62 protein-coding genes (2 of these 62 running past the window's edge) are annotated in these 55197 nt (G+C 58.5%); 40 read left to right on the top strand and 22 right to left on the bottom strand.

The window, feature by feature from the left end; translation table 11 throughout:
- Window positions 1-3112, bottom strand: partial view of a transcription-repair coupling factor gene (gene mfd / locus FIV39_RS19285; protein WP_090407753.1) — the 5' portion only. Its footprint begins 338 nt before the window's first position; only the first 3112 of its 3450 coding nucleotides appear in the window; its start codon is at window positions 3110-3112; its stop codon lies off the left edge, out of view.
- Window positions 3113-3452: 340 nt separating this feature from the next.
- Here mfd and FIV39_RS19280 point away from each other — a divergent pair, with 340 nt between their 5' ends.
- On the top strand, window positions 3453-4916 hold the full coding sequence (locus FIV39_RS19280; RefSeq protein ID WP_090407750.1) for a glyceraldehyde-3-phosphate dehydrogenase: 1464 nt from the start codon (window positions 3453-3455) through the stop codon (window positions 4914-4916).
- Window positions 4917-5349: 433 nt separating this feature from the next.
- Here FIV39_RS19280 and FIV39_RS19275 read toward each other — a convergent pair whose 3' ends face one another.
- A complete protein-coding gene (locus FIV39_RS19275) occupies window positions 5350-5883 on the bottom strand; it encodes a chalcone isomerase family protein (protein ID WP_090407747.1) in 534 nt (177 codons plus the stop codon).
- Window positions 5884-5946: 63 nt separating this feature from the next.
- Here FIV39_RS19275 and FIV39_RS19270 point away from each other — a divergent pair, with 63 nt between their 5' ends.
- Entirely contained in the window at window positions 5947-6957 is a 1011-nt protein-coding gene (locus FIV39_RS19270) for an FAD:protein FMN transferase (protein WP_244176409.1), read from the top strand.
- A gap of 188 nt (window positions 6958-7145) precedes the next feature.
- Window positions 7146-8540, top strand: coding sequence for a Si-specific NAD(P)(+) transhydrogenase (sthA, locus tag FIV39_RS19265; RefSeq protein WP_090407744.1), 1395 nt, complete (start codon window positions 7146-7148; stop codon window positions 8538-8540).
- Window positions 8541-8582: 42 nt separating this feature from the next.
- Here sthA and FIV39_RS19260 read toward each other — a convergent pair whose 3' ends face one another.
- Together FIV39_RS19260 and FIV39_RS19255 are read right to left on the bottom strand one after the other, a co-directional pair.
- On the bottom strand, window positions 8583-9305 hold the full coding sequence (locus FIV39_RS19260) for a glycerophosphodiester phosphodiesterase (RefSeq protein WP_090407741.1): 723 nt from the start codon (window positions 9303-9305) through the stop codon (window positions 8583-8585).
- 46 nt (window positions 9306-9351) lie between these two features.
- Window positions 9352-9936 (bottom strand): PilZ domain-containing protein, encoded by a 585-nt coding sequence (locus tag FIV39_RS19255; RefSeq protein ID WP_090407739.1) that lies wholly within the window; start codon window positions 9934-9936, stop codon window positions 9352-9354.
- 94 nt (window positions 9937-10030) lie between these two features.
- Between FIV39_RS19255 and FIV39_RS19250 the strand changes: the two genes are divergently transcribed.
- The 4 genes from FIV39_RS19250 (at window position 10031) to FIV39_RS19235 (ending at window position 14352) form a co-directional block, all read left to right on the top strand.
- Window positions 10031-11281 (top strand): lipoprotein-releasing ABC transporter permease subunit, encoded by a 1251-nt coding sequence (locus FIV39_RS19250; RefSeq protein ID WP_090407736.1) that lies wholly within the window; start codon window positions 10031-10033, stop codon window positions 11279-11281.
- Between the two features lie 7 nt (window positions 11282-11288).
- Entirely contained in the window at window positions 11289-11972 is a 684-nt protein-coding gene (gene lolD / locus FIV39_RS19245; protein ID WP_024074097.1) for a lipoprotein-releasing ABC transporter ATP-binding protein LolD, read from the top strand.
- 58 nt (window positions 11973-12030) lie between these two features.
- The gene (locus FIV39_RS19240) at window positions 12031-13275 is read left to right on the top strand and encodes a lipoprotein-releasing ABC transporter permease subunit (protein WP_090407733.1); all 1245 of its coding nucleotides are present in this window, start codon (window positions 12031-12033) and stop codon (window positions 13273-13275) included.
- Between the two features lie 471 nt (window positions 13276-13746).
- Window positions 13747-14352 carry a YopT-type cysteine protease domain-containing protein gene (locus FIV39_RS19235; RefSeq protein WP_159440138.1) on the top strand — a complete coding sequence of 202 codons (606 nt, stop codon included), beginning with the start codon at window positions 13747-13749 and terminating at the stop codon, window positions 14350-14352.
- 80 nt (window positions 14353-14432) lie between these two features.
- Here the strand turns inward: FIV39_RS19235 and FIV39_RS19230 are convergent, their stop codons facing one another.
- Together FIV39_RS19230 and FIV39_RS19225 are read right to left on the bottom strand one after the other, a co-directional pair.
- On the bottom strand, window positions 14433-15773 hold the full coding sequence (locus FIV39_RS19230) for a heavy metal sensor histidine kinase (protein WP_090407727.1): 1341 nt from the start codon (window positions 15771-15773) through the stop codon (window positions 14433-14435).
- Window positions 15770-16450, bottom strand: a complete 681-nt coding sequence (locus tag FIV39_RS19225) for a heavy metal response regulator transcription factor (protein ID WP_090407723.1) — start codon at window positions 16448-16450, stop codon at window positions 15770-15772. The genes FIV39_RS19230 and FIV39_RS19225 overlap by 4 nt, the downstream gene beginning before the upstream one ends.
- Window positions 16451-16606: 156 nt before the next feature.
- Here FIV39_RS19225 and copI point away from each other — a divergent pair, with 156 nt between their 5' ends.
- Window positions 16607-17128, top strand: coding sequence for a copper-resistant cuproprotein CopI (copI, locus tag FIV39_RS19220; protein WP_090407720.1), 522 nt, complete (start codon window positions 16607-16609; stop codon window positions 17126-17128).
- Window positions 17129-17194: 66 nt separating this feature from the next.
- On the top strand, window positions 17195-18025 hold the full coding sequence (queF, locus tag FIV39_RS19215) for an NADPH-dependent 7-cyano-7-deazaguanine reductase QueF (protein WP_090407718.1): 831 nt from the start codon (window positions 17195-17197) through the stop codon (window positions 18023-18025).
- A 137-nt stretch (window positions 18026-18162) separates the two neighbouring features.
- Here the strand turns inward: queF and FIV39_RS19210 are convergent, their stop codons facing one another.
- Together FIV39_RS19210 and FIV39_RS19205 are read right to left on the bottom strand one after the other, a co-directional pair.
- On the bottom strand, window positions 18163-18429 hold the full coding sequence (locus FIV39_RS19210) for a DUF4404 family protein (RefSeq protein ID WP_090407715.1): 267 nt from the start codon (window positions 18427-18429) through the stop codon (window positions 18163-18165).
- Window positions 18430-18540: 111 nt separating this feature from the next.
- Complete coding sequence (locus tag FIV39_RS19205; protein ID WP_090407712.1) at window positions 18541-19149, bottom strand: phosphatase; 609 nt, start codon at window positions 19147-19149, stop codon at window positions 18541-18543.
- A gap of 195 nt (window positions 19150-19344) precedes the next feature.
- On the opposite strand from FIV39_RS19205, the gene FIV39_RS19200 reads away from it, so the two are divergent.
- Entirely contained in the window at window positions 19345-20034 is a 690-nt protein-coding gene (locus tag FIV39_RS19200) for an MlaA family lipoprotein (RefSeq protein ID WP_090407710.1), read from the top strand.
- A gap of 61 nt (window positions 20035-20095) precedes the next feature.
- Here the strand turns inward: FIV39_RS19200 and FIV39_RS19195 are convergent, their stop codons facing one another.
- The gene (locus tag FIV39_RS19195; RefSeq protein ID WP_053136506.1) at window positions 20096-20392 is read right to left on the bottom strand and encodes a PilZ domain-containing protein; all 297 of its coding nucleotides are present in this window, start codon (window positions 20390-20392) and stop codon (window positions 20096-20098) included.
- A 276-nt stretch (window positions 20393-20668) separates the two neighbouring features.
- Here FIV39_RS19195 and rssB point away from each other — a divergent pair, with 276 nt between their 5' ends.
- Both rssB and rssC read left to right on the top strand, forming a co-directional pair.
- Window positions 20669-21850 carry a two-component system response regulator RssB gene (gene rssB, locus FIV39_RS19185; protein ID WP_027604216.1) on the top strand — a complete coding sequence of 394 codons (1182 nt, stop codon included), beginning with the start codon at window positions 20669-20671 and terminating at the stop codon, window positions 21848-21850.
- On the top strand, window positions 21850-22332 hold the full coding sequence (rssC, locus tag FIV39_RS19180) for an anti-sigma factor antagonist RssC (protein WP_003172602.1): 483 nt from the start codon (window positions 21850-21852) through the stop codon (window positions 22330-22332). The genes rssB and rssC overlap by 1 nt, the downstream gene beginning before the upstream one ends.
- A 176-nt stretch (window positions 22333-22508) precedes the next feature.
- On the opposite strand, the gene tal is transcribed toward rssC, so the two are convergent.
- Both tal and dusA read right to left on the bottom strand, forming a co-directional pair.
- Window positions 22509-23435, bottom strand: a complete 927-nt coding sequence (gene tal, locus FIV39_RS19175; protein ID WP_053136503.1) for a transaldolase — start codon at window positions 23433-23435, stop codon at window positions 22509-22511.
- Window positions 23436-23743: 308 nt separating this feature from the next.
- A complete protein-coding gene (gene dusA / locus FIV39_RS19170; RefSeq protein ID WP_090407706.1) occupies window positions 23744-24763 on the bottom strand; it encodes a tRNA dihydrouridine(20/20a) synthase DusA in 1020 nt (339 codons plus the stop codon).
- Window positions 24764-24865: 102 nt separating this feature from the next.
- On the opposite strand from dusA, the gene FIV39_RS19165 reads away from it, so the two are divergent.
- Genes FIV39_RS19165 through FIV39_RS19155 form a run of 3 tightly spaced genes read left to right on the top strand, consistent with a single transcriptional unit; the run spans window position 24866 to window position 28673 of the window.
- Window positions 24866-25960 carry a site-specific integrase gene (locus FIV39_RS19165; RefSeq protein WP_090407701.1) on the top strand — a complete coding sequence of 365 codons (1095 nt, stop codon included), beginning with the start codon at window positions 24866-24868 and terminating at the stop codon, window positions 25958-25960.
- Window positions 25961-26012: 52 nt separating this feature from the next.
- Entirely contained in the window at window positions 26013-26726 is a 714-nt protein-coding gene (locus FIV39_RS19160; RefSeq protein WP_090407699.1) for an ImmA/IrrE family metallo-endopeptidase, read from the top strand.
- An 18-nt stretch (window positions 26727-26744) separates the two neighbouring features.
- Entirely contained in the window at window positions 26745-28673 is a 1929-nt protein-coding gene (locus FIV39_RS19155) for an AAA family ATPase (RefSeq protein ID WP_090407696.1), read from the top strand.
- 93 nt (window positions 28674-28766) lie between these two features.
- Here the strand turns inward: FIV39_RS19155 and FIV39_RS19150 are convergent, their stop codons facing one another.
- From FIV39_RS19150 to FIV39_RS19100, 11 genes are all read right to left on the bottom strand, one after another.
- Window positions 28767-29039: a pyocin activator PrtN family protein gene (locus FIV39_RS19150; RefSeq protein ID WP_090407693.1), complete on the bottom strand. Its 273-nt coding sequence runs from the start codon at window positions 29037-29039 to the stop codon at window positions 28767-28769.
- Entirely contained in the window at window positions 29036-30781 is a 1746-nt protein-coding gene (locus tag FIV39_RS19145; RefSeq protein WP_090407690.1) for a DNA cytosine methyltransferase, read from the bottom strand. Before FIV39_RS19145 ends, FIV39_RS19150 begins: the two co-directional genes overlap by 4 nt.
- Entirely contained in the window at window positions 30778-31467 is a 690-nt protein-coding gene (locus tag FIV39_RS33525) for a hypothetical protein (protein WP_244176408.1), read from the bottom strand. Before FIV39_RS33525 ends, FIV39_RS19145 begins: the two co-directional genes overlap by 4 nt.
- Entirely contained in the window at window positions 31464-32006 is a 543-nt protein-coding gene (locus FIV39_RS19135) for a phosphohydrolase (protein ID WP_090407687.1), read from the bottom strand. The genes FIV39_RS33525 and FIV39_RS19135 overlap by 4 nt, the downstream gene beginning before the upstream one ends.
- Window positions 32003-32224, bottom strand: coding sequence for a hypothetical protein (locus tag FIV39_RS19130; RefSeq protein ID WP_090407684.1), 222 nt, complete (start codon window positions 32222-32224; stop codon window positions 32003-32005). Before FIV39_RS19130 ends, FIV39_RS19135 begins: the two co-directional genes overlap by 4 nt.
- Window positions 32221-32622, bottom strand: coding sequence for a hypothetical protein (locus FIV39_RS19125; protein WP_090407681.1), 402 nt, complete (start codon window positions 32620-32622; stop codon window positions 32221-32223). The genes FIV39_RS19130 and FIV39_RS19125 overlap by 4 nt, the downstream gene beginning before the upstream one ends.
- A gap of 51 nt (window positions 32623-32673) precedes the next feature.
- Complete coding sequence (locus tag FIV39_RS19120; RefSeq protein WP_090407678.1) at window positions 32674-32871, bottom strand: hypothetical protein; 198 nt, start codon at window positions 32869-32871, stop codon at window positions 32674-32676.
- Window position 32872: 1 nt separating this feature from the next.
- On the bottom strand, window positions 32873-33196 hold the full coding sequence (locus tag FIV39_RS19115; protein ID WP_090407675.1) for a pyocin activator PrtN family protein: 324 nt from the start codon (window positions 33194-33196) through the stop codon (window positions 32873-32875).
- A gap of 140 nt (window positions 33197-33336) precedes the next feature.
- Complete coding sequence (locus FIV39_RS19110) at window positions 33337-33621, bottom strand: phage antirepressor KilAC domain-containing protein (RefSeq protein ID WP_090407672.1); 285 nt, start codon at window positions 33619-33621, stop codon at window positions 33337-33339.
- A 9-nt stretch (window positions 33622-33630) separates the two neighbouring features.
- A complete protein-coding gene (locus FIV39_RS19105; protein ID WP_090407670.1) occupies window positions 33631-34185 on the bottom strand; it encodes a hypothetical protein in 555 nt (184 codons plus the stop codon).
- 259 nt (window positions 34186-34444) lie between these two features.
- Window positions 34445-35152, bottom strand: coding sequence for an XRE family transcriptional regulator (locus FIV39_RS19100; protein ID WP_090407666.1), 708 nt, complete (start codon window positions 35150-35152; stop codon window positions 34445-34447).
- 102 nt (window positions 35153-35254) lie between these two features.
- Between FIV39_RS19100 and FIV39_RS19095 the strand changes: the two genes are divergently transcribed.
- The 25 genes from FIV39_RS19095 to FIV39_RS18975 form a co-directional block, all read left to right on the top strand.
- Complete coding sequence (locus FIV39_RS19095) at window positions 35255-35479, top strand: helix-turn-helix transcriptional regulator (protein ID WP_090407663.1); 225 nt, start codon at window positions 35255-35257, stop codon at window positions 35477-35479.
- Window positions 35480-35803: 324 nt separating this feature from the next.
- Window positions 35804-36322: a phage regulatory CII family protein gene (locus tag FIV39_RS19090; protein WP_167361128.1), complete on the top strand. Its 519-nt coding sequence runs from the start codon at window positions 35804-35806 to the stop codon at window positions 36320-36322.
- The gene (locus FIV39_RS19085; protein WP_090407658.1) at window positions 36315-36542 is read left to right on the top strand and encodes a TraR/DksA family transcriptional regulator; all 228 of its coding nucleotides are present in this window, start codon (window positions 36315-36317) and stop codon (window positions 36540-36542) included. The genes FIV39_RS19090 and FIV39_RS19085 overlap by 8 nt, the downstream gene beginning before the upstream one ends.
- Window positions 36532-38748 (top strand): VapE domain-containing protein, encoded by a 2217-nt coding sequence (locus tag FIV39_RS19080; RefSeq protein ID WP_090407655.1) that lies wholly within the window; start codon window positions 36532-36534, stop codon window positions 38746-38748. The genes FIV39_RS19085 and FIV39_RS19080 overlap by 11 nt, the downstream gene beginning before the upstream one ends.
- The gene (locus tag FIV39_RS19075) at window positions 38741-39100 is read left to right on the top strand and encodes a PA0613 family protein (protein WP_090407652.1); all 360 of its coding nucleotides are present in this window, start codon (window positions 38741-38743) and stop codon (window positions 39098-39100) included. The genes FIV39_RS19080 and FIV39_RS19075 overlap by 8 nt, the downstream gene beginning before the upstream one ends.
- A 517-nt stretch (window positions 39101-39617) precedes the next feature.
- Window positions 39618-39962, top strand: a complete 345-nt coding sequence (locus tag FIV39_RS19070) for a phage holin family protein (protein ID WP_090407650.1) — start codon at window positions 39618-39620, stop codon at window positions 39960-39962.
- 199 nt (window positions 39963-40161) lie between these two features.
- Complete coding sequence (locus FIV39_RS19065; RefSeq protein WP_090407647.1) at window positions 40162-40725, top strand: hypothetical protein; 564 nt, start codon at window positions 40162-40164, stop codon at window positions 40723-40725.
- A gap of 5 nt (window positions 40726-40730) precedes the next feature.
- Window positions 40731-42743, top strand: coding sequence for a phage terminase large subunit family protein (locus FIV39_RS19060; RefSeq protein WP_090407644.1), 2013 nt, complete (start codon window positions 40731-40733; stop codon window positions 42741-42743).
- Between the two features lies 1 nt (window position 42744).
- Complete coding sequence (locus FIV39_RS19055; RefSeq protein WP_032889620.1) at window positions 42745-42951, top strand: phage head-tail joining protein; 207 nt, start codon at window positions 42745-42747, stop codon at window positions 42949-42951.
- Entirely contained in the window at window positions 42951-44432 is a 1482-nt protein-coding gene (locus FIV39_RS19050) for a phage portal protein (RefSeq protein ID WP_090407642.1), read from the top strand. The genes FIV39_RS19055 and FIV39_RS19050 overlap by 1 nt, the downstream gene beginning before the upstream one ends.
- Window positions 44429-45559 (top strand): head maturation protease, ClpP-related, encoded by a 1131-nt coding sequence (locus FIV39_RS19045; RefSeq protein WP_090407639.1) that lies wholly within the window; start codon window positions 44429-44431, stop codon window positions 45557-45559. The genes FIV39_RS19050 and FIV39_RS19045 overlap by 4 nt, the downstream gene beginning before the upstream one ends.
- Entirely contained in the window at window positions 45556-45894 is a 339-nt protein-coding gene (locus FIV39_RS19040) for a head decoration protein (RefSeq protein WP_090407635.1), read from the top strand. Before FIV39_RS19045 ends, FIV39_RS19040 begins: the two co-directional genes overlap by 4 nt.
- Window positions 45895-45956: 62 nt before the next feature.
- Window positions 45957-46952 carry a major capsid protein gene (locus FIV39_RS19035; RefSeq protein WP_090407632.1) on the top strand — a complete coding sequence of 332 codons (996 nt, stop codon included), beginning with the start codon at window positions 45957-45959 and terminating at the stop codon, window positions 46950-46952.
- A 2-nt stretch (window positions 46953-46954) separates the two neighbouring features.
- Complete coding sequence (locus FIV39_RS19030; RefSeq protein ID WP_090407629.1) at window positions 46955-47275, top strand: head-tail joining protein; 321 nt, start codon at window positions 46955-46957, stop codon at window positions 47273-47275.
- A complete protein-coding gene (locus FIV39_RS19025) occupies window positions 47272-47928 on the top strand; it encodes a hypothetical protein (protein ID WP_090407626.1) in 657 nt (218 codons plus the stop codon). The genes FIV39_RS19030 and FIV39_RS19025 overlap by 4 nt, the downstream gene beginning before the upstream one ends.
- Window positions 47921-48439 (top strand): hypothetical protein, encoded by a 519-nt coding sequence (locus tag FIV39_RS19020; protein WP_090407623.1) that lies wholly within the window; start codon window positions 47921-47923, stop codon window positions 48437-48439. Before FIV39_RS19025 ends, FIV39_RS19020 begins: the two co-directional genes overlap by 8 nt.
- On the top strand, window positions 48436-49011 hold the full coding sequence (locus FIV39_RS19015; protein WP_090407620.1) for a phage baseplate assembly protein V: 576 nt from the start codon (window positions 48436-48438) through the stop codon (window positions 49009-49011). The genes FIV39_RS19020 and FIV39_RS19015 overlap by 4 nt, the downstream gene beginning before the upstream one ends.
- A 46-nt stretch (window positions 49012-49057) precedes the next feature.
- Window positions 49058-49249, top strand: a complete 192-nt coding sequence (locus FIV39_RS19010) for a hypothetical protein (protein ID WP_090407617.1) — start codon at window positions 49058-49060, stop codon at window positions 49247-49249.
- Window positions 49250-49254: 5 nt separating this feature from the next.
- Complete coding sequence (locus FIV39_RS19005; RefSeq protein ID WP_090407613.1) at window positions 49255-49581, top strand: GPW/gp25 family protein; 327 nt, start codon at window positions 49255-49257, stop codon at window positions 49579-49581.
- Window positions 49578-50465 (top strand): baseplate assembly protein, encoded by an 888-nt coding sequence (locus FIV39_RS19000; RefSeq protein WP_090407610.1) that lies wholly within the window; start codon window positions 49578-49580, stop codon window positions 50463-50465. Before FIV39_RS19005 ends, FIV39_RS19000 begins: the two co-directional genes overlap by 4 nt.
- On the top strand, window positions 50462-51067 hold the full coding sequence (locus tag FIV39_RS18995; protein WP_090407607.1) for a phage tail protein I: 606 nt from the start codon (window positions 50462-50464) through the stop codon (window positions 51065-51067). Before FIV39_RS19000 ends, FIV39_RS18995 begins: the two co-directional genes overlap by 4 nt.
- Window positions 51064-53112, top strand: a complete 2049-nt coding sequence (locus FIV39_RS33025) for a phage tail protein (RefSeq protein WP_186731541.1) — start codon at window positions 51064-51066, stop codon at window positions 53110-53112. The genes FIV39_RS18995 and FIV39_RS33025 overlap by 4 nt, the downstream gene beginning before the upstream one ends.
- Before the next feature lie 3 nt (window positions 53113-53115).
- The gene (locus FIV39_RS33205) at window positions 53116-53787 is read left to right on the top strand and encodes a tail fiber assembly protein (protein WP_244176405.1); all 672 of its coding nucleotides are present in this window, start codon (window positions 53116-53118) and stop codon (window positions 53785-53787) included.
- A gap of 98 nt (window positions 53788-53885) precedes the next feature.
- Entirely contained in the window at window positions 53886-55061 is a 1176-nt protein-coding gene (locus FIV39_RS18980; protein ID WP_146371582.1) for a phage tail sheath subtilisin-like domain-containing protein, read from the top strand.
- Window positions 55062-55074: 13 nt separating this feature from the next.
- Window positions 55075-55197, top strand: partial view of a phage major tail tube protein gene (locus FIV39_RS18975; protein ID WP_090407600.1) — the start only. 381 nt of this gene lie beyond the right edge of the window; only the first 123 of its 504 coding nucleotides appear in the window; it begins with the start codon at window positions 55075-55077; its stop codon lies off the right edge, out of view.

The following is a 55197-nucleotide window of genomic DNA, read 5'->3' as shown; positions in this document are numbered from 1 at the left end:
CGTCGGTGGCCGAGGCGATGCGCTTGTACAGGATCAGCCGCGCATGCACGTCCGGCAGGTAGTCTTCGGGGATCAACGCCGGCAAGCGCAGGTTGATTTCCGGACCGCCGCCCAGGGGTTGATCGAGGTTCGGCTGCTCGCCCTTGCGGATGGCTTTCACCGCGCGTTCAAGCATCTCCATATATAAGGTGAAGCCGACTGCCTGGATCTGCCCGCTCTGGCCATCGCCCAGCAGTTCGCCGGCGCCGCGGATCTCCAGGTCGTTGGTGGCCAGGACAAAACCGGCGCCCAGGTCCTGGGTGTTGGCGATCGCTTCCAGGCGCTTTTCGGCGTCCCCGGTGATCTGTTGGCGGGGCGGCGTCAGCAGGTAGGCATACGCCTGGTGGTGACTGCGCCCAACCCGGCCGCGCAGCTGGTGCAGTTGGGCCAGGCCGAACTTGTCCGCCCGTTCGATGATGATGGTGTTGGCACTCGGCACGTCGATGCCGGTCTCGATGATGGTCGAGGCGATCAGCACGTTGAAGCGCTTGTGGTAGAAGTCGCTCATCACCTGTTCGAGATCGCGTTCGCGCATCTGCCCATGGCCGATGGCGATGCGTGCTTCCGGCACCAGTTCGGCAAGGTCGGCGGCGCACTTCTCGATGGTTTTTACGTCGTTGTGCAGGTAGTACACCTGGCCGCCGCGCAGTAGTTCCCGCAGCAGCGCTTCCTTGACCGTGCTTTTGTTCTGCTCCATGACGAAGGTGCGCACCGACAGGCGCCGCGCCGGCGGCGTGGCGATGATCGACAGGTCGCGCATGCCCGACACGGCCATGTTCAGCGTGCGCGGAATCGGCGTGGCGGTGAGGGTAAGAATGTCGACCTCGCTGCGCAGGGCCTTGAGCTGTTCCTTTTGACGCACACCGAAGCGGTGTTCTTCGTCGATGATCACCAGGCCCAGGTTCTTGATCTTCACATCGTCCGACAGCAGCTTGTGCGTACCGATCACGATGTCGATCTTGCCTTCCGCGAGGTCGGCGACGGCGGCGTTCACTTCCTTGGCGGACTTGAAGCGGCTCATCACTTCCACGCTCACCGGCCAGTCGGCAAAGCGGTCGCGGAAGCTGTTGTAGTGTTGTTGGGCGAGCAGGGTGGTCGGCACCAGGATCGCCACTTGTTTGCCACCGTGTACCGCAATAAAGGCTGCGCGCATGGCCACTTCGGTTTTGCCGAAGCCCACGTCGCCGCACACCAGGCGGTCCATCGGCTTGGGTGCGAGCATGTCGGCGCGCACCGCTTCGATGGTGGTTTGCTGGTCCGGGGTTTCTTCGAAGGCGAAGCCGGCGCTGAAGGTGGCGTAGTCGGCTTTCGGGTCGGCGAAGGCATACCCTTCGCGCGCCGCACGACGGGCATAGATGTCGAGCAGTTCGGCGGCGACATCGCGCACCTGTTCGGCGGCCTTGCGCTTGGCTTTTTGCCAGGTCTCGGAACCCAGGCGGTGCAACGGCGCGAGGGCGTCGTCGCTGCCGGTGTAGCGGGCGATCAGGTGCAGGTTCGCCACCGGCACGTAGAGCTTGGCGCCCTCGGCGTATTCCATGGTGAGGAATTCGGCGGCCTGGTTGTCGATCTCCAGGGTCTGCAGGCCGAGGTAGCGGCCGACGCCGTGGTCGATATGCACCACCGGCGCGCCTTCGCGCAGTTCCGTGAGGTTTTTGATCACCGCATCGTTGTTGGCGTCGGCGCGTTTTTCACGGCGGCGACGCTGCATCACACGCTGGCCGAACAGCGGGCTCTCGGCGATCAACGCGAGCGCCGGGTCATCCAGCAGCAGGCCTTCGTCCAATGGCGCGATGGTGATCGCCAGGCGCTCTTTGCTGGCGACAAAATCCGGCCAGCTGTCGACGGTTTTCGGCCGCAGCTTCAGGCGTTCCAGCAGTTCCAGCAGCACTTCACGGCGCCCGGCGGACTCGGCGGTGAACAGCACGCGGCCGGGGAAGTCGCCGAGGAAGTTCGAGAGTGCTTCCAGTGGTTGCGTGGCTTTGGCCTGGATCGCCAGGTCCGGCAGCGTCGCCGCCGGGAAGCGTTCGCGGCCGCTGCCGGCGTCCACATCCTGTTGGCTGGCAACTACGCGCGGCCAGTTTTTCAGGCGGGCGAAGCAGTCTTCCACCGGCAGGAACAGCTCGGCGGGCGGCAATAAAGGCCGGGACGGATCGACGCGGCGCTCTTCATAGCGGTTGCGCACGTCATTCCAAAAGTTTTCCGCCGCTTGCTCGATGCCTGGCAACGAGAACACTTGGGTGTCCTGGGGCAGGTAGTCGAACAGGGTGGAGGTTTCGTCGAAGAACAGCGGCAGGTAGTACTCGATACCGGCCGGCGTAATCCCGCTGCTCAAGTCCTGGAAGATCGGGCAGCGGCGGAAGTCCACATCGAAGCGTTCGCGAAAGCGCGCCTTGAAGCGCGTGACCGCGTCTTTTTGCAGCGGGAATTCCCGCGCCGGCAGCAGCTTGATCGACTCGACCTTATCGATGGAACGCTGGTTTTCCGGATCGAAGGTGCGCAGGGTCTCGATTTCGTCATCGAACAGGTCGATGCGGTACGGCAACTTGCTGCCCATCGGGAACAGGTCGATCAGCGCGCCGCGCACGGCGAATTCACCGTGCTCATACACCGTGTCGACGCAACGGTAGCCGCTCGCTTCCAGGCGCGTGCGCATCTGCTCCACGTCGAGCTTCTGGCCAATATCCAACACCAGGCTGCTGCCCAGCAGGAACTTGGTCGGCGCCAGGCGATGCAGGGCCGTGGTGATCGGCACCACCAACACACCGTGGGCCAGTTCCGGCAGGCGGTACAGGCTGGCGATACGCTGGGAGATGATGTCCTGGTGCGGCGAGAACAGGTCGTAGGGCAGGGTTTCCCAGTCGGGAAAATGCAGCACCGGCAAATCGGGGGCGAAGAAGCTCAGCTCCTGCTCCAACCGTTCGGCGCTTTGGCTGTCGGCGGTGAGCAGCAGGGTAAAGCGCTTGGCTGCGCTGGCAGCCTCGGCAATGGCCAGGCTCAGGGCGGCACCGGGCAGGTTGCCCCAGTGCTGTTTACCTGCCGCGGCAGGGAGAAGCGGTAGACGCAGAACGGGCACGGAAGGTTGAGCTCCAAGCGTTGCGACAAAGTCGGTAATTGTAACGGCCCGAGGTGCCGCCTGTCAGTTGCTGACTGAGCCTATTACGGTTTGTAGGAAATGTAGTGGCTAAGACAAACAAAGCAGCCTTTTGACTCATTATGTAGTGCCGTTTTGCACGGATGTTTCGGAGAGTTACGGACAAGTTGGCGGCAGTGCGCCATTGGCGGCCTTCTGAAACCCGCGTGTTTCCTGGCCTGTAGCGGGGTGGTATTTTTTTGCAAGGGCTTTTTGTTGTGGTTGGCGCATTGCTCAACGGGCGGTCGGGCGACATAATGTAGCCCCTTTTTTCAGCCCCTACATGTGGAAGGTTCCCGTGACTCAGAAGCCCGACCAGTGTCTTGGTGAATGGATCGACCGTGAAGCACTCGCAGAAGCGATGATCCCGCTTATCGGTCAGCTGTACCGCAATAACAATGTGGTGAGCTCGATCTATGGCCGCAGCCTGATCAACCAATCAGTCATCGCGATTCTCAAGGCGCATCGCTTTGCTCGCCATCGTTCTGCCGACGACAGCGAACTCTCCGTCCACGAAACATTCCCCCTGCTCAAGGCCATGAGCGAGCTCAAGCTCGGCGCGGCTTCGGTAGACCTGGGCAAGCTGGCCTACAAATTCCGCCAGGAAGGCGCCGGTCGTACCGCCGAGCAGTTCGTGCGTGAAGAAATGGCCGATGTGGTTGGCCAGCAAAACGCCGCTGCCCGCAAAGGCACCGACGTTGTCCTGTACGGCTTCGGTCGTATCGGCCGCCTGCTGGCGCGCATCCTGATCGAAAAAACCGGTGGCGGCGACGGCCTGCGCCTGCGTGCCATCGTGGTGCGCAAAGGCGCCGAGAACGACCTGACCAAGCGTGCCAGCCTGCTGCGCCGCGATTCGGTGCATGGCTCGTTCAACGGCACCATCACCATCGACGAAGAAAACAACACCATCACCGCCAACGGTAACCTGATCCAGGTGATCTACGCGAAGAACCCGACTGAGGTGGATTACACCCAGTACGGTATCAAGAACGCCCTGCTGGTGGACAACACCGGCGTATGGCGCGATGCCGAGGGCCTGGGCCAGCACCTGACCTGCCCGGGTATCGACCGCGTTGTGCTGACCGCGCCAGGCAAAGGCAAGCTCAAGAACATCGTGCACGGCATCAACCACGGCGAAATCACCGCCGACGACAAGATTGTGTCCGCCGCTTCCTGCACCACCAACGCCATCGTGCCGGTGCTGAAGGCTGTGAATGACAAGTTCGGCATCGTTAACGGCCACGTTGAAACCGTTCACTCGTACACCAACGACCAGAACCTGATCGACAACTTCCACAAGGGCGATCGCCGTGGTCGTAGCGCCGCGCTGAACATGGTCATCACCGAGACCGGTGCTGCCACTGCCGCTGCCAAGGCCCTGCCTGAGCTGGCTGGCAAGCTGACCGGTAACGCGATCCGTGTGCCGACGCCTAACGTGTCGATGGCCATTCTCAACCTCAACCTTGAGAAAGCCGCCACCCGTGAAGAGATGAACGAGTACCTGCGCTACATGGCGCTGCACTCCGACCTGCATAAGCAAATCGACTTCGTCAACTCGCAGGAAGTGGTCTCCACCGACTTCGTTGGCTCGCGCCACGCCGGCGTAGTGGACGCGGAAGCGACCATCAGCCAGGACAACCGCGTTGTGCTGTACGTTTGGTACGACAACGAGTTCGGCTACAGCTGCCAGGTGGTTCGCGTGATGGAAGACATGGCCGGGGTCAACCCGCCTGCGTTCCCGCGCTAAGCCGTTGCAGTGAATGAAAAAGCCCCGACTGGTTCGGGGCTTTTTCATGGCTGGGCTTGTGGTGTGGGTGAGGGCCTCATCGGAGCATGGGTATCTACACAACTTTTGCTCAACGCTGAACGCCCGGCAGATAGGGCTGTTGTGGCGAGCGGGCTTGTCCCGCGTTGGGCTGCGAAGCAGCCCCAAAACCAGCCTCCACAGAGTGTCTGATACACCGCGTTCTTCCTTACTGGGGCTTGCTACGCAGCCCAACGCGGGACAAGCCCGCTCGCCACAGGGGAACTCGCCAGTCTCTGAAAATTGTGTAGATACCTATGCTCATCGGAGGCAAGCCCCCTCCCACACTTGGATTTGCGAATAGATTCAAATGTGGGAGGGGGCTTGCCCCCGATAGCGGTGGTTCATCTGCAACATCTGCACCTGGCACCCTTTTTCATTTCAGCAGTTTGCCGCGCAACTCATCCGACAAGCCCTTGGGCGCCAGCCAGATGCCCAGGTAGGCTCTTGCCAGCGCGTCATTGCGACTGCTGAACACCACTTGGTCATTGATCTCCAAATTCAGGCCACGGCCCGGGTGAAAGTCCAGGGCGTAGCGATCACCGCTGCGGATGTTACGAAAGCTGGCGTGCAGCTGGTCCAGCTCGGGCTTCAAGCGGGCGCTGGCTTGCTGGCGTTCCAGTGTCGTGTTGGCCGCTTTTATCACGTCGCTACGGTCGATATCGCGAAAGTAGTACAGCACAAGGCGCAACGCCTTTTGCTGGTCCCACGCCTGCTTCGCACCCAGGTCCGCCGGGGCATACAGCGCCGCTGCATAGACATCGGCCCAGAGATAGGTCAGCACGGCCTGGTTTTTCAACGCCAACTGTTGGGACTGCGCCGGAAAATTCGCCTGGGTGAGGCGATCTGCCTCATTGGCGAACGTCGGGATCGAGAACATCAGCAATAAACACAAAACGACATGCCGCATAATGGTCGGTCCTGAAAAGGTGCGTGCTTTCAGGTTAATTCAATTCCGGCAGTGGCAGGGTTTATGAGCAATCTGCGTCAAATGGTGATGTTCTGTGCGGTGGCGCTGCTCACCGGATGCGGCGGCGATTCGCTGGAGCGCTTTGGCGGGCCAACCATGGGCAGTACGTATTCGATCCAGTACGTCAGGACATCGAGCACGCCAGGCCCGCAAGAACTCCAGCACCAGGTGGAAAGTCTATTGGGCGAAGTTGACCGGCAGATGTCAACCTACCGCAGCGACTCCGCTATCGCGCGTTTCAACCGCCTGCCGACGAACAGCTGTCAGCCCATGCCTGCGCCGATCCTGCTCTTGGTGCGCACCGGCGAGCAGCTGTCCCAGGGGAGCGACGGTGCGTTTGACCTGACGGTCGAGCCGCTGCTGAACCTGTGGGGCTTCGGTCCCCAGGCGCGCGAGTTGAAGGTGCCGGATGCCATGAGTCTGGCGCAAGTCCGCCAGCGAGTCGGCCATCAGCATTTGCGCATAAACGGCGAGCAGCTGTGCAAGGACGCCGCGGTCGAAGTCGACTTCAACAGCATCGCTGCCGGCTACGCAGTCGATCGAATCGCCGAGCTGCTCACCCACCAGGGCGTCCAGGACTATCTCGTCGAAGCCACCGGCGAACTCAAGGCCGCCGGCCATAAACCTGACGGCGCACCTTGGCGTATTGCCCTCGAAGAACCGCGTGACGATCAGCAGGTCGCCGAGAAAATCCTCAATGTGAACGGCTTTGGCGTGTCGACGTCAGGTGACTATCGCAATTATTTCCAGCAGGATGGTCGGCGTTATTCCCACACGCTGGATGCGCGCACCGGTACGCCGATCACCCATCAATTGGCCTCGGTGACCGTATTGCACCCTTCGGCGTTGATGGCGGATGGTTTGTCGACGTTGCTGCTCATCCTCGGGCCTGAGCAAGGCTGGGACTATGCTGAGCAGCACGGCATCGCGGCCTTTTTTGTGAGGCGCGAAGGGGACGGCTTCGTCACACGCACTAACCAGGCGTTCGAGCAACTGACGGCGCTGAAACCGTAATCAGCCGTGTGTAGTAAAGGCAAAACTGGCCTACGACGCGACCAAGGGTTAATGTGCGCGGCGTTGAGCCTTATATAGACTGTGCCCCGGTTCACACACTTGAGCCAAATTGTCCTTCATGACCGCTGGCCGCGGCATGATTTAGCCAGGCGTCCAACCGTGCGCCTGGCCTGTTCTGAGGAGTACGCATGGCTGTCTACAACTACGACGTGGTGGTACTGGGTTCCGGCCCGGCTGGAGAAGGTGCGGCAATGAACGCCGCGAAGGCAGGGCGCAAGGTGGCGATGGTCGATAGCCGTCGCCAGGTCGGCGGTAACTGCACCCACCTGGGTACCATCCCGTCCAAGGCCTTGCGTCACTCGGTGCGCCAGATCATGCAGTTCAACACCAACCCGATGTTCCGGGCCATTGGCGAGCCGCGCTGGTTCTCGTTCCCGGACGTGCTGAAAAGCGCCGAGAAGGTCATCTCCAAGCAGGTGGCTTCGCGTACCGGTTACTACGCGCGTAACCGTGTCGACCTGTTCTTCGGCACCGGCAGCTTCGCCGACGAGCAAACCGTCGAAGTGGTGTGCGCCAACGGCGTGGTCGAGACGCTGGTGGCCAAGCACATCATCATCGCCACCGGTTCGCGCCCGTATCGCCCGGCTGACATCGATTTCCACCACCCGCGTATCTACGATAGCGACACCATCCTCAGCCTGGGCCACACCCCGCGCAAACTGATCATCTACGGCGCCGGCGTGATCGGCTGTGAATACGCCTCGATCTTCAGCGGCCTGGGCGTGCTGGTGGAACTGGTGGATAACCGCGACCAGTTGCTGAGCTTCCTCGACTCGGAAATTTCCCAGGCGTTGAGCTACCACTTCAGCAACAACAACATCACCGTGCGTCACAACGAAGAGTACGAGCGGGTCGAAGGCCTGGACAACGGTGTGATCCTGCACCTCAAGTCCGGCAAGAAGATCAAGGCCGACGCCTTGTTGTGGTGCAATGGCCGTACCGGCAACACCGACAAGCTGGGCATGGAAAACATCGGGGTCAAGGTCAACAACCGTGGCCAGATCGAAGTCGACGAGAACTACCGCACCTGCGTGACCAACATCTACGGTGCCGGTGACGTGATCGGCTGGCCAAGCCTGGCCAGTGCGGCGCATGACCAGGGCCGTTCGGCCGCTGGCAGCATTGTCGACAACGGCAGCTGGCGTTATGTGAACGACGTGCCGACCGGGATCTACACGATTCCCGAGATCAGCTCGATCGGCAAGAACGAGCACGAACTGACCAAGGCCAAGGTGCCTTATGAAGTCGGCAAGGCGTTCTTCAAGAGCATGGCGCGTGCGCAGATCGCCGGTGAGCCGCAAGGCATGCTGAAGATCCTGTTCCACCGCGAAACCCTGGAAGTCCTCGGCGTGCATTGCTTCGGCTACCAGGCGTCGGAGATCGTGCACATCGGCCAGGCGATCATGAACCAGCCGGGCGAGCAAAATACCCTCAAGTATTTTGTCAACACCACGTTCAACTACCCGACCATGGCTGAAGCCTATCGGGTGGCGGCCTACGACGGCCTCAACCGGCTTTTTTGAGCGGCTCCGGCCGGTGGCCTGAGCCGGCCGGGGAGACCGATTTCAGTAATTCTCGAGGGTGGCAGTGGCCAAACCGGGAAAGTCTGTAATCAGGCTATCTACGCCGAAGTCGGCGAGCCTGCGCATCAGCGCAGGTTCGTTGACTGTCCACACGGACACGTGCAGGCCCTGGCGCTGGGCTTTTTCCAGACGCTCGGGGGTGCACAACGTCCAGTTCAACGCCAGCATCTCACAGCCGTAGTTTTGCGCGACCTTCAGCGGGTCGAGCCAGGCATATTCGGCGACCAGCCCGCGTGACAGGTCGGGAGTGAGCTCAACCGCTGCTTTCAACACTTCCCGCGAGCTTGAGGTCACGGTGACCTTGTCCATCAGGCCGAAACGCACGGCCATCTCACGAATTGCCAGCACCGTGGTCGCGGCGCGGGTGCGCGAGGCGCTTTTGACTTCCAGTTGCCAGTGATCGAAGTCGCACTGTTCGAACAGCGTTTCCAGGCGTGGAATCGGGCAAGGCTTGACCCAGCCCGGGCCGCCCTTGCGCGCGTCCATCTTCACCAGGTCTGCCGCCGAATACTCAACGACTTTGCCGCGCCGGTCCGTGGTGCGCTTGAGGGTCGGGTCGTGGATGACCATCAGCTCGCCGTCCATGGACAGGTGTAAATCCAGTTCGCAGCGGCGTACACCGTGCTTGAGGCACTCCTGGAAGCTGGTCAGGGTGTTTTCCGGTGCTTCGCCTTTGGCACCGCGGTGGCCGTAGATCAGGGTCACAGTTGCTCCTTTACGCCAGGTTGTCTGGCGGGGTGAATTCGAGAGTTCAGGTGTCTTGGGCGTCGCTCTGTTCCCGTGCCAGGCGCCGTTCCTGCGCCTGTTTCTGCAGGATGTAGCGCGCCAGCAGCTGGCGTTGGGCATCGGTCATGGCTTCGAATTCCGTGCCTACGTCAAAGCCCGTGCCCTTGGGATCGCAATGGGTGACTCGCGCGCGCAGCAGCAGGCCGAGCGCCTGGGGCATCAGCACCAGCTTGACCGCCAGGTGCGCACCGACAGTCAGGGGGGAGGGGTGTTGGAAGTCGAGGCCGCCTTCGGAAATGATCACCGGCTGCGGCGCGCCGACCTCATCCAGCAGGCCGCGGGCCATGATCTGGCTGAGCAGGTCCAAGCGTTTGTTCTGCACGCGCAGGAAGGCGACGAGGGTGCGATCCTTCTCGCTGAGCTGGCGCAGCAGGTGCTGGGCTTCAAATTCGCTCAGGTGCAGTTCGCTGAGCAGATTGAACAGCGGTGAATCATCCAGCAATACTTCCTTGCTCGCCGCCTCGGGGGCAGACAGGCTTTTGATTTGAAGTGCGATCATGTCGTCGATACGGTAGTATTCGCGGCGTTCTTCTTCATCTAATGTCGACATGGCGAACCCCAGCTAGCGGTAATGGTTTGAGTGTAAAGCTGCTTACCAGACCCCGCCACCGGGACGTCTTCTTTTCCTCCGAACAAGCCCCGACATGTTCAGACCTCTCTTCGTATTTATTGGCACGCGTTATACCCGTGCAAAGCGTCGCAATCATTTTGTGTCGTTCATTTCCTTGACCTCGATGATCGGTCTCGCCCTTGGCGTGGTCGTGATGATCGTGGTGCTGTCGGTGATGAACGGCTTCGATCATGAGATGCGCACCCGCGTGCTGGGCATGGTGCCCCACGCGACCATTGAAGGCGATGCGCCCATCAGCGACTGGCAAAGCCTGGCCGCCAAGGTCAAGCAGAACCCCAAGGTAGTGGCCGTCGCGCCGTTTACCCAGATGCAGGGGCTGCTGACCAACGACGGCAAGGTGCAGAAAATCCTGCTCAATGCCATCGACCCGGCCCAGGAACGCAACGTCTCGATCATCGACAAGTTCATGTTGCAGGGCAAACTCGACGATCTGGCGCCCGGCAGTTTTGGCATCGTCATCGGTGACAAGGCGGCGGCCAAGCTCGGCGTGGGCATCGGCGACAAGCTGACCTTCGTCGCGCCGGAAGTCACCGTGACGCCGGCCGGGATGTTCCCGCGCATGAAGCGCTTTACCGTGGTCGGTACCTTCCACGTCGGCGCCGGCGAGATCGACGGTTACCTCGGCCTGACCAACCTCACCGACCTGGCCCGCCTGCATCGCTGGCAGCCGGACCAGGTGCAGGGCCTGCGCCTCAAGTTCAACGACCTGTTCGACGCCCCGCGCGGCGCCTGGGACATCGCCCAGCACCTGGGTGAAAGCCAGTACTACGCCCGCGACTGGACCCGCACCCACGGCAACCTGTACCAGGCCATCCGCATGGAAAAAGCCATGATCGGCCTGCTGTTGCTGCTGATCGTCGCCGTCGCCGCCTTCAACATCATCTCCACGCTGGTGATGGTGGTGAATGACAAGAAAGGCGACATCGCCATCCTGCGTACACTGGGCGCCACGCCTGGGCAGATCATGGCGATCTTCATGGTGCAGGGCACCGTGATTGGCGTGGTCGGCACCTTGATCGGCACGGCGGTGGGCATTTTGGCCGCGCTGAACGTCAGCGCCGCCATCGCCTTGCTTGAAAAGGTGATCGGCCACAAGTTCCTCAACGCCGACGTCTACTTCATCGATTACTTGCCATCCCAGGTTCAGACCCAGGATGTGCTGATGGTCGGCGGCGCCGCGTTGGTCCTGAGTTTCCTTGCCACCCTGTATCCAGCCTGGCGCGCGGCACGTACCCAGCCAGCACAGGCCCTACGTTATGAGTGAATCGGGCATGAGTGAAAAAGCAATCCTGAGCTGCCGCAACCTGGGCAAATCCTACGAGGAAGGCCCGGAGTCGGTTGTGGTGCTGTCCAACCTGCAACTGGAACTGCACCCCGGCGAGCGCGTGGCGATCGTCGGCAGTTCCGGTTCCGGCAAAAGTACCTTGCTCAACCTGTTGGGCGGCCTCGATACGCCGTCCCAGGGCAGCGTATGGCTGGCCGGTGAAGAACTGTCGGCCTTGAATGAAAAGGCTCGTGGCCAGTTGCGCAACCGCTCGTTGGGCTTTGTGTACCAGTTCCACCACCTGTTGCCGGAATTCACCGCCCTGGAAAACGTGTGCATGCCGCTGTTGATCGGCAAGACCGCGATCCCGGAAGCGCGCCAGCGTGCCAAGGCGTTGCTCGAGCGCGTCGGCCTCGGTCATCGCCTGGAGCACAAACCGGCCGAACTGTCCGGTGGCGAGCGCCAGCGCGTGGCGATTGCCCGTGCCCTGGTGAACAACCCGGGCCTGGTGATGCTCGACGAGCCTACCGGCAACCTCGACTCCCACACCGCCCAGGGCATCAAGGACTTGATGTTGGAACTGAGCACCCAGATGCGCACCGCGTTCCTGGTGGTGACCCATGACATGAGCATGGCCCGCCAGATGGACCGCGTGCTGCACCTGCAGGAAGGCCATCTGGTCGCCATCTGACCTGTTTCAAGCCCGGTGCCTGACGCCGGGTTTTCTATTTTTCCAACGGTGCCCGCGAATGTTCAGACCGTTATCGATTTTCATCGGCACGCGCTATACCCGCGCCAAGCGCCGCAACCGTTTTGTTTCGTTTATCTCGATGACGTCGATGATCGGCCTCGCCCTGGGCGTGCTGGCGATGATCGTGGTGCTGTCGGTGATGAACGGCTTCCAGCGCGAAATGAGCTCGCGCATCCTTGGCATGGTGCCCCACGCCACCATCGTCGGGGCCAACCCGATCGATGATTGGCAGCCGGTGGCCGCTGCGGCGATGAAGAACCCGCAAGTGACCGCCGCCGTACCGTTCACTCAGATGGATGGCATGTTCTCCTACAAGGGCGCGATGCAGCCGATTGAGATCAGCGGCGTCGATCCGGCCCAGGAAGGCAAGGTGTCGATCGTGGCCCAACATATCGTGCAGGGCAAACTGGAGGACCTGAAGCCCGGCGAGTTCGGCGTGGTGGTCGGCGAAATCACCGCTCGGCGTTTTCGCCTGAATGTGGGTGACAAACTGACCCTGATCGTCCCGGAAATCAGCAGCGCGCCCGGTGGTATCACCCCGCGCATGCAGCGTCTGAACGTGGTGGGTATCTTCAAGATCGGCGCCGAGCTGGATGGTTCCATGGCCTTGATCCACATGGCTGACGCTGCCGAGATACAGCATTGGCAGCCGAACCAGGTGCAGAGCGTGCGCCTGGCGTTGAAAGACCTGTACGCAGCGCCCCAGGTCTCGGCGGACATCGCCGCCAGCCTCGGCAGCGGCTACAAGCCCGATGACTGGACCCACACCCAGGGCAGCTTGTTCAGCGCGATGAAGATGGAAAAGACCATGATCGGCCTGTTGTTGCTGATGATCGTCGCCGTCGCGGCGTTCAACATCATCGCCACGCTGATCATGGTGGTGAACGACAAGGGCGCGGACATCGCAATCCTGCGCACCATTGGCGCCACGCCACGGCAGATCATGGCGATTTTCATGGTGCAGGGCACGGTGATCGGCATCGTCGGCACGTTGATCGGCGGCGTGCTGGGCGTGCTTGCGGCGCTCAACGTGAGTGAGCTGGTAGGCTGGCTGGAGCGGGTGAGCGGGCAGCATATTTTCAGTTCGGACGTGTACTTCGTCAGCAACCTGCCTTCGGAGCTGCAAAGTGGCGATGTGGTGCTGATTTGTACGGCCGGGTTTGTGTTGAGCTTCCTGGCGACGATTTACCCGGCGTATCGGGCGGCGAAGATTGAGCCGGCGCATGCCTTGAGATATTCGTAACATTTGACACTGTCGTCGTTGGTCAATCAGTTTTTACAGGGGAGTGCACTGTACCTGTAGATACTTTGTTTACGGCCAAGTCCTTAGCAGGTTTTTGCACTAAGACAGCTTGGCCGTATCAACACCTTCCCTCTGCAGGCAACTTTACGGTTGCCTCGTCTGGTATTGCATGCGCCCAATTGGCCAAGGGTGGCCGGCCTGCACATACAAAGATTTTCTTCGGCCGGCACAGCTGTAAATGATCAGCGTCGTGCGCGGTCACATCACCAGTCCCAGCAGCCCAGTCACTCCGGGTGTTCTCGGCGGGGGGGGGGTAGGCTTTTCCTTATTAGTTAATTAACCATAATTGATGACTGGTTTTCAGGAACATTCTTCGTAAAAATAATGACTGTCGGTTTAGAGCGCTTAAATGAGCCTGTAAGTATGGCGCGCCAAGCTGGAAAGTTACGAGTGGTTACGGGGAGTGTGAATATGAAAGAGCGGTTACTAAACTTATGTCAAAAGTATGATGTGGAAATCGTTAAATATTATAGACAATGCGATGACCATGCAATGCGCAGCTATGATTTGACGAGAGGAGGTTGGTGTTTTGGCATGACGATCGACTGGTTGCGATGTAAGCGTAATAGTATTGATTTCTGGGAGTCGCTCAATAGTGACTCGGGGAAGAATCGCGTACGTTTTCTCATGGCGCGTCAACAGATGGTGCGTCTAAAAGGCAATGATGCAGATGTGAAATCCAGGTTCCAGGCGGGAATGTCCTCGGCAGGCTTGGTGTTGCTCACTTTCGAAACAAATATTGATTTTGTTCAAAAAGTGAGAGCGGCTGATATAGCCAACTCACTGTTACGGGTGCCTGGCCGATATGTATGTTTCACCATCGCGAGCCTCGAACGTGCTCATGGGATGGGCTTTCTGCGTAGTCAAACGCAGGTTGTCTTCATGGATCCAAATGCGGGCGAGTTCGTATTTCCAAAAGAATCTGTATTTAGGCCATGGCTGTCGGAATACTTGAAGTTAAAGAGATACGACTTATTGGGGATGCTAAGTTATTATTCTGTGCATTCTTTCGGTTGATTAGATTTCGCCGATTCTTGTAAGTGGCTCTTTATCTTAGGAGCGGATTCAGATCCCTTAGAAGCTGTTGGCGATTGGCCTTACCCGTGCAGCTCAATTATAAATCTTGTACATCCCGCCTCTGATTCACAAAAAATCTTCCCCCCATGCGCTCTTACAATCGACTGGGTAATCGCCAGTCCCAGCCCGGCATGCTCGCTGCTGCCTTCATGGCGCGCCGGATCGGCCCGATAGAATCGGTCGAACAATCTCGGTAGCAGCTCTGGTGGAATGCCTTCGCCGCTGTTCTCAACCTTCACCGATACACCCTCCACCAGACTCACACGCACTTCACCGCCCGCGGGCGTAAACCGCAGTGCGTTATCGAGCAAGTTCGAAAGCGCCCGACGCAACATGCCGCGATCACCCAGGGTATGGGCAGTGCCTTCGCGCACCAGGCTGACTTGGGCCTCCTCCGCCAGCAAAGCGAAAAATTCCAACAGGGCATCCACTTCAATCGCCAGGTTCAGGGCCTCACGTTTGGGCACCAACAAACCATGGTCCGCCTTGGCCAGGTACAGCATGTCGTTGACCAGTTGCGCCATCCATTGCAACTCTTCCAGATTGCTGTGCAGCGCCTCGCGGTAGTCCTCCAGCGGGCGCGGCTGGGTGAGGATGACCTGGGTCTGGGTCAGCAGGTTCGACAGTGGCGTGCGCAGTTCATGGGCGATATCGGCGGAGAACGCTGAAAGGCGCTGGAATGCGTCGTCCAGCCGACCCAGCATGGCATTGAAGGCCTGGGCCAGTTCGGCCAATTCCGCCGGCATTTGCTGTTGAGGCAGGCGCTGGGTCAAGGAGTGGGCCGATACGCCGGCAGCCACTTCGCCCATGCGTCGCAACGGGCGCAAGCCACTGCGTGCAGCCCAGGCGCCCAGCAGCGCGGTGGCCAGGGCCGACAGGCCGACGGTGAGCCAGATCAAATGCTGCATGCGTTGCAGGAAGTGCTGGTGGTGGGTGATGTCGAGCATCAGGGTCAGCTGCGGTGAAGTGGGCTGGCCGGGCCTTAAGGGCGCGTTGTACACGCGGTAGTCGGTGCCGGCGTTTTGCAGGGTGTGCAGGCCCGGCGCCTCGGGCAGAGTGACGCTTGGCGCATCGTCCAGCCAGCGCTGGCCTGCGGCGGTGATGCGTAATGTCAGGTCAGGTTGGCGATTGAGTTCGGCTCGCAGCTGCGCTTCGCGTTGGGCGAATGAGTCCAGCGATTCGACACCCTGCAAGGTACTGCGCAGCGCCACCAGCTTACTGTCGAGTTGCTGTTGGTCCAGCTCAATGAAGTGCGCCTCGCTGGCATGGTTGAACAGCACGCCCGCGAGCAGCGAGACCACTGCGGTGCAGGCTGCAAACAGCAGGGCCAGGCGGCTGGCCAGGGACAGACGCTGGATCAATGGCTCCGCTCCTCCAGCACATAACCCATGCCGCGCACGGTATGGATCAGCTTGGAGGGGAAGGGGTCGTCGACTTTCAGGCGCAGGCGCCGGATCGCGACTTCGATGATGTTGGTGTCGCTGTCGAAATTCATGTCCCACACCTGGGAGGCGATCAGCGACTTGGGCAGTACTTCGCCTTGGCGGCGCAGCAGCAGTTCCAGCAGGGAGAACTCCTTGGCGGTGAGGTCGATACGCTGGCCGCCCCGTTCGACGCGGCGGCGGATCAGGTCCAGGCGCAGGTCGGCCAATTGCAGGGCGGTTTCCTGCGGCGTGCTGCTGCCACGGCGCAGCAGGGTGCGCACGCGCGCCAGCAGTTCGGAGAAGGCGAAGGGCTTGACCAGGTAATCGTCGGCGCCCAGTTCCAGGCCATGCACACGGTCTTCCACAGCGTCCCGGGCGGTCAGGAATAGCACCGGGATCTCCATGCCGGCACTGCGCACTGCTTGCAGGATTTGCCAGCCGTCGCGACCAGGCAGCATCACGTCCAGGATCAGCAAGTCATAATCGCCGGTCAGCGCCAGGTGCTGGCCGCTGGTGCCGTCGGCCACCAGTTCGGTGGTAAAGCCAGCCTCGGCCAGGCCTTGACGCAGATAGTGGCCGGTTTTCGGTTGGTCTTCGACGATCAGCAATTTCATGGGCGGCTCTTGGCAACAGTTCACGAGGGGCTTTATACCGTGGGTGCCAGGGGAAGGGCGCAACCTGACAAAGTTGTAATCTAGCAGTCAGCTGGCTGGCAGCGGCGCAATTTTAAAGTGCTGTCCAAGCAGGTTGCACACTTTTGGAGAATCGAGATGGCATTGCGTACACCCCTGTTGTTGGCGGGCTGCCTGTTGGCGTTGAGTTTCAATGCAATGGCGGATGCGGCCCATACCTACGCGTTCGGTCAGCCGGCACCGGCCGATAAGGCCACGCGTACCGTGGAAGTGACGCTGCAGGACATTTCCTTTTCGCCCAAGTCCCTGGACGTCAAAGCCGGTGAGACGGTGCGCTTTGTACTGGTCAATAAAGGCCAGTTGCTGCATGAATTCAACCTCGGTGACGCGGCGATGCACGCCGAACACCAGAAGGAAATGTTGCAGATGCAGGCCAGCGGCATGCTCACGTCCACGGGAATGGGCAAGATGGATCACAGTGCCATGGGCCACGGTGAGATGGGCGGCATGAAACACGATGACCCCAACAGCGTGCTGGTGCAGCCCGGCAAGACCGCTGAGCTGACCTGGACGTTCACCAAGGCCACCGGCCTGGAGTTTGCTTGCAACCTCCCCGGGCATTACCAGGCGGGCATGGTCGGTAAGCTGACCGTTGAGTAAGGCGTTTCTTAAGGGCGGGGGCAAAGGCTGGTAGACTGGCGCGGTTTATTTAGCCAGGTTTCCGCCATGCATCCCGCAGCCGAACATTCGCCGCTGGGCAAGTCCAGTGAATACATCTCCACCTACACCCCTTCGTTGCTGTTCCCGATTCCACGCGCCGCCAAATGGGCCGAGCTGGGCCTGAGCGCCGAGACCCTGCCCTACAAGGGCGTGGACTTCTGGAACTGCTTCGAGTTGTCCTGGTTGCTGCCGTCGGGCAAGCCGGTGGTGGCCATCGGTGAATTCAGCATCCCGGCCGACTCGCCGAACATCATCGAGTCCAAGTCGTTCAAGCTATACCTCAACTCGCTGAACCAGACCGCGTTCGCCGATACACCAAGCCTGGAAGCGACCCTGCGTACCGACCTCAGCGCTGCCGCCGGCAAGCCGGTCAGCGTGCGTATCCGCCGCCTGGCCGAGATTGAAGCCGAAGGCGTGATGGCCCTGCCGGGTGTGTGCATTGACGACTTGGACATTCGCGTCAGCAACTATGAGCATCCGCGTCCGGAGTTGCTGCGTTGCGATGACTCGCGCATTGTCGAGGAGAGCGTGCACAGCCACCTACTCAAGTCCAACTGCCCGGTGACCAGCCAGCCCGACTGGGGCAGCGTGGTGGTGGAGTACCGCGGTGCGGCGTTGGATCACGCGAGTTTGCTGGAATACCTGGTGAGCTTTCGCCAGCACTCGGACTTTCATGAGCAGTGTGTTGAGCGGATCTTCCTCGATCTGCAGCGCCTGCTGAAGCCGGAGAAGTTGACGGTGTATGCGCGGTATGTGCGGCGGGGGGGGTTGGATATCAACCCTTACCGCAGTACTGAGGATGTGGCGTTCCAGAACGTGCGCCTGGCTCGCCAATAAGCCTTCACACAAAACCAAATGTGGGAGGGGGCTTGCTCCCGATTGCGGAGTGTCAGTCACAGTCGTTGTGCCTGACCCACTGCATCGGGAGCAAGCCCCCTCCCACATTTTGGTTCTGCGCCTGGCTTGGGTTCGGGTTAGATGCCCATATTGCCCAAGGTGATCATAATATTGCGCAATGTCCCGGAAATCACCGGGTGCTCGGCGTCGAACTCTATGGCAGCTTGACTCACATCGTCGGAAATACTGGGTGTCTGGGTGGCCGGTTCAAGTTCAAGTTGTAATTCAAACTTGGCAATCAAGGCCTCCAGCGCTTCACGTTTTTCTTCCGACAGCGGCGGTTCCTGTTCCAACTGCCCGCGCAGGATCTCGACCTGTTCTTCCAGTTTTTTGCGATCAGGCATGACGTTCTTCCTTTTTATCGATAGGCACTGGCATAGACCGCGGCACGCCGTGAAAGGTCTACGGACTGACCTGTAGATTAATCCACGGGCGTCGACTGTGCATGATCTCGATCAGGGCTTCTCGCCTTTGAGCTGTCGCAGGCTGATGTCAGCCAGGCAGGTGCCGAGTTCACCAAGGTGATCGATCACCGAGTGCACCCCCAGCCCATATAGCTCAACGGTGGCTTTGCCGCGCTTGTGCTCGCGTTCCTTGTCGCTCAGCGCCTGCCACTGCTCAGGCGCCAGGCCGCACAGTGAACCACAGGAGGCCAGGCCAATGGTCCACAACCCGGCATTCAGCCCCGATTGCAGCAAGCGCGGTTCACCGCTGACCAGTACGCAACCTTCCAGGCGCTCAATGTTCAGTTCCATCAAGGCTTGCCAGCAGGCATGGGGCGCGGGCCAGCGGATGGAGGAGGGGGATGCCGCCTTGAGCCAGCCGGGCAGTACGGCGGCCAGTGGTGTGGTCACCGATGGCGGCAATTCATCCAGCCAGGCACAGGGGATGCCTTGTTCCTTGAGGCTGCGCAGGATTTTCAGGGCGCCGGGCGTGGCTTGGGAGTCCGGGGAGGAGGAATCGGTGCGCGCCTGGGAACCAAAGTCCACCAGGCAACCACTCAGGCCAAACAGAACAGCGGTCAAGGCGGGCGCTTTGGCGATGGCTATCTCGGCGTGAGGCATGTCGACATCCCTGAAATAGCTGTGACGCTATCGGGGCAGGATGACAAGCAGATGACAGGCGGGTGAATTGTAGGAAAATTGTCCATTTGTGTTAGGAGTATTCCTAGCAGCTGCCTAATTGGACACTTCCGTCATATACTGACGGCCTTATTCAGGGCATAGCGCCCATGACAGACCATTCAAGGAGCAAAAGCTATGCGCTGGAGCCAACACTTCGCTCAGCTGTCGGTGTGTGCCACTGTCTTGCTGGCCCCTTTCGCTGCACAGGCTGCATCGGAAGATGATCCATGGGAAAGCGTCAACCGCCCGATCTTCACTTTTAACGACACCGTTGATACCTACGCACTCAAGCCATTGGCCCAAGGCTATCAGTGGATCACCCCGCAATTTGTCGAAGACGGTATCCACAACTTCTTCCGCAACATCGGCGACGTCGGCAACCTGGCCAACAACGTGCTGCAGCTCAAGCCCCACAATGCCGGGGTCGACACTGCGCGTTTGCTGGTTAACACCACGTTCGGCGTGCTGGGCTTTATCGACGTCGGCACCAAAATGGGGCTGCAACGCAGTGATGAAGACTTCGGCCAGACCCTGGGTTATTGGGGTGTAGGCAGCGGTCCCTACGTGATGATCCCGCTGCTGGGCCCGAGCACCCTGCGTGATGCGCCGTCCAAATACGTAGACAGCTACACCCAACCGTACCGCTACATGAACGATATCGGCTGGCGCAACAGCACCATGGGCCTGAACATCGTTGACACCCGTGCCAGCCTGCTCGACAGCGAGAAGCTGATCACCGGCGACAAGTACACCTTTATCCGTAATGCCTACCTGCAGAACCGTGAGTTCAAGGTCAAGGACGGCAAGGTCGTCGACGACTTTTAAGCTGTGATGTTTTGAAATGAAAAAAGGCGACCCTGGCGGTCGCCTTTTTTGTGCGCGGGTTTCAGCGCATTTTCAAGATCTTAAGGCCCAGTTGTTGCTCTTCGCCTGCCGTCTTGGTCCAGACCACTTCAGTGTCTGCCTCCAGGCCCTTGAGCGCCGCATGCTCAGAATCAATGCGCACGGTGAGCAGGTCTCCGACGTTGAACTGGCGCGGTGCCTGCACCTGCATCCCGGAGCTGGAAAGGTCCACGCAAACCCCGGCAATCTCCTGGCCTTCGTGGAGCAAAGATACTTCGGCATCCACCCGCATGCGGATGAAATCGCGTTTTTCGGCGTAGTCGCGCTCGTGTTCGCCCATCGGCTCCATCCTTACTTTGTGTTGTGGTCGTGGCTGTTCTTATAACTCCCGGTGATTTGCGATGTAAAGACGCCCGGCGACCATCGGCATGAGCTTGAAACACCTGGCGGATGGGAGTACCGTCTGCGCCTTAGAAGGGCACCTCTGCTTTACCGTTGTGCGTGGGCAAAACGCCTATGCTTTGTAGGACAGAGAGGCTAGAAAGCGAATCCAGTACGTGAGCCCGGCCATTGCCGAGCCACCTACGCCAACCTAATTCTGGCGCCGTTTGCCCACATGCAAAAAACCAGTGCCACGCTGCTGATAATCGATGACGACGAAGTAGTGCGCGCGAGCCTTGCAGCCTATTTGGAAGACAGTGGCTTCAGCGTCCTGCAGGCCAGCAATGGCCAACAGGGTCTTCAGGTATTCGAGCGCGACCAGCCCGACCTCGTGATCTGCGACCTGCGCATGCCCCAGATGGGCGGCTTGGAGCTGATTCGCCAGGTGACCGAGCTTGCCCCGCAGACGCCGGTGATTGTCGTGTCCGGCGCTGGCGTCATGAACGATGCCGTCGAGGCGCTGCGCCTGGGCGCTGCCGACTACCTGATCAAGCCCCTCGAAGACCTGGCGGTACTGGAGCACTCTGTGCGCCGCGCGTTGGATCGTGCGCGCTTGCTGGTCGAGAACCAGCGCTACCGCGAAAAGCTCGAAACCGCCAACCGCGAACTCGAAGCCAGCCTTAACCTGCTCCAGGAAGACCAGAACGCCGGTCGCCAGGTGCAGATGAACATGCTGCCGGTCAGCCCCTGGACCATCGACGAATTCCAGTTTGCTCACCAGATCATCCCGTCGTTGTACCTGTCGGGAGATTTTGTCGATTATTTCCGCGTAGACGAGCGGCGTGTCGCGTTTTACCTGGCCGATGTCTCCGGTCATGGTGCTTCTTCTGCTTTTGTCACCGTGTTGTTGAAGTTCATGACCACACGGCTGTTGTTCGAATCCAAGCGCAATGGCACCTTGCCGGAGTTCACCCCCTCCGAGGTGCTGGGCCACATCAACCGAGGCCTGATCAGCTGCAAGCTGGGCAAGCACGTGACGATGGTGGGCGGCGTGATTGATGAAGAAACCGGTCTTTTGACCTACAGCATCGGCGGTCACCTGCCGATGCCTGTTTTATACACTCCCGACAGTGTGCGTTACCTGGAAGGGCGTGGTCTGCCCGTAGGCTTGTTCAATGAAGCCACCTACGAAGACCACATTCTGGAGCTGCCGCCGACGTTCAGCCTGACGCTGATGTCCGATGGCATCCTGGACCTTCTTCCAGAGCCTACACTCAAAGAGAAAGAAGCCGCCTTGCCCCAAAAGGTCAAGTCGGCGGGCGGCAGCCTGGATGGCCTGCGGCAGGTTTTTGGATTGGCCACGCTAGGGGAGATGCCGGATGATATCGCCCTATTGGTGTTGAGCAGGAATCTTTGATGAGTACCGGAAGAATCCAATTCGCCGAGCAAGACGGGACCTTCGTCCTGAAGTTTGTCGGTGAAGTGCGCCTGACCTTGTGTTCGGCGCTGGATGCGACGATTGAGCGGATTTTCACAGCGTTGAATTTCTCGGCGATCGTGATCGATCTGACCGAAACCCGCAGCATCGATAGCACCACCCTTGGGCTGTTGGCCAAGTTGTCCATTCTGTCTCGGCAGAAGGTCGGCCTGTTGCCGACCGTCGTCACCACCCACGAAGACATCACTCGTCTGTTGCAGTCCATGGGCTTCGACCAGGTATTCAACATCGTTGATCGCCCGATCCCGTGCCCGGAATGCCTCACCGACCTGCCGTCCCAGGACCAGTCCGAGGAAGTCGTACGGGTCAAGGTGCTGGAAGCGCACAAGATCCTGATGGGCCTCAATGAGTCCAACCGCGAAGCCTTCCACGACCTCGTCAACGCCCTCGAGCGTCACTGATCCCAGGGATCGTCTGCACGTAGCAGCTGCCGAGCGCAAGCGAGGCTGCGTCAGCGGCCTGCCTGACACACCGCAGACGCAGCCTCGCTTGCGCTCGGCAGCTGCTACTTAGGGGACAACAGAGCAAAAAAGGGCGGTACCCTCACAGGTACCGCCCTTTTTGCCGCCTGCGCCGTTTACAGCTTGGCGGACAACAGCGCCTCAAGCTTCTCCTGGTCTCGAGCAAACTGACGAATCCCCTCCGCCAGCTTCTCGGTCGCCATCGCATCCTCGTTGGACTCCCAACGGAACTGCGCTTCAGTCAGATGCACCCGCGCTTCCCCGGCATGCCCTGGCGACAACTTACGCTCCAGCTTGCCTTCATCCGCCGCCAGCTTCTCCAGCAGGTCCGGGCTGATGGTCAGGCGATCACAGCCGGCCAGCTCTTCAATCTGGCTCAGGTTACGGAAGCTCGCACCCATCACCACGGTCTTGTAGCCATTAGCCTTGTAGTAGTTGTAGATGCGCGTCACCGACTGCACGCCCGGATCATCCGCGCCGGTGTAGTCGTTGCCATTGGCTTTCTTGTACCAGTCGTAGATACGGCCTACGAACGGTGAAATCAGGAACACCCCGGCTTCTGCGCACGCTACCGCCTGGGCAAACGAGAACAGCAGGGTCAGGTTGGTCTGGATGCCTTCTTTTTCCAGCTTCTCCGCCGCGCGGATGCCTTCCCAGGTGGAGGCGATCTTGATCAGCACGCGGTCACGGCTAACGCCAGCTTTGTCGTACAGGTCGATCAGACGGTGCGCACGCTTGAGTACGGCGTCAGTGTCGAACGACAGGCGCGCGTCCACCTCAGTGGAGATACGCCCTGGCACGACTTTCAGGATCTCTTGGCCCACGGCCACCGCAAAACGGTCGCTGGCCAGGCCGACATCGCCGTTGCAGTCCTGCACACACTCATCCAGCAGCTTGGCATAGCCCGGAATCGACGCAGCCTTGAGCAGCAGGGAAGGGTTGGTAGTGGCGTCTTGAGGCTTGAGCTTGGCGAGGGTAGAAAAATCGCCGGTATCGGCTACGACAGTAGTGAATTGCTTGAGTTGTTCCAGCTTGGAAGTCATGGGCGTGCTCTGTCCTATGGGTCTGATGACATTACCCGAGCGCTGGCAGGCGCTCAAGGGCGCAAATGCGTTCGATCGTTTGCGAGGGCAACAACCTGAAAACAGCCGTTTGAATGCCCGGCCGTACTGCTGAATAGGAGGCCAGAACGGCCGACAGGTTCAACCCAATTGCCCGATGTCGGATATCGCCTTCATGCCAACTGACGCCTTCCCTGGCACACACTGCACCAAATGTGGGAGGGGGCTTGCCCCCGATGGCGGTGTGTCAGCTCATCCAATAATCAACTGACCCCCTGCAAGCTATCCAATCAACGCCCTTCCAACAATGCCCCAGCCTGATCCAACAATGCCAGCGGATCCGCAGCCTTATGAATATCCACCGACAACAACTGCCTGAATCTGCGCGCCCCAGGGAAACCGGTGCCCAACCCCAGCACATGCCGCGTAATGTGATGCATCGTCCCGCCAGTCGCCAAATGCTCAGCAATATAAGGCCGCAACTGCGCCAACGCCTCAGCCCGGCTGATCACCGGCGATTCACTGCCAAACAACTGCTGATCCACCTCCGCCAGCAGATACGGATTGTGATAAGCCTCCCGGCCCAGCATCACCCCATCAAACGTCTGCAAATGCTCATGGCACTGCTCCAGCGTCTTGATGCCGCCGTTGAGAATAATCTCCAACTCCGGGAAATCCTGCTTCAACTGCGCCGCCACGTCATAACGCAACGGCGGAATGTCGCGGTTCTCCTTCGGCGACAACCCCTCCAGAATCGCAATCCGCGCATGCACGGTAAAACTGGTGCAGCCGGCGTCCTTCACCGTTCCGACGAAATCACACAGCTCGGCGTAACTGTCCCGGCCGTTGATCCCGATACGGTGCTTTACCGTCACCGGAATCGACACCGCATCACGCATCGCCTTCACGCAATCGGCCACCAGGGCCGGGTGAGCCATCAGGATCGCGCCGATCATGTTGTTTTGGACGCGGTCGCTTGGGCAGCCGACGTTCAGGTTTACTTCGTCGTAACCGGCGGCTTCGGCCATGCGGGCACAGGCGGCGAGGTCAGCGGGGACACTGCCGCCGAGCTGGAGCGCCAGAGGGTGCTCGGCTTCGTTATGACGCAGGAAACGGTCGTGGTCGCCATGGAGAATCGCGCCAGTGGTGACCATCTCGGTGTAGAGCAGGGCGTGCTTGGAGAGCAGGCGCAGGAAGAACCGGCAGTGGCGGTCGGTCCAGTCCATCATCGGCGCCACACTAAACCGGCGTGACGGCTCTGAGCGTGAAAGGCTAGCGTTTGCTGGGGATGCGGCTTTTTCGAAATTCATTAATACTGATCTTTTATACAGCGGTTTTTACCCATTTTCCCTTGTTTTCTAAAGTCGGTTGCTACATTGTAGCGATCGAATTCGGCAATGTAGCAACTGGAAATGGGCACGATCACAGCACGTAAGCGCAAGGACAACTCGACAGCCTACACGGCGCAGATACGGATCAATCGGGATGGCAAGACAGTTTATCAGGAAAGCCAAACCTTCGACCGTAAGCAGGTCGCCCAGGCCTGGATCAAGCGACGCGAGACCGAGCTGGCTCAGCCAGGTGCTATTGAGCGGGCGAATCGGAAAGGGGTGACGATCAAGAAGATGATCGAGCAGTACCTGGATGAGTACGAGAGGATCCGGCCGCTGGGGAAGACCAAGAGCGCGACGTTGAGCGCGATCAAGGAGACCTGGCTGGGTGAGTTGGATGATGCAGCGCTGAACAGCCAGAAGCTGGTGGAGTACGCGCAGTGGCGGATGAGCGAAGAAGGCGGCGGTGTGCAGGCGCAGACGGTTGGTAATGATCTGTCGCACCTGGGCGCTGTGTTGTCTGTGGCACGGCCGGCATGGGGCTATGAAGTCGATCCTCATGCAATGCCTGATGCTCGCAAGGTCTTACGCAAGCTTGGCATGGTGAGCAAGAGCAAAGAGCGTAATCGCCGGCCCACGCTCGATGAGCTGGACAAGCTCATGGGGCATTTTTTTGAAATGCAGAAGCGCCGGCCGGACTCTATTCACATGCCGAAGATGATTGCCTTTGCGCTTTTCTCGACGCGTCGGCAGGAAGAGATCACTCGGATACGGTGGGAAGATCTCGATTGTGCTCGGCAGTCGGTATTGGTGCGGGATATGAAAAATCCAGGACAGAAGATCGGTAACGATGTGTGGTGTCATTTGCCGGATGAGGCTTGGGCGATTCTGCACACAATGCCGAAAGTTGAACGAGAGATTTTTCCGTACAATGCCAAATCGGTGTCCGCATCTTTTACACGAGCGTGTCCGATATTGGGAATCGAAGACCTGCATTTTCATGACCTGCGTCATGAGGGAGTCAGTCGTCTGTTTGAGATGGACTGGGATATACCAAGAGTTTCCAATGTGTCAGGTCATCGGGACTGGAACTCATTGCGCAGGTACACGCATTTGCGTGGTAGGGGCGATCCATACTTGGAGTGGGGGATGTTTAGGCGTATTTTGAGCTCGTAGATGTTGCCGCCCTCTCAATAAGCCGTTAATCATGACTTGGAAAGGATTGATCATGAAGAAGCAGGCAGGTAAGAGCAAAAAAAAGAAAAAGAAATTAATTTCTCCGGCTATTGCTATCCCCTTTGTGGAATCTGAGCTTATAGAAAATGCATCGTATAAATGTGTGCGTTTTAAGGATGAGCGAGTATGTCTTGATGAGGTTTTTAAAAAGCTGGATCCGGAGCTTGGTTTAAAGTTGATCTATTCGGAAGCACCTTCTACGGAAATTGGTAGCATTGATTTTTCTAATCTTACGTTGACGGTGTTTACCTTAGGGAAAAGCATAGGCGTTCAAAGGTTTGCGCTGGCCTGCTTGATAGGTCATGTTGTGATGGGGCATGGTTCCTATATGAAATCTGCGGTTTGTCATGAGCAGCACACTGATGTTATTTTAAAGCCCCGTGTGTCTGTGGGTGGGTCTGCTGATATTGAATGGCAGGCAAGATTTTTTGCATGTTGTTTGTTAATGCCTCGTCAAATGTTCAATGGGTATTTTATTCATCTTCAAGAAGAGTTGAATTTTAAAAATCGAGGGCATGGACCTATCTATCTCGATAATCAACCTTGTAACCAATTGCTTTATTCAGAAATAGTAAATGAAATGCGAATTTTCTTCGGTGCTCCGAAGTTTCTTGTTGAGTCTCGCATCAGATCGTTAAATTTGCTGGTTGATGCACGTAGGCCGGTTCGTGTTACAGAGGCAGCAATTAATCAGCTATTTTTTTAGCTTTTTGTGGGTGGGGCTATGCGTAGGTTTTCTGGTACTGTAGAGGATAAGTTTTATATTCCCTTGTGTGAGGGGAAGGCTAGAGCTCTATCTCTCACTTTGTTCCCGTCAGAGTTGTTTGATGAAATGACTGTTGCGGAAATTGCAGGAGCTCTTTTAATTCAGCATGTTGCATCGGTTGAGCGTGGTGTTAATGTTGTTATCGCAGCTGAGCGGATTTTATTTGATTTGATTGCTTGGGGTGAGACGAAGGGGGATGGAGGTGCAAGTCTTGCTTCTGAAGCTAAAAGGATTTTTGAAGGTGGTAAGTTTAACTCAGGACTTGATCGTCTTCGTAAAGTTGGGCTGGAATTGCTCTCACCAGAAGATGTGAAGGCCGAGGATTATCTCCTTGCAAATGGTACGTGGGATTATGAGTTTCGGTTAAGGCATTTTAAAAAGGTGGCTGCATTTAAGGTAGAGGTCGAAACACCGAGTGGAGGGCTTTTATGCCTAAGTTCGCCGCAGAATCTCATAGTTAAGTCTTTCTTGGCGGAAAAAGACGAGTCCATTCATATTCAAGGTTATGCAGGTACGGGGAAAACGCATCTAATCTCCTCGCTGATCGAATTTATGAATCCTGGCACAACATTGGTGCTTGCTAAAACCCAAGTTCAACTTTATGAGCTCACGGGGCGCATCAAGAGTCACGGTGTCGTAGCAAGAACATTCAAGATGCTTGCTTCTGAATTATTACGACCTATTTACCCCCATCTTTCCATAGCTGCCGACGAGTATCTCCAACTCAGTGATGCTGAGGTCGCTCGGGTTCTGAGCCTTGGACCTGTTGGCGGCATTAGCCCTGCAAGGGTTGCCGCTATATGCCGAAGGGCTGTAATGCGTTATTGTGAAAGCTTGGATATTTCGTTAAATAAACGAAATTTACCCTATATTAAAGAGCGGCTAAGTAGTATTGATTCGGATGTTTTGGTGCAATACTCAATTAGAGTCTGGGAGGCTACAATTTCTCCTGCAACCTATGAGGTTAGATTCCCAGTTCTCGGCTACCATTTGTTGAAGTGCCTGTCGCTTTCAAATGAAGTTGTGCCGGATATTTATACTCACGTAATTGTCGACGAGAGTCACGATCTTTCGCGGCCGATACTTCAGATTCTTGATCGCAGTCCGCAAGCAGTAATAACTTTGGGTGACGAGTATCAATGTATTACTGGCCCTGTGTTTCAACGCGCTAAAAAAATTCGTCAACGGGATGTCACTCGCTCCGTCAGAGCAGGCAAGGATATGGAAGGCGTCTTGAATCCGCTGATTGATGCTCACCCAACTAAAATAAAATTGCCGTATGAGGGCGGGGGTAATGATCCGACAAATGTTATTTTCTATGACCTGAATAAGGTGCCCGACACGCCTTCTACTATTCTCGTTGAGTCTGAGTGGGGTATGTTTGAATGGTTTCAGCGGCTGTCACATGCAGGTGTAAGATTTGCTATTTTGCACGGTTCGAGGAATTCGTTTGAAATGTTTATGGTTGATTGCATAAACTTGTTTTATGCTGGCACCCCACCTAAACATAGAAAATTGTTTTTTTACCCGACTTGGGATGCTCTGGCTCAAGGGCAGTCCGAGAATAAAGTTTTTGATAAGATTCAGGCGATGATGGAGAGAGGCTATAATTTGGAGAGGCTTAAAGTCTCTCTTCTCTCACTTGATAGTGTGTCATCTGGTGGGTATCAGTTAGGTATGGTTGAGAATGCGAGAAATGCTGAGTACGATTCAGTAATGTTGGCGCCGGATATGTTTGGTGACATCAGGCAAGGTGACGTGCTTGGGTTTGATAGAAAGGTTTGCTCACTTTACACTGGTGGATCTCGGGCTAAGTTTGAGCTTTTGGTGCCTGGCTATATTGGTGATTGGGTTTCTAGTCAAAGATATAGCGCATTGAAAAAATGATTCTTGTTAGCCGTTTTTGCTTTATTTATATTTAGTCTTGCATGAATATGGGGCCTTCGGCCCCAGATGGTAGTTTAGTTGTTGTGCAGTTGTTTAAGCTGCTTTTCTTCCCATTAATTGATTTTGCTCGCGTGTTGCTTTTTCACGTTGTCGGTCAATGTAGTCTGACAGGTCTTTTATATGAACGCCCAGTGCTGCTTTTTGGGAGTCTGCGCCTAGTCGTACGACAGCTATGTCGATCTCGCCATCTAAACGTTTGCGTTTAAATTTCTCAACGGTCAGATGCATGTAGTCAGCGCATACTCGATCAAGAGGAATGACTGCTTGACCTTCGTACTGCGCCATAAGTAGGAAAAGAGTATTCATGCTGCCTCCTTGGTCAATTCTCTTTCACTTCGGCAATTATTTACTTTGACCAGCGCCATCATCGGCCACGGCGACACAGAGTTCCCTACCATCAACACCTGAGTCTTGTTGCTGAACTTTCGGCCGTCGTGCCCACGGTCGATCACGTAGTTGTCGGGGAAGCCCTGCGCACGGTAAAGCTCACGCGGGGTGAGCATTCGCATGCCAATGTCCACGATCACATATGGCGTGCCCTTGATCGTCACCGTCACAAGCGCCAGGCGGTCACGCGTGGTGATGGTCGCGGCCGGGTTACGCAGGTCGTAAGTGTTGTCACTGCCGTAGTAGCCCATTAGGAAGGCAGCAACACGCATAGCGCCGGCCTGGACCTCTGGTGCAAGCTTGTATTCGACCAGGGCGTGATGTTCGGCGCCGGCCGTGATCGTGGGCACCAGTTCGTCCATGGCCCGGCCGACGCAGTTCCTGCGAATTGTCGACAGATGCGCGGTGACGATCTGCTGCTGGCTGCCCGTGGTGGTAATCGCCGTAAGGGGTTTTACTGGGTGGTGCCCTGGTGTCACGTTGTACCCGCCGTTGTGCTGGGCGAAGTATGCGACGACCAGGGCGAAGTGTCCGCCCTTCACGCCACTGCAGATGGTCCGTAGAGGATCATCTCCAGGCATGTTGCGCTGGCTGCTGCCATTGGCGTGATCGGTGATGAAGGGCGCAAGTTGTGGGGTGACGAGGGCGAATCCTTGCGCACTGGTGATGGTCTTCGCCGGATCTTCTACGGACTGGCATCGCGCCAGGTCGTTGCCGGTGTGGTTGACGCTGACAATGAACGGGTTCTTGTGTTCCAGGACATAGCGCTTGGCGCCCTTGCGTAGGCGCTCCATGGTGTTGTTCACCAGTGGTCGTTTCACGCCTGCAGCACGGCCTTCTTCCTTGGTGAGGAAAATGCTCGGGCATGGAATAGACCAATCGATACAGCTGGCGGCGCTGCGATAGGCGGACTGTCCTTTGGCTGGGTTTTTGAAGTGCGTCGGTTCCGGCCAACGCAGTGGCTGGCCGTCACGGCGAGCGATCAGGAACAAGCGCTCGCGGGTAGTGGCGGCGCCAAAGTCGCAGGCTTTGAGTTTGCCGTACATCAGGTCGTAGCCCATGGACCGCAGGTTGTTTTCGAAGCGGCGCCAGGTTCGTCCTTTCCGTTTTGGATCGGGCACCAGGTACTGTTCTTGTACCGGTACTCGCTCGCCGACAGCTGCGACAGTCATGTCACGGCGTACCACTCGGCCAGTCTTGCTGCAGCGCTTCGCGATCAGCGGCCCCCACTGGAGGATCTGCACCACGTTTTCCATCGTGATCATGCGGGGGCTGACCTGGCCTCCCCATTTCTGAATGACCCATGACTGCGAACGGCTGGTGGTGCTACGCGCCTGACCGCCGGCAGCAAGGCTGTGGTGGGTGCATTCGGGGCTGGCATGCAGATGCGCAACTGGACGGCCGCGCGTCGCCAGGCGGGGGCACACGTCGTATACGTCGGTGATGTAATGCTCGGCGCTTGGGTGGTTGCGCTTGTGCATGCTGATGGCGTCGGGGTTGTGGTTGATGGCGATGTCGACCGGTATGCCGGTTCCCATCTCCTGGCCCATGGTTGCGCCGCCGCCACCAGCGAAGAGGTCGACGCGGATCTCGCCGGCGAAGTCGAGCCCGAACTGGGTTTTGACGGCTGATGTAATTGGGGTTGGATTGAAGGAAGTCATACCCGTTGCTCCCTGGCATGCAACGGATCCGCGCCGATGAACACTTCTTCCGGTGCCTCCGGCCATTCCTCGCGGATGGTGTCGAATTCGCCTTCGTTCCAGATTCGAAGGAACGTCATACCTTCTTCTGCTGAGAGAGCAAACTGGATTGCTGCTACTGATGCGTCGCTATCACTATTGAGAGCTGACTGATTGAATGCACCACAAGGCGGGCGTGTGTAGAGCGGGAGTTTGTATTTTGACACTGCGCCAGAGCGGACCACGGCGTGTCGATCTGTACCGCCTTGTAGGTACTCAAGATCCTTCAGGGCGATATGGCATATCGGCTGCGCATCAACTTGAGTCTCGGTGTGAACTCCATTGCTATCGGTAAGGCGGAAACCTGCTGCATGGATTCTCTCCGCCATCTTACGGCCCACGCCGTTGATGTTCATTAGTACTGTGAGATCGGCGATATACCCCAAGGCAGGCTGCGCGAGCGGGCGTTCCTGAGCGTTCAGCGTTGCATCAGCGAGCGCTGCCCCGCGCAGCTTTTCGTGGGGTATAAGTGCCTCGGCAGTGGCGCTGATAGGAGCAATAATGCCTGCTGCTGCGCAGCAGAGACTGTTTGTTTCTAGCGTGTCGACGCCTTCAGTAGCGCGGATCAAAGCGGGCAGGGCATTGGTGTTGTCCAAGTGGTTCTTCATGCCGCTTTCCTCCGGTGTTCGATAGCGAGTTGGTCCATCAGTCGCTGGTGGTAGGTGAGTCGGGCTTCTGCGGCAGGCCATGGGCGGATGATTTCAACCATGGGTTCGATGCCGACCAAGCAATCCCAAATAGCCGGATCGGTTGGCATGAGGTCGCGGCGCTCGGTCGCCAGCGCAATCAGGTCGGCCTGGTGCACGTGAGCGGGGAGATCTAGGTCCAGGTCGAAGCGCTCACAAACGCGCATCCAGATCACGTCCTCGAAGCCTCGGTAGTCGGGCATCCACTGCTTGAGTGGCCGGGTGATGTCGCCTAGGTACGCCTCGGCTGCGTCGTGAAGCAAGGCCGCGAGCTTGTGCTCTTCCGGCACCAGTTCGGCGACGATACAGCTGTGTTGGGCCACGCTGTAGAACTCGCGGGTGTGGCCGTTGAAGCGGCACAGGTGGGCTAGCGCGTGTGAGATGTCCCGTGGGTCGATCATGTTGGCGTCTGGCTCGTACAAATCGAAGTGCTTGCCGGTATGGGTGAGGATGCAGTTCATGCGGCCTCCTTCACGAGATCGGCCAGCAGCAGGGCGTTTTCGGTTGCTTTGTGCAATTGGCGCAACGCGTCATGCCCGATCAGCGCCTTCAGCTGCCGGTCGAGTTCCTTGCTGTAGCGGGTCAGGGCGCGTAGTTCCTTGGTGGCCTTGGCGTGCTGCTGTTGCAGTGTGCCGGCGGCTTGGGGTGTTAGGCGCAGCATGGGGACGGCGCGGCTCATGCTGCGTCCCCCTTCAGCTCGAAACGGTCCATCAGCGCAGCCATATCCAGTGCCTTATCACGTAGGGCAAGTGCCTGCGTTGCTTGGCTTTCGGATCTAACAGCGCGGAAGGTGTCGGCGGCGAGCTTCAGCTTCTCGGCAATGGCGAGGAGTGTGTAACGGTCTTGCGGCTCTCGGCTCAACAAGAGTTCTGTGCGCATGCATTGATCTGACATGTTTTTGAGCGAGGTCGCGTACGCCGCTGATGCTCCGTCCTGCCCCATGGCGTATCCATCAGAGTGGCCTTCCTCGTAGCCTTCATTTTTGCCGTCTGTGAGGCCGCCCCGGTACCCGACCCAGTAGAGGATCGCGGCGGCGAAGATGATGCTGATCAATGCGAAGATTTGAATTGCAGTCATGTGGTGTGCTCCTGGTGGTGTGTTGGCTGGTGGTGGCAGCCAATTGGTGTGTTATTCGTCGTCTGGATCTGGTGGATCTGCCAAGCCACACATCAGCTTGGCCTGGTGGGACATGTAGCCCTCCTCTCGAAGGGCGTCGTAGCGCTGATAATCGGCGGCAAAGTAGCTGCACTCATCACACAGTCGGCTGGCCTTTTCTTCGGCAGACAACGGTGTATCGCAGTGTCGGCATTGATCGAGCAGTGACATGTCACACCTCGTCGCCGGCGGCTTCTGGTCGCGGCATATCTTCATCCGCCCTATAGGCGCGAATGTCGATTAGCGAGGCCACATGCTTGATGTGGGCGTACTTCGGCGCCTTGCGGCTGTTGACCAGCGTCGTCACGGGCAGTTGAATTCGGCCTGTGGCAATTGCTGCGGCAAAAGATTCTTCGTTGAGGTTCCGGAAGTACCGTTCGCGCAACTTATCCACTGGGATCAGAACGTCACCGAAGGTCCGGTACAGCAGTTCGACTGTCGCCGGATCTGGTGCGGGCAGCAGCCGCAGTTGCTGCTGGTCAGCGTGTGCAGTCATTGGGTTTCTTCCGTTGAGGATGATTCCAGGCATTCAGGCAATGGCGTTTAGTCAGCTCCCGCAGATGCTCCGGCACTTCGAGGAGCGCGGCGTTGCGCTCCTCGCGTGTGCGCATGGCGACGATCTGGCGGGCGTACTCCCTAGGCCACGTCACGGTTGTCTGCCGGGATGGCTGGCAGTTCGAGCCCTAGTTGCTCGGCCAGCCATGGCATGCCGGCTTGCCTGACCTTGGTCGACTGGCTGTATTGCATGCCCGCGGTCTCGTGGTACCAGTTGCCGTTCTTGATCCGCAGGTACTCGCGATCACGAATGGGGAAGGCTGGAAGGCGGCGGTCATTCAGCAGGCCTTTCTCGCGCATCAGAGCGATCAATTTGGGGCGTGTAAGTCCGAAGTACTTGGCGGCTTGTTCGAGGTTGCGTTCCATGTCGTCCTCCTAGGCGGCCATTGCCAAGCGGTGGCCAGCGACGAAGCGCTCAAGATGCTCTACCAGGACGGCATAGGCTTCGTGTGGGGCGCGTGGCAGTAGAATCTGAGCGCTTGCGTCGTCAGTTTCGAGGGTTGCGACTATCGCGCCACGTTGCGTTGACGCGACGATGAGTCGTAGGTCTTCGATCCCGGCGATACGTGGGTAATAGCTACCTTTCCCGGTCCGCACTGCATGGCGAAGCATGATCTCTGTATCTGTTACCGGCTCATGTTCGTCCGCGCCATCCAGCGAAAGTGATTCGACCCCACCATTCGCGCTCGCTTCGATAAAACGAGCAGCTCTACGGCCGTTGTTGCGGTGCTTGCGATCCAGTGTAATGCTGTTGCGAGTGCCGCTAATGGCGACTGACAGGTGGATCGCCGAAGTGCATTGGTCGAACTCCGCAGTGGCCTGAACGTTCGTCCCTGCTGCAGTTTTGAGGTCGTGATGGAAGGTACCGGTCAAGCGGACTTGGGCCGCCAGAAGTTGTTTGGACTGATTGCTGAGTTTCAGCCGGCTCATGCCGCATGCCCTCCACCATTTGGGTCAAATGGGGCAGGCGCTGAGCGCTGTTTCAGTTTGGGTTTGAACGCGATGAAGGCGCAGCCGCAGTCTTGTGCCAGTCGGCGGATTTCGAAGATGCGGGAGGGGTTAGCAGCGGCCGGGTGGACGTGCAGGGTGGCTGTGGTGTGCATAGTGTTGCCTCGCTCTGTGGTGGAAGAGTGAGGCAAATATCACGCAGTGTGTTTCATGTGTCAACACGTATCGTGATTATTTTGTTTTACTCATGCGTGAAGCGTGATGATTTGAGGATCCCGCCTACTAGATGAACCTTGGAAACTTCGTTCTGATCAAGGTGGAGAGGGCTGTGATCACGGTTCACGCTGTCAAACCGAAAGATACCGTCACGTAGGTAGATGAACTCTTTGATCATTGATCGACCGTCGAAGGTTTGCACCATGACTTCGTCCCCCGTGACGTAGTTTTTGTTGGGCTCGATCAGTACATACTCTCCGTTTTTTATACGCGGATGCATGCTGTCGCCCATCACACGAAGTCCGTAGGCATTGGGATCGTCACTGTAAATGTGAAGGTATCCATCGCCATGACCTGTGGGGAAATCCAGAGCCTCAAAGTAGCCATCAGCCCCCAGTTTCGCGGATCCAACCACTGCTACCACTCCTTCCTTCATGGAGCCGGCATGCCTGATAGCGGTGCTCTCTGTGCCCCATAACTGAGGCGTGTTGGCAGCCGGCGTATCTTGCAATGCCATCAACTGGCTACCCTCAATGCCATCCAACAAATCTGATAGTGATACGCCCAATGCAGGAGCCAGCAATTGAAGGTCTGGAATACTCGGCATTCTGAGACCACTCTCATAGTTACCGATCCGAGATTGAGATTCCCAGCCGCAAGCCTGAGCCAGCTTCTTTTGGCTGAGCCGTTTCTGTTTTCTGAGCCGCTGAATGCGGGAGCCTAAAGTATCCATGGGGATTTTTTATCACGTATTGAAATGTTTTTTTCTCACTTATCGTGTTGAAGTAATCACGAATCGTGTTTAGAGTGTGCGAAGTCAAAAGGAGCTGAGTACATGAACCGAATCGGCTGCATCCGTAAGGAGGCGCAGATCAAGCAACGGGATCTACGTGAGGTCCTCGGGTGGACCCAGGCTCGCTTGAGCAACTACGAGTCTGGTCACCGGATGCCAGGTTTGAGCGAGTGCCGTGCAATTACTGCCGCGTTGAATCAACTAGGCGCTACCTGCACGCTTGATGACGTTTTTCCTCCCGAGTCCGATATTCCAAACGCGGCATAGAAAAAAGGCGACCCAAGGGCCGCCCAGTTCCTCCCGGCACACACCACCACAGTGCTGTCGGGTCGCGACGAAGGTAGGAGGGCACACCACATGCAAACCACCTCCCTTTATCGCGCTGCCAAGACACGGATGTCTTGGGTTGCTGCCTTTTCCACCACAGATTAGGCAGCTGTTGCGCCAGAGGTGAGCAACGGATTGTTCGCCTCGGCACGGTGCCGGTTTCGATCCCTAGATCTAGCCGGCGTTTGGGCCCTTTCAAGCCACGCGGCAAATGTATCACCACTACACGTCGCGGGGCACTGGCAACTTAGTAGGATTAATGCCATGAGCCGAGTAGCTTTAAGCTGTGTTGATCGAGCGCAAAAGGAAATACTGACGCTCGAATTAGCCTTGTACCACGCCGCACGGGACTATCCCGGCGGTGCCGCAGCAATCGCCGCCACCACCGGCCGCAATGCCACCACGTTGCAGCACAAATTGTCTCCCACCCATCCTTCTCACAGCGTCAACGTTCAAGAGTTCGGCGAGATCCTCGAGCTGACTAAAGACCGCCGCATTCTCGATGCGGTGCACGGCCTTGTCGGCGACACGATCTGGCAGGAACTGGCCGAGGCGTACACCAATGACATGCCCGAAACCCTCACCACGGGGATTGCGCAGTTTTTCCGGCAGGTCGCAGATTTGTCCGAGACCTGGGCAAAGCACATTGGCGACGGCAAGGTCGATGACGGCGAGCTGGCTGAGATCCGCCAGTTGGTTTTTCGCGGAATCCAGGGATTGTTGGGCATGTACAACCGCGCTCGGTACGTCAACCAGACGACTCGTGGGGTGGAACGTGGCTGATATTGCTGATTTTGCAAATGACCTGGTGCAAGAGCGGATTGATCAGGCCGTCGCCGCGCGTCTGGCTTTGATGTCCAACACTGCTCTGCATTCCCTGATGTTCTGTGATGGATGTGATGAGCCCATCCCGGAGGCGCGTCGCTTGGCTCAACCCGGTTGCACGCTCTGCATTGGGTGCAAGTCCGCTGATGATTTGAGGGCGTCGCGTTATGCTCGATGAAGTACTCAATCAGTTCGCGGATTACGGCCTTGAACCCGACCAACCCCTCGTGTTTGGCAAGCTCACCCGCTGCAAAACCACCCAGGACAAAGGCAAAGAAAAAAACGGATGGTACGTCGTACACGAACACCGAACCGAGAAGAACGAAACGCTGATCTTCGGCAGCTTCGGTGATTGGCGTTCCGGCGACACCCAAAAGATCAAGGTCAAGGCCGGGCGCATGAGCCCCGAAGAGCGCGAGGTCATGCGCGCTCGCCAGGAAGACGCCAAGCGTAAGGCCGCCGAGATCGCTGCCAACGCATCACGTCGAGCGGCTAGCCGTGCTGCCGGTCTGTTCAAGCGCATGCCTGAAAAGGGCAAGAGTGCGTATCTGGATCGAAAGCAGATCGTCGGCTTCAAGGTTCGCTATGCGCCCCGTACCGGCGCATTTTTAGTGCCCATGTGCAACGTGCGCGACCAGATCGTCGGCCTGCAGGTGATCTTTCCCGCGAAGCAAGAGGACACCGGACGCGACAAGGCGTACTGGCCCTACGGTATGTCGAAGGAAGGTGCCTTCCACCTGATCGGCCCACACCCTGAGCCGGGTGAGCCGGTGCTGGTGTGTGAGGGCTACGCCACGGGCGCCAGCCTGCACATGGCGACGTCGCTAACTGTCGCCATCGCTTTCGACGCGGGCAACCTGCTGCCGGTCTCGAAGGCGATGCGCGAGCGCTTTCCCGGTTGCCCGCTGATCATCTGCCGCGACGATGACTGGAAGACCAAGCGCCCCAACGGTGAACCCTGGAACCCCGGCGAAGAGAAAGCCGCCAATGCCGCGCTGATCGTCGGTGGCCAGGTGGTTGCGCCGGTGTTCTCCGGCGAACGCGAGATCAAGTGGACCGACTTCAACGACCTGCACGTCGCCGAAGGTTTGGAGGCCGTCCGCCGCCAGGTGTTGGCGGTGGTCAAGCCTCCTGCAGCTGGTGGCTGGAAAGACCAACTGGCGCGGACCGAAAACGGTTCCCTAATCGCGCACATGCAAAACGTCGAGCTGATCCTGGGCAATGACGAACGCTGGGCCGGGGTCATCGGTTACAGCGTATTCAGCTCCAAGATCGTCAAGCTGCGGTCTGCGCCCTTTGGCGGTGGTGCCGGTGACTGGGCCGACATCGATGACATGCGGGTGATGAAGTGGCTCGCGCAGCAATACAACCTGCGGGTCAAAGCCTCCCACGTGATCGAGGCGGTCAGCGTGGTTGCCCACGACCATGCTTTCCACCCGGTGCGGGAGTACCTGGAGAAGCTGCAATGGGACCGCGTGCCCCGCATTGAAACCTGGCTGACCGACGTGTTGGGCGTTCAGGCCAGCGAATACTCGGCAAAGGTCGGTAAACGCTGGCTGATCTCTGCGGTCGCACGGGTGATGCGCCCAGGCTGCAAGGCTGACTCGGTGATGATCCTTGAGGGCGGGCAGGGCGCTGGTAAGTCCACGGCCATGGGCGTCCTCGGTGGCGAGTGGTTCATGGACACGCCTTTTGCGCTCGGCGACAAGGACAGCTTCCAGGCGATTCGCGGCAAGTGGATTGTCGAGCTGGGGGAGCTGGACAGTTTCAACAAGGCAGAGAGTACCAAGGCCAAGCAATTCTTCTCCGCGTCCACCGACACCTACCGCGAGAGCTACGGCCGGAGAACGAACGACGTGCCACGCCAGTGTGTTTTCGTGGGCACCACCAACCAAGAGGAATATCTCAAGGACGCCACGGGCAACCGCCGCTACTGGCCGGTGTTCTGCAACAAGGTCGATTTGGAGCAATTGCGCGAGATCCGCGATCAGCTGTGGGCTGAGGCGTTGTTCTGCTTCGAGGCTGGCGACATCTGGTGGGTGACCAAAGACGAATCCTGGATGTTCGCCGAAGCGCAGGACGAACGCTTCGTGGTGGACGAATGGGAAGGGCCAATCCTCGCGTGGATGGAAGAGTCGCAGATCGGCGAAACCGCCACTGGTAACGAGATCCTGACGCAGGCGCTGAAGCTGGACTTCGGCCATTGGGGTAAGCCCGAGCAGATGCGAGTGGGGGCGATCATGCACCGGCTGGGTTGGCGTAAGCGGCGCATGCCGGCATTGGCAAAAAGCGGCGTGCGGCCATGGGCCTACGAAAAGCCCAAAGCTTGGGGGCGAGCGTCTGCCTTGCAGCAGTCGGTGATCGAGGAACCATGCTTTGATTAAAGAAATCGATACACGTCTAAGAACGTGGGCAGAAGAGCTGCACAGCGACTTCACCAAGGGTGGGCTTGCTGGCGGCAACATGGTCGCCATGATGATGGAGAGTAACGGGCAGTTGATTCGCGGTCGGCGTGCATTTCGTGCGCCGCTGGAGGGCTCGCTGGATATAGAGCTGATAGTGAACAAGCATCTGGACCAAGAGCTTGCGACCGTCGTTCGTGAGCATTACTGCAACCACGACACCGACATGCGCTTGAAGTATGCCCATTGCGAATGTGGGCGCGATACCTACTATCTGCGCCTGCACGCAGCCCACCTGCATATCGCATTCATGCTGATGGAGGCGGCTGCATGATCGTCGGCATCATTCCGCGTGCCCCTGTCCAACTGTCCCGCTTTGTCCGACTAGCATTTAGCTCGGTCGGACTGGCGCAGCCCGCGCCGTTGTTGGCCTGTCCTACCGTCCAACCTCTACCCGCCCCTCGCACACATGAGCATAGCGGGCACGTATTCGCGCCCATGGCGCGCACGCGTGCTTTTAGCTTTCTCTCTATACACAAGATAAAAGTAAAAAAGGTAGGACAGTAGGTCAGAGCCACGAATTCAGGCGCCTGTAGCTGTCCTACTTCGATTCAATATAGTGGGACAGTAGGACAGCGCCGGAGGCGCTTATAGCCGAACTGTAGATATTCACCGACATTCCCTAGACGTACCCAGGATATTGGCCGTGTGGCATTAAAACAGGCTTGCTGCCACCGGAATCCACCTGTAAAAAGTACACATCTTCGATAGGTGCGACCGCAGACAGCGGGACACACCACCACACTGAACCTGGCCATTGCGCCGGGTTTTTGCGTTTATGGGGTAGGGCGATGACAAACGAGCAGCAAGCGCTTATTGAGATGCCGATCTGGATGGTGATTGTACTGTCCCTGGTCGGCGGGATTTCCGGCGAGGCATGGCGGGCCGACAAGGCGGGGGTAAGCGGCTGGTCCTTGGTTCGCCGCTTGCTCCTTCGGTCCGGGGCCTGCGTGGTCTGCGGACTGTCCACCATGATGTTGTTGCACGCATCGGGTATGTCGGTCCTGGCGGCGGGGAGCATTGGCTGCCTCACCGCGATGGCCGGCGCCGATGTCGCCATTGGCCTGTACGAACGCTGGGCCGCCAAGCGGTTGGGCGTGTGCGATGTGCCGTCCTCGGGCAGCGGGCAGGTCTGATGCTCTACAGGCCACGAAATACGTGGCCTGTAGAGGCTTGCATCAAAATGGTGCGCCGAAAAGTCGCCGGGGACCCTGGCGGCATTCAAAGGACACGGGGCATGAAACCCGCGGCTTTTCGTTAGTGGCTGGGTTTGAAAGTTAGTTGACCTCAGTTGACTGGTTGACCAGTTGACCGGGCTTGGAAATAGGAGGGTTTATGGCTTTTTTGACTCGTAAGGAATATGGCACGTTGAAAGGCTGGTCCAAGCAGCACATCAGCAAACTGATACTCAATAATCGCTTGGTTTTGGATGAGGCAGGGTTGATCGATGTTGATGCTAGCGAGCAGTTCCTGGCGCTTACACGTGACCCAAGCAAAGTAGGGGTGACCGCTCGCCATGAGCAAGACAAGCAGACAGCAACCCAAACGCCTGCGTTATCTGTACGTCAGACAGCTAGTAGCGGACAGCCGATAATTCCCGATTACCAACGGTCCCGCGCACGCCGTGAACATGCTCAAGCTGAGCAAATTGAAACCCAGGTCAGAAAAGAAAACGGTTCCTTAGTTGAGGCTGAAGTGGTCGACAAAGCGGCTTTTGAGGCCGGGCGGATGCTGCGAGATCTTCTACTTGGCTTGCCGCCTCAAATCGCTTCGGAACTGGTTGCACTCACTGATCCCTGGGAAATCGAAAAACACCTGACGGCGGCGATCAGAAGAACCCTTGAAGACGCTGAGCGCATGTCAATCAGTGATCTTTCCCGAGCACTAACTAAGAGCTGACCCTGATGCATTTTCCATACGCTGACGGTGCAGAGGTTTACCGCACGGCGTATTTTCGCGGCTTGCATCCTGACCCTGACCTCTGGGTCGATGAATGGGCCGATGAATACATGCGAATTCCGCGCAGTGTGGGGGCCGCTGAGCCTGGCCAGTATCGAACATCCCGCACGCCCTATGCCCGTGAGCCGATGCGTTGTTTGTCCCCGGCACACCCTTGCAAGCGAGTAGTCACCATGGTGGCTTCGCAATTGATGAAAACGCAGATCGCGTTGAACTGGATCGGGGCGCTCATTCATATGTCGCCGTCGAACATTCTGACACTGCTGCCCACCCTTAAACTGGCTTCGCGGGTTTCGTCTCGGATCAGCAAAACGATAGATGCAACGCCGGTTTTGCGTGAAAGAGTGGCTGCGCCACGCTCACGTGATGCTAAGAACACTCAGGATACAAAAGAGTTTGAGGGCGGGACGCTTTACGCGGTAACTGCAGGCTCAGCGGCCAACCTGGCCGAGTTGGCAGCACGGTTTATTTATGGTGATGAGATCGACCGCTGGGAGGTCGATGTGGGTAATGAAGGCGACCCGGTAAAATTGGCCGAGATCCGGGGCAGTACATTTGGTAGGAAAGCCAAGTTTTACTTCTCCAGTTCACCGACCCTCAAGGGCGCCTCCCGTATTGCCGACCTTTTCGCTATGAGCGATCAGCGTTACTACTACGTTCCGTGCCCACATTGTCAGCACATGCAAGTGCTGGAGTGGGAAAACCTCAAGTACACCGAGGACTACAGCCAAATCCAATATCTTTGCAACGGGCCTGAATGCGGCGCGCTTATTGACGAACACCATAAGGGTGAAATGCTGGCTCGGGGGGAGTGGCGTTCCCATGCTGAAGGTGATGGTGAAACCGTTGGTTTTCATCTCAACGCCCTATATGCCCCACTGGGTTGGACCAGTTGGTTGTCGATGGCAAAGGACTACGACGAGGCGCTGGTAAAACAGGCTAGTGGTGATCTTGAAGCGATGCAGGTGTTTTTCAACACGCGTCTAGCGAAGGTCTGGGACAGTACACAAGAACAGACAAAGGCCAGCGTACTGCAGGCTCGTGCGCTGCAGGAAGACTACGTGCTTGGCTCTGTACCTAACGGCGCACTTATGCTGACGGCCTCGGTGGATGTTCAGGCCAATCGACTCGAGTTCATGGTCATGGGCTGGGGTGTTGGAATGGAGCGCTGGATCATTGATCACCAGGTGATCATGGGGAATCCATCGGACGAGCAGACCTGGTCCGCGTTGGACGAAAAGCTAAAGGCGCGGTACTGGCACCCCTGTGGCGTAGGTTTGACAATTTTGGCAACCGCCGTCGATACGGGGGGTCACCACACCAACGATGTTTACCAGTTCTGCCGCGTACGCCGTTGGCGGAATGTCTTTGCCATCAAGGGTGCCAGCAAGCCAGGCAAGCCACCGATTGCCCAGCGCCCCTCAATGGTCGACGTCACTTGGCGAGGCCAGACCGAACGTAATGGGGCCGAGCTTTGGTTTGTCGGTACCGACACCGCGAAGGATTGGATCTACAACCGTTATCCATTCGAGTCCGGTCCAGGTGCTTTGCACTTTGCCAAAGATTTGCCTGAAGACTTTTTCGCGCAATGCGTTGCCGAGCGCAGGATCACTCGCTATGTGAAAAACAAGCCGGTTACTGAATGGATCAAAGGTAAGTCGGAGCGTAACGAAGCCTTAGACCTGATGGTGTATTGCTTGGCGATGGCGCATTACCTCGGCCTAGATCGATACAAGGAAAGGGATTGGGATCGGGTCGCTCAGGCTCTCGCGCAATCTGAGCTGTTCGTAGAGAAACCCTCTTCCAATACCCCGGATGAAGTTAGGGACGTTGAAGGTCCAGTGCCGGTTTCAAGGTCACAATCTTTACAACAACCTGTCGCTCCGGCCGCCCAACCGCGACCCGCTGCACCCCCTCAACGCCGCAGCTCCACCAGCGGTTACCTGAAGAGACGCTGATATGTCGTTTACCCCGAAGCACCTCGAAGCCATCGAGCGCGCCATTGCACGCGGTGAAAAGACCGTGCGCTACAGCGACCGCACGGTGGAGTACCGCTCCATCGACGAACTGCTCAAGGCTCGTGACGAGATCCGCACGTCGCTGAGTCAAGCCGCCGGGCCGCGCTCTCGCGTGATCCGGCTTACCCACGGAGGCAAGGGAATCTAATGCCCCGACATTATCCGACGCTAACCCGTAACGGATTCTTGCTGCCGTCGAACATCAAGGCCAGTTATGAAGGCGCCGGTGAGGGCCGACGTTCGGCCAGTTGGGAAGCCACCGACAACGGCATCAACAGCATCAACACCCCGGCCCTGCGCAACCTACGTGCGCGTTCGCGGGCGGCGGTGCGCAATGACCCGTACGCGTTCAACGTCATCGACAAGCGAGCCAGCAACCTCATCGGCACCGGCATCACGCCCAGGCCCACTACGGATGACGCCGAGCTGCGCAAGCTCAAGCAGCAGCTGTGGGATGACTGGGTGGATGAGGCGGACGCCGATGAGCTGACTGACTTCTACGGCATGCAGGCTCTGGTGGCACGCACCGTTGAAACGGCCGGTGAATGCTTTGTGCGATTGCGACCCCGCAGCCCGAGCGAAGGTTTGGCAGTGCCGCTGCAGTTGCAGGCGTTGGCTCCTGAATTTGTCCCGCACGATAAATTCGAGATGGCCAAAAACGGCAACGTGATCCGCGCCGGGATCGAGTTCAACCCGGCCGGCAAGCGCGTGGCGTACTGGATGTATCTGTCGCACCCGCGCGACTCGTCGTCGTTGAACGCTGGTTACAACCAGTTGGTTCGTGTGCCGGCGGCGCAGGTGCTGCATATCTTCGAACCGATGGAACCGGGACAGTTGCGCGGCGTGCCGCGTCTGGCGCCGGTGTTGAAGCGCCTGCGCAGCCTCGACAACTACGACGACGCGGTGCTGTTCCGTCAGGAGGTGGCGAACCTGTTTGCGGGTTTCATTAAGCGCCCTGCACCGGATGCTGTGCAGCAGCCTCGCGATCCCACTACTGGCATGCCATTGGTCCTTGATCGCGACGGCTTCACTCCGATGGTCGCCCTGGAGCCTGGGACCATGCAGGAGCTGGGGCCAGGTGAAGAAGTGGAGTTCTCCAAACCACCGGACGCCGGCAACAACTACCCGGACTTCATGCGGCAGCAACTGATGGCTGCTGCGGCGGGTTCGGGTACGCCTTACGAGATCCTTACCGGCGACATGCGCGAGGTCAACGACCGGGCGCTCCGGGTGGTGCTCAACGAGTTTCGGCGGCGTCTGGAGCAACTGCAGTTCGGCGTGTATGTGCACCAGTTGTGTCGCCCGGTGCGGGCTGCCTGGATGGACATGGCGGTGTTGTCCGGTGCCCTGGTGCTGCCGGACTACGCGCAACGTCGACGCGAATATCTACGCACGCGTTGGGTGCCGCAGGGATGGGCCTACATCCAGCCGGTGCAGGACGTACAGGCGCGGCGGATGGAAGTGCAGGCGGGCTTTGGTTCGCGCAGTGAAATGTGTCTGCGCAACGGTTACGACGCCGAAACCATCGACGCTGAAAACGCTGCTGACCTCGCCAGGTCCACTGGCCTCGGTCTCAACTACACGACTCTTGATGCCATCGAGCCTATTGATGACAAGGAATTACCATGAGTAAAAAAGCCAAACCCCGCGTCTATGACAAGGCGGGCAAGCAGGTAAAGGTCGCCGATAAAAGCTGGTACACCCTCCAGGCTAGCGGTGAAGCCGAGCAACGCAACATCGAAATCTTCGTGTACGGCGAGATCGGCGCCTGGGGCATCACCGCCAATAAGTTCGTGCAGGATCTGCGCGCCATGGATGACGGCGCGTCCCCCGTGATTGTCGCGTTTAATAGCATCGGCGGTGATCTGTTCGACGGCCTGGCGATTCACAACGCGCTGTCGCGATTGGGCGAGCGTTGCACCGGTCGCATTGACGCCCTGGCGGCCAGCGCTGCCAGTGTCGCGGTGTGTGGCGCTCACCGCGTAGTGATCGCGGCCAATGCCATGCTGATGATCCACAACCCCTACACCTATGCTGGGGGTGATGCCGAAGACTTCCGCCGTGTCGCGGATGTGCTGGACCAGACCCTGGAAGCGATCATCGCGGCCTACAAAGCCAAGGCGCCGGACATCGACGAAGCCGAGCTGCGGCGAATGGTCAATGCTGAAACCTGGCTCACGGCCAACGAAGCGGTGGCACTGGGCCTGGCCGATGAAGTGGGCGACGGTTTAAAGGTCAGTGCCTGTCTCGGCCAGGGCAGTGTGTTGCAGCGTTTCCAGAATGCCCCGCCCGAGTTGCTCGCCCAACTGGACGAAGAGCCTGAAGTCGAACCACCGGAACCAGATCCAGCGCCCGTGCTGGATGCGGCCAAGCTGGCGCTGATGGTCACGCAAGGTTGTGCAGCGGCGGGCATTAGTAACCTGGTGGAGCCGCTGCTTGCCGCAACCAAGCTCGAAAGCGAAGCGGTGATCCAGGCCGCACTGATCAATGCGAAAGCGTTGCACGGTCTCTGTGTCGCAGCACGGCTGCCAGAGCTGACCGGTGAATTCATCACGGCCGGCCTGGACGAAGCCGCAGTCCGTGCGCGTCTGTTCGACAAACTGGTGAGCAGCGGTGGTGGCTTTGAAATCAACAACAGCCTGCCGCTGGAAGATGATCCAGCCCCAACGATCAAGGCCAAACAGGTCGACACCCATTCAATCTGGGCCTCCCGTCAGGCGGCACAAAACGGTAACTCGAAAGGAGCAAGAGCATGAAAGTTGAATCGATGCACGCAGGCGAGTTCCTGCTGTCCGAGGGCGCCGGCAACATTTCCCGCGAAGCGATCAACGTCGCCGCCGGTGCCGCCTTGGAACCGGGTCAGATCCTCGGTTTGATCACTGCCACCGGTGAGTTCGCCCCGTATAAGCCGACCGCCGAAGACGGCTCAGAAAACGCTATCGCGATCCTCTATGGTCCGCTGGGTGAGTCCGACGTGGTTCGGCGCGGTCGAGCCATCGTGCGGCTGGCCGAGGTCAGCGAAGCACACCTGACCGGCCTCGACCCTGCTGCCGAGAAAGCCCTGAACATCCAGCACTTGATCGTCCGCTAAGACGCTCACCCCCTTTATCCATCCCGCCGAGTGCGGGATTTTTCGTTTCTGGAGAGTACCCCATGGCCGAGATCGCCATTTTTGAAGACGATGCATTCAGCGTTTCGTCGTTGACCGCTGCAATCAATGATCAGGAATACCTGCCGGGCCGCATCAGCAGCCTTGGCCTGTTCCGCGAAGAGGGCATCAGCACGCTGACTGTGCAGATCGAGAAGGACGGCGACACCCTGGCCCTGGTGCCAGCGGGTGAGCGCGGTACTTCCGGCCTGGTGGTCGGTGGGAGCAAGCGCACGCTGATTCCATTCAACACCGTGCACCTGCCCGAACGCTTCACCATCAAGGCCGACGAGATCCAGGGCATTCGCGCCTTTGGCACGCGCACTGAGTTGCAGGCGGTGCAGGATGTGGTCAACAAGCGCCTCGCGAAAGCGCGCCGCCAGTTGGATGCCACCCACGAGTTCCAGCGCATGGGCGCGTTGAACGGGCAGGTCCTGGACGCCGATGGCAAGACGGTCCTGTTGGACATTTATAAATCCTTCGGCGTGAATCGTCAGAAGCTTCAGATGGGCTTGAACAGTCCAGACACCGAGCTGCGGGTCAAATGCGGCGAAGCGTTGGACATGCAAGAGGAAGCCCTCGGCAGCGTCACCAGCAGCGGCTCCCGCGCGATGTGTGGCAAGAACTTCTGGAACAAGCTCATCGTGCATAAGTCGGTCAAGGAGACCTACCTCAACACCATGCAGGCCGCGTCCCTGCGTGGCGATGCCCGTGAAAGCTTCGAGTTCGGTGGGATCGTCTGGGAGCGTTATCGCGGCAAGGTGGCCGGTGTTGCTTTCGTCCACGACGACAAGGCCCTGCTGATCCCCGAGGGCGTGCCGGATCTGTACATCTCGTCCTTCGCGCCGGCTGACTACATGGAAACGGTCAACACCCAGGGTATCCCGTACTACAGCAAGATCGAGCCAATGCAGTTCGGGAAGGGCGTTGCCGGTGAAGCTCAGTCCAACCCGCTACACCTGTGCACACGACCTCGGGCGCAGATCCTGCTGGAACTCTGACCATGGTCTTCCGCGATCTGATCGACGACATCGACGATGTGGTGTTCGAAACCCTGGGCGACACTGCCCAGATCGAAGGTCGCGCCGAGCCGGTGCTGGGGATGTTCGCGGCACCATGGAAAGCGCCGCAGTTCGGCAAGACCCACACCGCAATACGCGAGCCTCGCTTTGAGATTCGCGTGAAGGATTCGGACGGTCTGAGCAAGGGCCTGCGGGTCACCATCGACTTGCCGACTCTGGATGGCGGCGGCGATTACGACCTGCTGCAACTTGAGCCCGGCGGCGATGGCCTGGTGGCCCTGATCTTGAGGAAGCGACCATGAGCGTCGGCAGCCATGTGCAGCAAAACCGCGACAGCGGGATGATCAATATCCTGCCGTCGGCGGTGCATTCCCAGGCCCTGCGCGAGTTCGGGCAGTTGGTGCCCAAGGCCGCTGCAGCGGCTCAGCGTCGTGCGATCAACAAGACGTTGGGTTGGCTGCGGACCTACATTGCGCGAGCCGTGGGCAAGCAGGAGCGAATCGCCATCGGCGCTGTCCGGCAACGCCTTCGGGCTTACCCGGTCAGCGGCGGCGCGATGCGTGGCAAGTTGTGGTTTGGGGTCAACGCCATCGAGGCCAGCCGCATCGGTCGGCCTCGGCAATCCCGCGCGGGTGTGTCGGTGGCGGGGCGGCGATACCAGGGCGCGTTCTTCAAGCAGGTGTATGGCAGCAGCCCCGACATCTGGATCCGCACGTCGAGCAAGCACTTCAACACCACGGACTACCCCGGCAGCACGCAGGGGCGGCGCAGCTCGGGCTTTATCGCGGAAAGCGACAACCGCTTCCCGCTGGCTAAAGCCAAGGTCTCGATGGATCAGGTGCGACCGCACTTCGACAGCTGGGTGAAACGCGCAGACGAACGCTTGCTGGAGATCCTCAAGCAAGAACTCAACTTTGAACTGCAGAAGTACCTCAAGGGGACCGCCCGTGTCTGATCAACCCTTCAGTCTCGACCGTTTGTATGAGGCCATCGAGCAGCACCTGCAGGAGCAGTTGCCAGGGATTCAAGGCGTATCGTTCTGGCCGGATCTATCGGCAGACACCAGCATCCCTACGCCGGTGGTGCTGCTGGAGATGGCCGAAATGGAGCCAGCGCCGGATATCGGTACAGGCGAAACCTCGCTGACCTGCAAGTTCGAGGCGCGGATCATCGTCGATTCGATCAGCGTAGATCCGCAACGGCAGGCCGTGCAGTTGGCCTCTCAACTCGCGGTGCTTCTACGGGGGCAGAGCTGGGGCCTGGAGGTCGATTGCGCCGAGTTTGTACGCTCCACCCAGGACTGGACCAAGCCAGAACTGGACGGCTATTTCGTCTGGCTGGTGGAGTGGGATCAGACGGTCTACCTGGGCGCCGAGGAATGGCCGTGGCCGGATGAGCCGCCGGGTTCGCTGGTCATCGACTTGGGGCCTGGCGTTGGGCAGATCAATCCGGGAGATCTGCAATGAGTTATACCAGCGCCCAGCATGACCGGATGATCGCCTCAGCGGTGATGCCCTGTGTCGTGGTGGCGGTCGATCTGACCACCGCCATGGTGCGTGTGAAGTCCGGCGACTGGACCAGCGCCTGGGTGCGCTGGCACAGCCAGGCGGCAGGCAAGGCGCGTCATTGGCGGGTGCCGAGCATGGGGGAGCAGGGTGCGTTGATCAGTCCCAGCGGCGAACCTGCAATGGGCACCTTCATCCCCGGCCTGTACGGCAATGCCGGCGCCCAGCCTGACAACCGCGACCACGTTGAGGTGTGGCGTTTCGACGATGGTGGCTCCCTGGTCTACGACTGGGAAGCCAACAGCTACACCATCGACCTGCCGGCCGGGACCGTGACCGTCAAGGTAGGTGGGTCTGTACTGGAGATGACGCCGGACAGCACGCGACTGGTGTCGGGCGAGATCAACCTGGTGGGCGCGGTCACCATCGACGGCGCTACCCAAATCAACGGCACGCTGAACACAACTGGCGACATCAATAGTGCCGGCAAGGTCATCGATGCCGGCGGCAATACGCCGAACCACAAACACTGAATCCGACCCGCCCTGTGCGGGGTTTTCGTTTTAGGAGCATCCACTGATGAGCAAGAACAAACCCGACGGTCAGGACGAAGCGGGACCTGGTCGCGTTTTCCGCGACACGCTCTTCACCTCGCGCACCCTGGTCCTTCCTGACGGCAGCACCTTGGCTGTGAGCAAGGCGCGCGTGACGGCCAGCACTGATGAACAGTTCGCCTTCCTCAAGGCCCACCCGGAACTGCAGCAGGAGTAATCCCGATGATCGGAATGGATCGCCACACCGGCAAACCGCTGTCCGGTCTCGACCATCTCCGACAGTCCATTGGCGACATCCTCGGCACGCCCGTGGGCAGTCGGCGAATGCGACCTGAGTACGGCAGCCAGATCCGGCGCTTTGTCGACCTACCGGTCAACGCGGGCTGGAAGAGCGCCGTGCAGGCCGAGGTAGCCCGCTCGCTGGGGCGCTGGGAGCCGCGGCTAAAGCTGGAGCAGGTGCAGGTCGTCGCCATCGTCAGCGGCCGCATCGACTTCAAGTTAACTGGTGACTATCAGGGCGAACGCCTGCTACTGGAGGTGTCGGCATGAGCACGGTGGATTTATCGGCGTTGCCTGCGCCGCAGGTGCTGGAACCTCTGGACTACGAGGCATTGTACGAGGAGGGCCTCGCTGCTTTTCGCGAGTACATGGGCGATAACTGGTCCGCCGCGCTGGAAAGCGACCCTGTGGTCAAGCTCGTGGAGCTGGGCGCCTACGGCAAGATGCAAAATCGCGCACGGGTCAACGATGCGGCCAAGGCGTTGATGCTGGCGTATGCCGAAAAGGAGGATCTTGATCAGCTTGCGGCCAACGTGAAGCTTCAACGACTGGTTATTCAGCCGGCTAACCTGCTGGCGGTGCCGCCGGTCGAAGAGGTTAAAGAATCTGACGATGCCCTGCGTGAGCGTATCCAGTTGGTCTACGAAGGGCTGACCACCGCCGGCCCACGCAACAGCTACATCTTCCATGCGCGCAATGCTTCGGCGCTGGTAGCCGACGCCACAGCAGAAAGCCCATCACCGGCGGTCGTGGTGGTGACCGTACTGAGCCTGACCGGTAGCGGCCAAGCCGATCAGCCACTGCTTGACGCGGTGTACACCAAGCTCAGCGACGATGACATCCGTCCGGTTGGCGACCGCCTCATCGTGCAGAGCGCCGAGATCCTGAACTATCGGATTGATGCTGTGCTGCACATGATCGGCGCCGGCCCGGAAAACGACGCCATCCTGGCTGAGGCTATCAAACGCCTTGATGTCTGGATCAACCCACGCAAGCGACTGGCGCTGGAGGTGGCTCAATCCGGTGTTAACGCCCAGTTGCACATCAGTGGCGTTGGTCGGGTCGAGCTGAAAAACTGGAAAGACCTAAAGCCGAGCAAGTACCAAGCGGCCTATTGCACCGGTTTCAGTGTTGTTCTTGGGGGCACGACATGACCAGTCTGCTCCCCCTGAATAGCACTCAGTTGGAGCGCGCCATCGAGGCCGCGCTGGCTGAGAAAACCGTGATCCCACTGCGCACCCTGTACAACCCGGACACCTGCCCGGCGCATCTGCTGCCGTGGCTGGCTTGGACCTGGTCGGTCGACCGCTGGGACAACAAATGGTCCGAAGCCGTCAAGCGTTCCGCCATTCGCTCCGCGTTCTACGTGCATGCCCACAAGGGCACCATCGGCGCCCTGCGGCGGGTGGTCGAGCCGTTGGGTTACCTGATCGAGGTGCTGGAGTGGTGGCAGACGACGCCTATGGGCATCCCCGGTACGTTCGCGCTGAAGGTCGGTGTACTGGATACCGGCATCACCGAAGAAATGTACCTGGAGCTTGAGCGCCTGATCGATGACGCCAAGCCCGTCAGCAGGCCTTTGACCGGCCTCGCGATCAGCTTGGAAACCCAAGGCGCAATACACATCGGTGTCGCCCTCTACGAAGGCGACGTAATCGACGTCTACCCACCCGTGCAGCGTGACATCGAAGTCACTGGCTACATCGGCATGGTCGGGCGCGAACACAGCATAGACACTCTGGATGTTTACCCATGATTGATCGCAACTCGCAATTTATGGCGATCCTCACCAATGTGGGGGCCGCCAAGCTGGCAAACGCCAACGCTTTGGGGATTCCCTGGAACCTCACCGAACTGGGAGTAGGAGATGCCAATGGCGCCGACCCGATGCCCAGTGCGGCACAGACCAAGCTGATCAACGAGCAGCGACGGGCGCCGCTGAATCAACTGCGTGTAGATCCGGTTAACGCGGCGGTGATCATTGCGGAGCAGGTAATTCCTGCAGACGTAGGTGGTTGGTGGATCCGCGAGATCGGCTTGTACGATTCGGACGGCGACTTGGTCGCGGTTTCCAACTGTGCACCGAGCTTTAAGCCAGCGCTGGATCAGGGGTCAGGCCGTACGCAGATCGTGCGGATGAACTTCATTGTTTCCAGCATCAACAACATTGTGCTGAAGATCGATCCTGCGATTGTGCTGGCGACTCGTGAATATGTTGACCTGGCGATTACGGAGGCCATCAACAAGCAGGACTCCAAGCACTCGGTACTGGTTGCCACCACGGCGAATATCGCCCTGAACGGCATTCAAACCATCGACGGTGTGTTGCTTGCTGCAGATGCCCGCGTACTAGTGAAAGACCAGGCCCAGGCGAAAGACAACGGTATCTATGTCGTACCGGCCAATGGTGCCTGGAGACGTGCTCAGGATGCAGACGCGGGTGTCGAGGTAACGCCTGGGCTGTTCGTCAGCGTGGAGAAGGGCACGGCCAACGGCGACAGCGTGTGGCAGCTGGTGACGGATGCGCCGATTGTGCTGGGCACCACTGCATTGACCTTTGAAGTGGTGGCGGGGCGCACGGGCATTGTCGCTGGCACCTACCGTAGTTTGACCGTGGATAAGCTCGGTCGCGTTACTGCGGGAACGAACCCCACTACGCTTGCGGGTGCCGGTATAACAGATGCGATGCCAATCGGAGCCGGCGGGTTGATGACCAGCGCCCCGATGGTCGCGGGCGCGATCTCAAATCTTCCTGTCACTCAGTTTTTTGCGGCTTCGGAAGGTAATTCCACTGATATTCCGGCAGGTATGACTTATGCAGTAGGCATGCATATTAAATACCCAGGAGCAGTAGGGGCGTACTCCCTAGATATTGTATCGAGTGTTACTGCTGAAGACTTTCGGATCAGGTATACGGGTGCTGGCGGGCCTGCTGCCTATCGTAAGCTTTGGCATTCGGGGAACTTTGAGCCGTCCACGGTAGTTCCCAAGACCGGTGCTGTAATGTCCGGTCCAATAGTTTTGGATAACGGCACAGAAGATACTCCGGAGTTTGGGTTTAAAACCCCAAGCGCCGAAGTTTACATCGATATATACAATAAGAGCTTTAGGGTTTTTGCTAAAAGTGGTGGGGTGGCCTCGACGCCATTTCTTATTGACCTTGAAAATAAAGGGGCTGCCGTTTTTGGTAATGCTCTATGGACTGCGGCTAACTTCAAGCCTTCTGACTACATTAAAAAAGGGGAGTCTGTTCTTAACGGGTCTAATCCGGTTTTTCAGTCTGCGGGCTTTGGGGCAATTTCCGCCATCCCCGGAGGTGCGGGATCGTTCCAGGTTAGCGGTGGTGATGCCCCATCATCGGCAGTCATGTGTTTTCACCGACCTGGTTCCTACGGTGTGATGTTTGGGCTGGACACCGACAATCAACTCAAGCTGGGTGGATGGTCAGCAGGGGCTGTTGCTCACACCATATGGCACTCAGGTAACAGGCCTAAGGATACGGCATTGCTCGCTGCCAGTGGCTGGAGCAAAAACTCGGACACGGGTGAGATTAAGCAGTGGGTGGAGGTTGCGGTAGATGATATTTCATCTACGAAAACGTTGTCTGTATCGTGGCCTTTTCAGTTTCCTAACAGCTTTTTAAATGCGCAAATAACGTTTCGCGTGCCATCAAACATAGGATGTACGTGCGCGGGCTCATATCACTCTGCGACTACTTCAGGCTGCATGATAAAAGTAGAAGAGTGGGCCTCTATTCTTCAAACGGGAATGGTCGCAATCGTTGAGGCAAGGGGGTACTAACTAATGAAAATTTTCTATAGCGCCAAAGACAATACTTTCTTTAATGAGGTATTCCACGGTACTCGCACTATTCAGGTGCCTGATCCGGAATGGGTGCGGCCAGCCGTCTCTGTTGCTGATCCAGAATGGTCTATGCAAAATATCGAAGTGCCGAATCCTGCATGGGTCGAGGGAGATGACGAGACGCCTAAAACTATCTGGGTACTGGATTCGGATGCTGTGGCCCCAATGATTGATGTGCCAGATGACGGCGCTTCACCGCCGTTCATTACCGTGCCCAACCCAGAGTGTTTGTTGCCGCCAGATTCGGAGCTTGTCGAAGTTTCTCAGGATGAGCACGACGAGATATTCCGCGTTCTTGCGCTTGGCGGTTCGGTCCTTGCGCCGGGCAAAAAAGGCCGCCCGAGTACTGCCCCGGCGCCTGGGCCTACGGCGGAAGAGCTGAAAAACCGAGAGCGTGCAATCCGCGACAGGGCGTTACTGCTCACAGATCCGTTGATCTCGCGGCACCGTGATGAGGTAGAGGCCGAGCGGCCTACGACCCTCACGGCCGAGCAGTACAAGCAGTTGCAGGGCTACCGGCAGGATCTGCGTGACTGGCCTGAGTCGGTGCAATTCCCGGCAATTGAGTACAGGCCGGAACAGCCGGCGTGGCTGGCTGAATTGATCCAATAACGCCCCGCACTGACGGGGCGTTTTCTTTTCCGTTACGCGCAACACGACCAACCCACGGCCTCGCTTATGCGGGGCTTTCTCGTTTTTGGAGTTCAACCATGAGTAATGCAGGTGGTTTTTTTCACGGCGTCACCGTGACCAACGTCGACGCCGGCTCGCGGCCTATCGCTGTGCCGTCGTCGTCGATCATTGGTCTCTGCGACACCTTCACCCCAGGCCCCGCTGCCGGTGCCTTGCCCAATCAGTTGATGCTGATCACCCGCGAAAGCGAAGCCATCGCCGCCTGGGGCGCAGACGCGGCAATCACAAAGGCGATCCAGGCGATCTACGTTCGCTCCAAGGCGGTCATCGTCGCCTGTGGTGTGGCGAAGGTGGCAGACGCTGCCGCGCAGACCTCGGCCATCATTGGCGGTGTTCTGGCGAACGGCACCCGTACCGGCATGCAGGCGCTGCTCGATGGCAAGAGCCGCTTCAACGCGCAACCCCGCTTGCTGGTCGCTCCTAAGCACACGGCGACCTTGCCCGCTGCCACGGCGTTGGTGGCGCTGAGTGACAAGCTGCGCGCGCTGGCAATCATCGATGGCCCCAACACCACCGATGAAGCCGCCATGGAGTACCGCGAAAACTTCGGCAGCAAGCGCGTGTTCCTGGTCGATCCCGGCGTGCAGTACTGGGACACCGCGCTCAGTGCCACCGTCGATGCACCAGGTTCTGCCTGGGTCGCCGGGCTCTTCGCCTGGACCGATTCGGAATACGGCTTCTGGGCGTCGCCGTCGAATAAAGAGTTTGTCGGCATCACCGGTACCGGTCGGCCCATCGAGTTCCTGGACGGCGACGAAACCTGCCGGGCCAACCTGCTCAACAACGCGCAGATCACCACCATCATCCGTGATGACGGCTACCGCCTTTGGGGCAACCGTACCTGCTCCAGCGATCCGAAGTGGGCATTTGTCACCCGCGTGCGGACCATGGATATCGTTATGGACGCGATCCTTTACGGCCATAAATGGGCGGTGGACCGCTCGATTACCAAGACCTACGTCAGCGACGTCACGAACGGGCTGCAGGCATTTATGCGCGACCTGAAAAATCAGGGCGCGGTGATCAACTTCGAGGTGTTCGCGGACCCGGAGCTGAACACAGCCAGCCAGCTGGAGCAGGGCAAGGTGTATTGGAACATCCGCTTCACCGACGTGCCGCCGGCAGAAAACCCCAACTTCCGGGTCGAGGTCACCAACCAGTGGCTGACCGAAGTCCTCGACACCAACGCATAAAGGAGAGCCGCCGATGGTTCCGCAAATGCTCTACAACATGAACGCCCATATCGATGGCCTCAGCTTCAACGGGGAGATCACCAGCCTGACGCTCCCCAAGCTCACCTTGAAAACCGAGGAACATCGAGCTGGTGGC

Origin of the sequence: Pseudomonas grimontii (assembly GCF_007858185.1) — a bacterium.
Lineage (GTDB): Bacteria > Pseudomonadota > Gammaproteobacteria > Pseudomonadales > Pseudomonadaceae > Aquipseudomonas > Aquipseudomonas grimontii.
This window is presented reverse-complemented; position numbering and strand designations above follow the sequence as displayed.

Coding starts and splice junctions, on each gene's coding strand:
- FIV39_RS19055 (WP_032889620.1), top strand. CDS start 42,745: ATGTCGTTTACCCCGAAGCACCTCGAAGCCATCGAGCGCGCCATTGCA.
- FIV39_RS19045 (WP_090407639.1), top strand. CDS start 44,429: ATGAGTAAAAAAGCCAAACCCCGCGTCTATGACAAGGCGGGCAAGCAG.
- FIV39_RS19080 (WP_090407655.1), top strand. CDS start 36,532: ATGCTCGATGAAGTACTCAATCAGTTCGCGGATTACGGCCTTGAACCC.
- FIV39_RS19255 (WP_090407739.1), bottom strand. CDS start 9,936: ATGTCGACATTAGATGAAGAAGAACGCCGCGAATACTACCGTATCGAC.
- queF (WP_090407718.1), top strand. CDS start 17,195: ATGCATCCCGCAGCCGAACATTCGCCGCTGGGCAAGTCCAGTGAATAC.
- FIV39_RS19120 (WP_090407678.1), bottom strand. CDS start 32,871: ATGTCACTGCTCGATCAATGCCGACACTGCGATACACCGTTGTCTGCC.
- FIV39_RS19250 (WP_090407736.1), top strand. CDS start 10,031: ATGTTCAGACCTCTCTTCGTATTTATTGGCACGCGTTATACCCGTGCA.
- FIV39_RS19200 (WP_090407710.1), top strand. CDS start 19,345: ATGCGCTGGAGCCAACACTTCGCTCAGCTGTCGGTGTGTGCCACTGTC.
- FIV39_RS19235 (WP_159440138.1), top strand. CDS start 13,747: ATGAAAGAGCGGTTACTAAACTTATGTCAAAAGTATGATGTGGAAATC.
- FIV39_RS19005 (WP_090407613.1), top strand. CDS start 49,255: ATGATCGGAATGGATCGCCACACCGGCAAACCGCTGTCCGGTCTCGAC.
- FIV39_RS19065 (WP_090407647.1), top strand. CDS start 40,162: ATGGCTTTTTTGACTCGTAAGGAATATGGCACGTTGAAAGGCTGGTCC.
- FIV39_RS19210 (WP_090407715.1), bottom strand. CDS start 18,429: ATGCCTGATCGCAAAAAACTGGAAGAACAGGTCGAGATCCTGCGCGGG.
- FIV39_RS19150 (WP_090407693.1), bottom strand. CDS start 29,039: ATGAATACTCTTTTCCTACTTATGGCGCAGTACGAAGGTCAAGCAGTC.
- FIV39_RS19040 (WP_090407635.1), top strand. CDS start 45,556: ATGAAAGTTGAATCGATGCACGCAGGCGAGTTCCTGCTGTCCGAGGGC.
- FIV39_RS33205 (WP_244176405.1), top strand. CDS start 53,116: ATGAAAATTTTCTATAGCGCCAAAGACAATACTTTCTTTAATGAGGTA.
- FIV39_RS19195 (WP_053136506.1), bottom strand. CDS start 20,392: ATGGGCGAACACGAGCGCGACTACGCCGAAAAACGCGATTTCATCCGC.
- FIV39_RS19165 (WP_090407701.1), top strand. CDS start 24,866: ATGGGCACGATCACAGCACGTAAGCGCAAGGACAACTCGACAGCCTAC.
- FIV39_RS19070 (WP_090407650.1), top strand. CDS start 39,618: ATGACAAACGAGCAGCAAGCGCTTATTGAGATGCCGATCTGGATGGTG.
- tal (WP_053136503.1), bottom strand. CDS start 23,435: ATGACTTCCAAGCTGGAACAACTCAAGCAATTCACTACTGTCGTAGCC.
- FIV39_RS19030 (WP_090407629.1), top strand. CDS start 46,955: ATGGTCTTCCGCGATCTGATCGACGACATCGACGATGTGGTGTTCGAA.
- FIV39_RS19035 (WP_090407632.1), top strand. CDS start 45,957: ATGGCCGAGATCGCCATTTTTGAAGACGATGCATTCAGCGTTTCGTCG.
- FIV39_RS19050 (WP_090407642.1), top strand. CDS start 42,951: ATGCCCCGACATTATCCGACGCTAACCCGTAACGGATTCTTGCTGCCG.
- lolD (WP_024074097.1), top strand. CDS start 11,289: ATGAGTGAAAAAGCAATCCTGAGCTGCCGCAACCTGGGCAAATCCTAC.
- FIV39_RS19105 (WP_090407670.1), bottom strand. CDS start 34,185: ATGAGCCGGCTGAAACTCAGCAATCAGTCCAAACAACTTCTGGCGGCC.
- FIV39_RS19225 (WP_090407723.1), bottom strand. CDS start 16,450: ATGAAATTGCTGATCGTCGAAGACCAACCGAAAACCGGCCACTATCTG.
- FIV39_RS19130 (WP_090407684.1), bottom strand. CDS start 32,224: ATGAGCCGCGCCGTCCCCATGCTGCGCCTAACACCCCAAGCCGCCGGC.
- FIV39_RS19145 (WP_090407690.1), bottom strand. CDS start 30,781: ATGACTTCCTTCAATCCAACCCCAATTACATCAGCCGTCAAAACCCAG.
- FIV39_RS19155 (WP_090407696.1), top strand. CDS start 26,745: ATGCGTAGGTTTTCTGGTACTGTAGAGGATAAGTTTTATATTCCCTTG.
- FIV39_RS19060 (WP_090407644.1), top strand. CDS start 40,731: ATGCATTTTCCATACGCTGACGGTGCAGAGGTTTACCGCACGGCGTAT.
- FIV39_RS33025 (WP_186731541.1), top strand. CDS start 51,064: ATGATTGATCGCAACTCGCAATTTATGGCGATCCTCACCAATGTGGGG.
- dusA (WP_090407706.1), bottom strand. CDS start 24,763: ATGAATTTCGAAAAAGCCGCATCCCCAGCAAACGCTAGCCTTTCACGC.
- sthA (WP_090407744.1), top strand. CDS start 7,146: ATGGCTGTCTACAACTACGACGTGGTGGTACTGGGTTCCGGCCCGGCT.
- FIV39_RS19010 (WP_090407617.1), top strand. CDS start 49,058: ATGAGCAAGAACAAACCCGACGGTCAGGACGAAGCGGGACCTGGTCGC.
- FIV39_RS19090 (WP_167361128.1), top strand. CDS start 35,804: ATGAGCCGAGTAGCTTTAAGCTGTGTTGATCGAGCGCAAAAGGAAATA.
- FIV39_RS19160 (WP_090407699.1), top strand. CDS start 26,013: ATGAAGAAGCAGGCAGGTAAGAGCAAAAAAAAGAAAAAGAAATTAATT.
- FIV39_RS19110 (WP_090407672.1), bottom strand. CDS start 33,621: ATGGAACGCAACCTCGAACAAGCCGCCAAGTACTTCGGACTTACACGC.
- FIV39_RS33525 (WP_244176408.1), bottom strand. CDS start 31,467: ATGAAGAACCACTTGGACAACACCAATGCCCTGCCCGCTTTGATCCGC.
- FIV39_RS18995 (WP_090407607.1), top strand. CDS start 50,462: ATGACCAGTCTGCTCCCCCTGAATAGCACTCAGTTGGAGCGCGCCATC.
- FIV39_RS19240 (WP_090407733.1), top strand. CDS start 12,031: ATGTTCAGACCGTTATCGATTTTCATCGGCACGCGCTATACCCGCGCC.
- FIV39_RS19270 (WP_244176409.1), top strand. CDS start 5,947: ATGAGCAATCTGCGTCAAATGGTGATGTTCTGTGCGGTGGCGCTGCTC.
- FIV39_RS19205 (WP_090407712.1), bottom strand. CDS start 19,149: ATGCCTCACGCCGAGATAGCCATCGCCAAAGCGCCCGCCTTGACCGCT.
- rssC (WP_003172602.1), top strand. CDS start 21,850: ATGAGTACCGGAAGAATCCAATTCGCCGAGCAAGACGGGACCTTCGTC.
- rssB (WP_027604216.1), top strand. CDS start 20,669: ATGCAAAAAACCAGTGCCACGCTGCTGATAATCGATGACGACGAAGTA.
- FIV39_RS19025 (WP_090407626.1), top strand. CDS start 47,272: ATGAGCGTCGGCAGCCATGTGCAGCAAAACCGCGACAGCGGGATGATC.
- FIV39_RS19125 (WP_090407681.1), bottom strand. CDS start 32,622: ATGACTGCAATTCAAATCTTCGCATTGATCAGCATCATCTTCGCCGCC.
- copI (WP_090407720.1), top strand. CDS start 16,607: ATGGCATTGCGTACACCCCTGTTGTTGGCGGGCTGCCTGTTGGCGTTG.
- FIV39_RS19280 (WP_090407750.1), top strand. CDS start 3,453: ATGTGGAAGGTTCCCGTGACTCAGAAGCCCGACCAGTGTCTTGGTGAA.
- FIV39_RS19095 (WP_090407663.1), top strand. CDS start 35,255: ATGAACCGAATCGGCTGCATCCGTAAGGAGGCGCAGATCAAGCAACGG.
- FIV39_RS19275 (WP_090407747.1), bottom strand. CDS start 5,883: ATGCGGCATGTCGTTTTGTGTTTATTGCTGATGTTCTCGATCCCGACG.
- FIV39_RS19000 (WP_090407610.1), top strand. CDS start 49,578: ATGAGCACGGTGGATTTATCGGCGTTGCCTGCGCCGCAGGTGCTGGAA.
- FIV39_RS19100 (WP_090407666.1), bottom strand. CDS start 35,152: ATGGATACTTTAGGCTCCCGCATTCAGCGGCTCAGAAAACAGAAACGG.
- FIV39_RS19115 (WP_090407675.1), bottom strand. CDS start 33,196: ATGACTGCACACGCTGACCAGCAGCAACTGCGGCTGCTGCCCGCACCA.
- FIV39_RS19135 (WP_090407687.1), bottom strand. CDS start 32,006: ATGAACTGCATCCTCACCCATACCGGCAAGCACTTCGATTTGTACGAG.
- FIV39_RS18980 (WP_146371582.1), top strand. CDS start 53,886: ATGAGTAATGCAGGTGGTTTTTTTCACGGCGTCACCGTGACCAACGTC.
- FIV39_RS19015 (WP_090407620.1), top strand. CDS start 48,436: ATGAGTTATACCAGCGCCCAGCATGACCGGATGATCGCCTCAGCGGTG.